Source organism: Klenkia brasiliensis (genome assembly GCF_900100695.1).
GTDB classification, from domain to species: Bacteria; Actinomycetota; Actinomycetes; order Mycobacteriales; family Geodermatophilaceae; genus Klenkia; species Klenkia brasiliensis.
In genome coordinates, this window is sequence record NZ_FNCF01000002.1 from 167,579 (window position 1) to 224,014 (window position 56,436).

The following is a 56,436-nucleotide window of genomic DNA, read 5'->3' on the forward strand; positions in this document are numbered from 1 at the left end:
GCGCAGCTGCTCGCTGACCGCCAGGAGGTAGGCCTCGATCCGCCCGCCGGCGTCGGCCGGGGCGGCGGCGCGCTCCTCGACCGCGACGGTGGCCCGGGCGAAGAACCGGCGGACGGCGGCCACGACCAGCTGCTCCTTGCTGCCGGCGACCGCGTACAGCGTGGACTTCGAGCAGTGCAGCCGGCGGGCCAGCTCGTCGAGGGTGAACGCGGCGAACCCCTCGGCGAGGACCACGTCGACCAGCTGGTCGAGCAGCTCGGCACGGCGCGCGGGACCCCGGGTGGCGGTCCTGGCGGCGGTCATGGCATCCAGGCTATCTTCGGTACTGCGAAGCGTCCTGCAGTACTGATGAGAGGTGCCCGCCATGCCGGTCCAGCGTCTGGTCCCCACCCAGGAGGCCGCCGACCTGCTCGAGCTCACCCGCGAGCTCGCCCGGGAGGAGCTGGCGCCCCGGGTGGCGCAGGCCGAGGCCGAGGAGCAGTTCCCCCGGGAGGTGTTCCGCACGCTGGGCAAGGCCGGGCTGCTGGGGCTGCCCTACGCCGAGGAGCTCGGCGGCGGCGGGCAGCCCTACGAGGTCTACCTGCAGGTCCTCGAGGAGATCGCCGCGGTGTGGGCCAGCGTCGGCGTCGGGGTGAGCGTGCACGGGCTGTCCTGCTTCGGGCTGGCCACGGCGGGCACCCGGGAGCAGCAGGAGCGCTGGCTGCCCGAGATGCTCGGCGGTGAGCTGCTGGGCGCGTACTGCCTGTCCGAGCCGCACGCCGGGTCCGACCCGGCCGCGATGCGCACGAAGGCCGTCCGGGACGGCGACGCGTACGTGATCACCGGCGAGAAGGCCTGGACCACGCACGGCGGGCAGGCCGACTTCTACAAGGTGATGGTCCGGACGTCGGAGCACCGCTCCCGCGGCATCTCCTGCTTCCTGGTGCCCGGTGACGCCGCGGGCCTGTCCGCCGACCCGGCCGAGCGGAAGATGGGGCTGACCGGCTCGACCACCGCGCTGATGCGGTTCGAGGGCGTCCGGGTCGACGCCGACCGCCGGCTGGGCGCGGAGGGCGAGGGTCTGCCGATCGCGCTGTCGGGTCTGGACGCCGGCCGGCTGGGCATCGCCGCGGTCGCGGTCGGCCTGGCGCAGGGCGCGCTGGACGACGCGCTGGCCTACGCCAAGGAGCGCGAGACCTTCGGCGTCCCGATCATCGACCACCAGGGCCTGGCGTTCCTGCTGGCCGACATGGCCGCCGGCACCGAGACCGCCCGGGCGATGACCCTGCACGCCGCCCGGCTCAAGGACGCCGGCCTGCCCTACTCGCGGCAGGCCTCCATCGCCAAGCTGGTCGCCACCGACAACGCGATGAAGGTGACCACCGACGCCGTCCAGGTGCTCGGCGGGTACGGCTACACCCGCGACTTCCCGGTCGAGCGCTACATGCGCGAGGCGAAGGTCATGCAGATCTTCGAGGGCACCAACCAGATCCAGCGGCTGGTCGTCAGCCGGGCGCTGGCGAAGGGTGTCCCGGCGCAGACCGCCGTCCTAGCCTGATCGGCATGTGCCGCAACATCCGCGTCCTGCACAACCTCGAGCCGGCCACCACGCCCGACGAGGTCGACGCCGCCGCGCTGCAGTTCGTCCGGAAGGTCAGCGGGTCGGTGAAGCCGTCCCAGGCCAACCAGGAGGCGTTCGACCGGGCGGTGGCCGAGATCGCGCACGCCACCCGGCACCTGCTCGAGGACCTGGTCACCAGCGCACCGCCGCGCGACCGCGAGGTGCTGGCCGCCCGGGCACGCGAGAAGGCCGCCGCCCGCTACGCGAGGTAGCGGACGGCGGCCAGGTGACTCGCTGGAACGGCGCCCTCGCAGGGACCCGCGGCGGGCGGAGCGCGTCGTGGGGGGCGAGGGGGTCCTTCTTCAGTCGAAGACGATGACGCCGCGGATGTTCGTGCCCTCGTGCATGTCCTGGTAGGCCTCGGTGACCTGGTCCAGGGTGTACTCCTTGGTGATCAGCTCGTCGAGCTTGAGGTGACCGGCCTGGTACATGCGCAGCAGCTTCGGGATGTCCGAGTGCGGCGACTGCGCGCCGATGATCGCGCCCTGCAGCCGCTTCTGCATGAGGGTGAGGTCGAAGGCCGAGATCGGCGTGGTCTCGGTCATGTTGCCCAGCCCGGTGACGACGACGGTGCCGCCCTTGCGGATCGAGGCCAGGCCCTGCGCCGGGTGCTCGGGCTTGAGCACGCCCACGGTGATGAGGGCGACGTCGGCGCCCTGCCCCTCGGTGATCGACTGGGCGAACTCGGTGGCCTTCTCCATGTCCTCGAACACGTCGGTGGCGCCGAACTCCTGCGCCATCTCGCGCTTGAACGGCACGGGGTCGACCGCGATGACCCGGGTGGCGCCGGCGTGGGCCGCGCCCTGGACGGCGTTGATGCCGATGCCGCCGATGCCCATGACGATGACGACGTCACCGGGCTTGACCCCGCCGGCCTTGACCGCGGTGCCGAAGCCGGTGGGCACGCCGCAGCCGACGAGGGCGGCGGACTTCAGCGGGATGTCCTTGTCGATCTTGATGACCGAGGCGACGTTCGCGGTGGTGTACTCCGAGAAGGTCGAGATGCCGCACATCTGGCCCACGTTCTGGCCGTCCAGGTGCATCCGGAAGTCCTCCGGGTCGTCCGGGCGGGAGCCGACCAGCAGCAGCGCACCGGTGTCGCAGAGGTTGAAGTCGCCGCGGCGACAGGCGGAGCACTGGCCGCAGGAGGGCACGAAGGAGAAGACGACGTGGTCGCCCTCCTCGAAGCCGGGGGTGTCGGGGCCGACCTTGGTGATGACGCCGGAGCCCTCGTGGCCGCCGCAGAACGGGTAGGTCATGACCTGGAGGTCGCCGGTCTGCAGGTGGTCGTCGGAGTGGCACAGCCCCGAAGCGGCCAGCTTGACCTGGACCTCGCCCTTCTTCGGGTCGTCGAGGTCGAGGGTGACGGTCTCGTACTCGCCGGGGGACTGGCGGATGATGGCGGCGCGGGTGGTGGTGGGCATCGTTGCTCCTGCTTCGCTCGGCCTGGCGGCACTTGGTGTCACGTGCCGGTGTGACCATAAACGCATTCGTCAGACGATGGTGACGGCGGTCACGGCCCACCTGCCGGGCTGCAACCCGTTGCAACCGGCCTACAGCCCGCCGGCCACCCGCAGCACCGTCCCGGTGACGTAACCGGCGTCCGGGCCCAGCAGCCAGACCACGGCGGGGGCGACCTCGTCGGGTTCGCCGGGACGGCCCATCGGGACCCGGGCGGTCACCCGGTCCAGCCGCCCGGGGTCGCCCGCGCCGGCGTGGATGCCGGTGCGCACCAGGCCCGGGGCGACGCCGTTGACCCGCACGCCGGACGTCGCGAGCTCCTTCGCCAGCCCCACGACGAGCGCGTCGACGCCGGCCTTGGCGGCGGCGTAGTGCACGTACTCGTGCGGCGAGCCGAGGGTGGCCGCCGACGAGGAGACGCACACGACGGCGCCGCCGGCCCCGCCGCGGTCGGTCGCCATCACCTGGGCGGCGCGGCGGCAGCACAGCACGGCGCCGAGCAGGTTCACGTCCAGCACGTGCCGGACGACGTCCACCGGGGTGTCGGCCAGGTCGCCGAGGTGGGCGGTGAGCCCCGCGTTGGCGACCAGCCCGGTCGGCGTCCCCAGCGGGGTGCCGAACAGCCGGTCGACGTCGTCGGGGTCGGTGACGTCGGCCCGCACCGCGACCGCCCGGACGCCGACGGACTCCGCGTCGGCCACGACCGCGGCCGCCTCGGTCTCCCCGGTGCGGTGGCCGACGACGACGTCGTGGCCGGCGCGGGCGAGCGCGGCGACGGTGGCCGCCCCGATGCCGCGGCTCCCCCCGGTGACGACGGTCAGGGGCCGGGTGTGCATGCGGGCATCCTGCCCCGGACGCACAGCGGCCCCGGTCCCACGAGGGGACCGGGGCCGCTGCGGTGACGCGTCAGGCGGGCTGCATGGCCCCCAGGACGGCGAGGACGTCGTCCTCGGTGCGGGCCTGCTCCAGGCGGGCGACCTGGGAGCTGTCGCTGAACACCTCGGCGATGCGGGCGAGCAGCGCGAGGTGGTCGTCGCCGGCGCCGGCGATGCCGATCACGAAGCGCACCTCCGAGCCGTTCCAGTCGACCCCGCCCGGGAAGCGGACGAAGGAGATCGCCGAGCGGTGGATCGCCGACTTCGCCTCGTTCGTGCCGTGCGGGATGGCAAGCAGGTTGCCCATGTAGGTCGACACCGAGGTCTCCCGCTCGTGCATGGCCCGCACGTAGGAGGAGTCCACGGCGCCGGCCGCGACGAGCAGCTCGCCGGCCTGCTGGATGGCGGCGGCACGGTCACCGCTGGCGTCCAGGACGATCGACTCGCGGGCCAGCAGCCCGCTCGCCCCGCCGACGGCCGGGGCCGCGGCGGCACCGGCACCCGCGCCGGAGCCGTTGCGCTCGCGGAGCAGCTCGACGATCTCGTCGTAGCGCGGGCTGCCCATGAAGTTGTCGACCGAGACGTGCGCGGCCGAGGGGGACTTCGAGCGGGCCCGGTCGGTGAGGTCGCGGTGGGTGACCACCAGGTCGACGTCGTCGCTCAGGTTGGAGATGGCCTTGTTGACCACGGTGACGTCGGAGAACCCGGCGCCCTGCACCTTCTTGCGCAGCACCGAGGCGCCCATGGCCGAGGAGCCCATGCCGGCGTCGCAGGCGAACACGATCGAGTGGATCGGGCCGGTCGAGGCCGCGGCCGAGCCGCCGAGCATGCCCGCGACCGAGGACTTCTTGCCCTTGTTGGCCTCCATCTGCGCGGTGGCGGCGGCCAGGTCGCCGTCGTCGGCGCTCTTGTCGATCTTCAGCAGGAAGGCCGCGACGACGAAGCAGACACCGGCCGCGACGACCACCGAGGCGGTGACGCCCAGCAGGCTGCTCGGCGGCGAGGACGCCCAGACGGCGATGATCGAGCCGGGCGAGGCCGGGGAGCGCAGGCCCGAGCCGAAGGCCACGTTGGTGGCCACGCCGGCCATGCCGCCGAGGATCACCGCGGCGATCAGCTTCGGCTTGGCGAGCACGTACGGGAAGTAGATCTCGTGGATGCCGCCGATGAACTGGATGAGGATCGCGCCGGGGGCCGAGGACTTCGCCGCGCCCTTGCCGAACAGCGCGAAGGCCAGCAGCAGGCCCAGGCCCGGGCCGGGGTTGGCCTCGAGCAGGAACAGGATCGACTGGCCGGCGCTGGCGGCCTGGTTGGTGCCCAGCGGGGTCAGGATGCCCTGGTTGATCGCGTTGTTGAGGAACAGGATCTTGGCCGGCTCGATGAAGATCGAGGTCAGCGGCAGCAGGTTGCGCTCGACCAGGAAGTCGACGACGTTCCCGGCGACGGTGCTGAAGGCCTGCACGAACGGGCCGGCGAGCACGAAGCCGATGACGGCGAGGAACCCGCCCCAGATGCCGGCGGAGAAGTTGTTGACCAGCATCTCGAAGCCGGGGCGGATCTTGTGCGCCCACAGCGCGTCGAGCTTCTTCATCGACCAGCCGCCGAGCGGGCCCATGATCATCGCGCCCAGGAACATCGGGACGCTGGCGCCGGCGATGGCGCCCATGGTGGCGATGGCGCCGACGACGCCGCCGCGGAGGTTGTCGTTGTAGGTCATCCGGCCGCCGGTGTAGCCGATGAGCAGCGGCAGGAGGTACGTGATCATCGGGCCGACGATCCCGGTGCCCTCGTGCATGGGCGTGCCGTCGGCGTTGGTCCAGGCGCCGAGCTGGGAGACGAAGCCGTAGCCGCCGTCGTAGCCGAAGGCGTCGCCGATCAGCTTGATCCAGCCGGTCTGGATGAACAGGGCCGTGATCAGGCCCCAGGCGATGAACGCGCCGATGTTGGGCAGGACCATGTTCGACAGGAACGTGCCGAACCGCTGCACGCGCAGCCGGGCCGATCCCCGCTGCGCGGTGTCGGTGCTTGTGGCCATCGATGACCTTCTTCTCGAGAGGGCGCAGCCGGGGCGAGAGCCCGCGGACGGCGGTGGATCGGATCGTAGGCACAGTCTGTGACAGCTGTCACGGATCTGCGTTTGAGTTTGTACAAGCCGTTTCGGGCCCGGTCAAGGGGTCCGGGCCGAACGAGTCGGGCCGACCCGGGGCCCGGATGCGTACGATCCGATGCGAGGAGCCCCGTCACTACAGTGATCGCGGGCACATCCGCGCGATCGCACCCCTGTGGAGGACACATGAAGGCCCTGCGTTTCTACGCCCCGGAGGACGTCCGCCTCGAGGACGTGCCGGAGCCGGAGTGCGGTCCGCGCGAGGTGAAGATCAAGGTGCGCAACTGCTCGACCTGCGGCACCGACGTCAAGATCTTCCACAACGGGCACCAGAACCTCAGCCCGCCGCGCACCATCGGGCACGAGATCGCCGGCGAGGTCGTCGAGGTCGGCGCCGAGGTGGAGAGCGCCTTCGGCGCCAGCTGGGCCCCGGGCGACCGGGTGCAGGTCATCGCCGCCGTGCCGTGCGGGGAGTGCCACGAGTGCCGCAAGGGCTGGATGGCCGTCTGCGAGAACCAGACCTCCGTCGGCTACCAGTACGACGGCGGCTTCGCCGAGTACATGGTCGTGCCCGAGCAGGTGCTCAAGGTCGACGGTCTCAACCGCATCCCCGAGGGCGTCGGCTTCGACGAGGCCTCGGCCGCGGAGCCCTTCGCCTGCGCCATCAACGCCCAGGAGCTGCTCGGCATCGAGGAGGGCGACACCCTCGTCGTCTTCGGCGCCGGCCCGATCGGCTGCATGCACATCCGCATCGCCCGCGGCGTGCACAAGGTGGGCAAGGTCTTCCTCGTGGACGTCAACGCCGAGCGGCTGCAGATGAGCGCCGACGCCGTGCAGCCCGACGAGGTCATCAACGGCGCCGAGGTCGACGTCGTCGAGCGGGTCATGGAGCTGACCGGCGGCCGCGGCGCCGACGTCGTCATCACCGCCACCGCCGCGAACGTCACCCAGGAGCAGGCCATCGCGATGGCCGCCCGCAACGGCCGGATCTCCTTCTTCGGCGGGCTGCCCAAGACCAACCCGACGATCACCTGCGACTCCAACGTGGTGCACTACCGGCAGCTGCACATCCACGGCGCCAACGGCTCGGCCCCCGAGCACAACAAGCGGGCGCTGGAGTACATCGCCTCCGGGCAGGTGCCGGTCAAGGACCTCATCACCGAGCGCATCCCGCTGGAGCGTGCGCTGGAGGCCTTCGACATCGTCAAGAGCGGCAAGGCCATCAAGGTCACCGTCGAACCCTGAGCCACCCGCGACGGGGCCCCGGGTGCGTGCACCCGGGGCCCCGTCGTCGTCTCAGTGCCGGATGCCGGCCTGCTGCATGAGCGGCAGGATGTCGCTCTCGAACACGTCGAGCTCCTGCACCGGGTCGATCAGGCCCATGATCATGCCGTCCATGCCGGCCTGGTTGAGCTTCACCAGCTCCTCGGTGACCTGCTCCGGGGTGCCGACGATCGGGTAGCCGCCCCACCCGGCGATGAAGCGCTCCTGGTACTCCTTGACCACGTGGTCGAAGGACTGCGACGCGCCCGAGCCGGCGATCTTGATGACGTTGCCGGCGGCGCCCCAGTCGCCCTCGTCGATCACGTTCTGGAAGGCGGCCTTGGCCTCGGCCTCGGTGTCGCGGCAGACGATGAGCCCGTAGGTCATGGTCTGGATGTCGCGCTGGTGCTCGGTGCGGGCCTTCTCCTTCAGCGTCGAGGTGTAGGTCTGCACGTTCTCCAGGGTGTCCAGCGAGGCGAAGTTGACGTCGACGTTGCGGGCGGAGAACTCGATGCCGGCCTTGGAGTTGCCCGCGTTGATCAGCGCCGGCCGGGGCCCCTGGACGGGCTTCGGGTAGGCCTCGACGTCCATGCCGTTGAAGTACTTCCCGTCGACGTCGAAGCTGCCCTCCTCGGTCCACAGCTTGACCGCGTAGTCGATCCACTCCTGGCCGAAGGCGTAGCGCTCGTCGTGCTCGCGCTGCTCCCGGCCGAACATCTCCATCTCCGGGGTCACCCAGCCCATGACCAGGTTGAGCACGAACCGCCCGCCCGAGATGTGGTCGATGGTCATGGCCTGCTTGGCCGAGACGATCGGGTGCATGGTCGGCAGGTGCGAGGTCGCGGCGATCGCGATGTTCTCGGTCGCCTCGGCCAGCCCCGCGGCCCAGGTGTAGGTCTCGAAGCAGTTGCCGTTGAAGTTGGTCGAGCCGCCGAAGCCCTTCCAGCGCGCGACCGGCACCATCGCCTCGAAGCCCAGCCGGTCGGCCTTCTGCGCGATCGCCTTGGTGTGCTCCCAGGTGATCTCGTAGCTGCTGGCCGCGTGGCTCATGATCAGCCCGTAGGAGCAGTTGGTGCCGAACAGGCCCAGCTTCATGCCCTGGTCGTTGAACAGCGGGTTGGTCGTGGTGCGGTCCGCGCGCGGCTGGGTCTCGGCCGGCGGACGCGGGTCGGTGGGGGCCAGGTCCAGACGCTCGTTGGCGCGCTGGGTGGGACGGTCGTCGGTGGTCGTCACGCGGGGCTCCTCGGCAGGTCGGCGGGCCGGGCGCGGTGTGCGCTGGGCCACGTTCAGCACCGACGCTAGGAGCCGTGGGCGGCGCCGGACAGCCGCCCAGCGCACCCGCCTGACCGTTCGCCGCAGACCTCGCGACGGTCCCCTGACCTGCGCGTCAGGTGCCGGCGACGGGCAGGTCGACGACGGCGGACAGCCCGGGCGCCGGCGCCCCCGCGTGGCCCATCCGCTCCCGCTTCGTGCGGAGGTAGCGGAGGTTGTGCGGGGTCTCCACGGTGGGCAGGTGGACCCGGCCGGTGATGGTGAGGCCGTAGCCCTCCAGGCCGCCGTACTTGGCCGGGTTGTTGGTGATCAACCGGATCCGGGTGGCGCCGAGGTCACCGAGGATCTGCGCGCCGACGCCGTAGGAGCGGGAGTCCACCGGCAGGCCCTGGGCGGTGTTGGCGTCCACGGTGTCCAGGCCCTGCTCCTGCAGGGCGTAGGCGCGGATCTTGTGGCCCAGGCCGATGCCGCGGCCCTCGTGGCCGCGCAGGTAGACCACCGCACCGGTGCCCTCGGCGGCGATGGTGGCCAGGGCGGTCTCCAGCTGGCTGCCGCAGTCGCAGCGCAGCGAGCCCAGGATGTCCCCGGTCAGGCACTCCGAGTGCACCCGCACCAGCGCGCCGGCACCGGTGCGCGAGGCCGCGGCCAGGTCGCCCATGACCAGCGCGAGGTGCTCGGTGCCGTCGAGGGTGCTGCGGTAGGCCAGGGCCCGGAACTCGCCGAACTCGGTGGGCATCTGCGCGGACCCGACCAGCTCGACGAGGGTCTCGGTGGCCCGGCGGTGCCGCACCAGGTCCGCGATCGCCAGCACCGGCAACCCGTGCTCGGTGGCGAACGCCGTCAGGGAGGCCCCGGCGCGCATGGACCCGTCCTCGTCGACGACCTCCCCGATCACCCCGACCCCGGACAGGCCCGCCATCCGGGTGAGGTCGACGGCGGCCTCGGTGTGCCCGGCGCGCACCAGCACCCCGCCCTCCCGGGCGATGAGCGGGAACACGTGCCCCGGACGCCGGAACTCCTCCGCCGGCGCGGAGGTCAGCGAGCGGACGGTGAGCGCCCGGTCGGCCGCCGACACCCCGGTGGAGGTGCCGAGGTGGTCCACGGTGACGGTGAACGCCGTCCCGTGGGCGTCGGTGTTGTCGGTGACCATCAGCGGCAGCTGCAGCTCGCGGGCCCGTGCGGCGGGCATGGGCGCGCAGACGATGCCGGTCGTGTGCCGGACGACGAAGGCCATCTGCTCAGGGGTGCACAGCTCGGCGGCGACGACGAGGTCGCCCTCGTTCTCCCGGTCCTCGTCGTCGACCACCACGACCATGCCGCCGGCGGCGAGCGCGGCGACGGCGGTCTGCACGGCCTCGGTGGGGGTCCTGCGGGTCATGCGGTCACCTCGAGGGCCGTGTGGGTGCCGAACACCCGGGAGTGGTAGGTCAGCGGCTGTCCGTCGACGGTGGCCGCGGCCCGGACGAGGCCGAGGGCGACGACGTGGTCACCGCCCTCGACCAGGGACTCCACGTCGCAGGCCAGCCACCCGGGTGCGCCGGGCAGGCGGGGCAGGCCGGAGTCGGGCACCCAGTCGACGGCGGCGAACTTGTCCGGGCCCTTGCGGGCGAAGGACAGCGCCAGCGCCGACTGGGTGGAGCCGAGGACGTTCACGCCGAACCGGCCGGTGTCCCGGACCAGGGCCAGCAGGTCCGAGCCGCGGTCCAGGGAGACCAGCACCATCGGCGGGTCCATCGACAGCGACGCGAACGCCGACACCGTCGTCCCGTGCGGGACGCCGTCGGCCGACACCGCGGTGATGACCGAGACCGGGGTGGCGACCCCGGCCATCACCTCGCGGAACGCCTCCGCCAGCACGGGTCAGCCCAGCTGGAACGGGTCGCGGGTCCCGCCGGTCAGCTCGATGAACACCGACTTGTTCTCGGTGTACTCGTTGACCGCGTCGACGCCGTTCTCCCGGCCGATGCCGGAGTTGCCGAAGCCGCCGAAGGGCATGTTCGGGGCGACCACCCGGTAGGCGTTCACCCAGACCGTGCCGGCCCGCAGCTTGGCCGCGACCCGGTGGGCGCGGTGCACGTCCTTGGTCCACACCGCCCCGGCCAGGCCGTAGGGGGTGTCGTTGGCCAGCTTGAGCGCCTCGTCCTCGTCGGTGAAGGTGTAGGCGGCCAGCACCGGGCCGAAGACCTCCTCGCGGACGATGGTGTTCTCCGGGGTCACGTTGGTGACCACGGTCGGCTTGACGAACAGCCCACCGAGCTCGGCGGCCGGCTCGCCGCCGCAGGCGAAGGTGGCGCCCTCGGCCGCGGCGCCCTCGAGGTAGCCGAGCACCTTCTCGTACTGCGGCCGGTTGGCCACCGGGCCCATCTCGGTGTCGGCGTCGTTGGGGTCGCCGAGCACGATCTCGTTGGCCCGGGCGGCGATCTTCTCGACCAGGGCGTCGTGCACGTCGGCGTGCACGATCAGCCGGGAGCCGGCCATGCAGGTCTGCCCGGTGGCCGCGAAGACACCGGCGACCAGGCCGTTGGCGGCGGCGTCGAGGTCGGCGTCGGGGAAGACGATCTGCGGGCTCTTGCCGCCCAGCTCGAGGGTGACCCGGTTGAGGTTGCTCACCGCGGCCCGGGCGACGGCGGCACCGGTGGCGGTGGAGCCGGTGAAGGCGACCTTGTCCACGCCCTGGTGCGACGCCAGCGCCTCACCGGTGGAGCGGTCCCAGCCGGTGACCACGTTGAGCACGCCCGCGGGCAGCCCGGCCTCGTGGAGCACCTGGGCGAAGGCGACGGTGGAGGCGGGGGAGTGCTCGGAGGGCTTGACCACGCAGGTGTTGCCGGCGGCCAGCAGCGGGGCGAGCTTGAAGGTCAGGAGCAGCAGCGGGGAGTTCCACGGCGTGATGGCGCCGACGACGCCGACCGGCTCGCGCACGGTGTAGCCGAAGTAGTTCGGGTTGACCGGCGGGACGGTGCGGCCCTCGATCTTGTCGGCCAGCCCGGCGAAGTAGTAGTACCAGTTCGGCAGCCCCTTGAGCTGGCCGAGCATCTCGCGCATCAGCTTGCCGGAGTCGTTGACCTCGAGCTGGGCCAGCCGCTCGGCGTTGGCGAGGATCGCGTCCCCGCACTTCCGCATGATCGCGCTGCGCTGGAACCCGGTCATCTGCCCCCACTCGCCCTCGAAGGCGGTGCGGGCCGAGGCCACGGCCTCGTCGACGTCCTCGGGGGCGCCGTCGGCGAGCACCGCCCAGGCCTGGCCGGTGTAGGGGTTCTGCGACTCGAAGGTCTTGCCCGAGCGGGCGTCGACGGTCTTGCCGCCGATGAACAGCCCGAAGGACTCGAGCTCGGTGGACGTCGCGGTCGTCATCGACTGCTCCTTCTCGGTGTGGTGCCGGTCACGGCAACGGTAGGGAGGCGTGCGGGTCGGCGACCATCCGTTGTCCGCCGACCTGTGTCCGCAGAGCGCTAGACCTGCGGGTGCAGTGCGCGGATGGCCGCCGACCCCTGGACGGCGCGGGTCAGGTCGACCAGCGCGCGGCCGTGGGCGGCGGCCAGCTCGGCGGCGTCGGCGGTCAGGCCGTCGCCGTCGAAGTGCGGGTGGGAGAGCACCAGGCCCGGGCTGAGCACCTGGCAGCCGTAGAACCCGGCGAGCAGGCTGCGCAGCGAGTCCTGCGCCAGGAAGTGCTCCGGGGCGTTGTTGGTCATCACGATCGCGGCCGTGGTGCCGGCCAGGTGCGCCGTCGTCTCGGTCGTGTACCGGCCGCGCTCGGCGTTCTCGAACAGGCTGCGCAGCAGGGCCGAGAACGACGCCCGGTAGGTGGGGCTGCCGAAGACGACGGCGTCGGCGGCCTCCACCGCGTCGAGCACGGTCGCCACGTCGGTGTCGGCCAGGCTCAGCTTGATCACCTCGGCGCCCGCGCAGCCGGCCAGGATGCCCGCCACCCCCGCGTCGGTGCGGCCGCCCACCGACGGGCTGCCGACGACCCCGACGACCTTCACGGGCGGAACTCCCCGCGCGGCCTGCTGGCCCCGCCGGCCCGGTACAGCGAGCTGGGCAGCGGGTGCTCCACCGCCCGCTCGGTGACGGCGGCCGCGGCGAGCACGAGGTCCAGGTCGATGCCGGTCTCCACCCCGGAGTCGTCGAGCCAGTAGACGAGCTCCTCGGTGGCGATGTTGCCGCTGGCGCCCGGGGCGAACGGGCAGCCGCCGAGGCCGCCGACCGACGCGTCGAGCTGGGTGACCCCGGCCAGGACGGCGGCCAGCGCGTTGGCCTGGCCGGTGCCGCGCGTGTCGTGGAAGTGCGCGCCCAGCGGCAGGCCGGGTGCCGCCGCGCGGACGGCTTCGAGCAGGTCGACGGTGCGCCGCGGGGTGACCGTGCCGATCGTGTCGCCCAGGCAGAGCTGGTCGGCGCCGGCGGCGACCGCGGTGGCGACGACGTCCAGGGTGCGGGACGGATCGGTCCGTCCGTCGAACGGGCAGTCCCAGGCGGTCGCGATGATCACCTCGAGCGAGCCGCCGGCGGCGTGCGAGACCTCGGCGATGGCGCCGATCGCCTCGGCGGCCTCGGACGTGGGCCGGCCGGCGTTGGCCCGGGAGTGCGAGTCGGCGGCGCTGACCACGTACTCCAGGTGCGGGATGCCGGCGTCCACCGCGCGCTGCGCCCCGCGCAGGTTGGCCACCAGCGCGGAGAAGTGCACGCCCTCGTACCGGCCCAGCGCCGCCGCGACCTGGTCGGCGTCGGCCAGCGCCGGGACCGCCTTCGGGGAGACGAAGGAGGTCACCTCGATGCGCTGCACGCCGGTGGCGACCAGTGCCTCGAGCATCTCCAGCTTGGCCTCCAGCGGGACCGGGTCCTCCAGCTGCAGGCCGTCGCGCATGCCGACCTCGCGGACGTCGACCCTGGGTGGCAGCTGCACTCAGATCACCCCTTCGGCGGCCAGTGCCGCCACGTCGGACTCGGTGAGGCCCAGCAGCTCGCCGTAGACCTCGGTGTTGTGCCACCCCGGCCTCGGCGGCCCGGCCCACTTCACCGCCCCGGGCGTGGCCGACAGCTGCGGCGTCACGCCCGGGCCGAGCACGTCGGCGTCCACCCCGAGGTCGTGGTGGTCCACCAGCATGCCCCGCGCCAGGAACTGCTCGTCGACCGCGACGTCGGCGACCGTCGCCACCGGGCCGACGACGACGCCGGCGCCGCTGCAGCGGGCCACCACCTCCTCGGGCGGGAGCTGCACCGCCCAGGCGCCGATGAGGTCGTCGAGCTCGTCCTGGTGCCGGGCGCGGGCGGTGTGCGTGGCGTAGCGCTCGTCGTCGGCGAGCTCGGGGCGCCCCATCGCGGCGCACAGCCGCCGGAACAGGGTGTCCTGGTTGGCCGCGATGATCACGAACGTGCCGTCGGCGGTCCGGTAGCTGTTGGACGGGGCGATCGCGTCCAGCCGGGTGCCGCTGGGCTGGCGCACCAGCCCGGCGCGGGAGTAGTCCGGGACCATCGACTCGGTCACCGCCAGGCAGGAGTCGGTGAGCGCGGCGTCGACCACCTGGCCCTGCCCGGTGCGGGCGCGGGCGACCAGCGCGGTGAGGATGCCCTGGCAGGCGAACATCCCGGCCAGCGAGTCGCCGATCGACAGCGCCATCCGCACCGGCGGCTGGCCGGGGAAGCCGGTGACGAACCGCAGCCCGGCTCGGGCCTCCGCGACGCTGGCGTAGCCGGGCTGGGCGGCCATCGGCCCGGTCTGGCCGTAGCCGGAGACCCGGGCCAGCACCAGGCCGGGGTTGGCCGCGGCCAGCCGGTCGTACCCCAGGCCCCAGCGCTCCATGGTGCCCGGGCGGAAGCTCTCCACCACGACGTCGGCGTCGGCGGCCAGGGCCAGGAACAGCTCCTGCCCCCGCTCGCCGCGCAGGTCCAGGGTGATGCAGCGCTTGTTGCGGGCGTGCACGGTCCAGAAGAAGCCGCGACCGTCCTCGTGGGCCTGGCCCCAGGTGCGCAGCGGGTCGGGCCGGTCGGGGGCCTCGACCTTGATGACGTCGGCGCCCTGGTCACCCAGCAGCCGCCCGGCGAACGGGCCGGCGATGAGGGTGCCGATCTCCAGCACGCGGATGCCCTCGAGCGCTCCGGCGGTCATGCGGCTCCTCCACGTCGTCGTGCGGGACGGCCCGACGCTAGGGGCGCGGCGGGACCCGGGACCATCCGCGCCCGGCGGACCTGCATCCGCAGAGCGCACGCATCGCCGGGCCCTCTGGACCCGACATGCGTTGCGCCCTACCTTTCCCCGTGACGCCGGGCACCGCAGCCCGGCCGGACGACGGGAGCACCATGTCCGACATCGTCGAGACGCAGACGCGGATCGCCGACCGCACCCTGACCGCCGTCGAGGAGCTGCTGCGCAGCATCGACGACGGCGACCTGCACGTGGCCGACCCCGGTGGCGGGTGGACCGGCGCCACGGTGGTCAGCCACATGACCCTGGCCGGGCTGCTGTGGGTGGCCGACATCGCCCGCCTGCAGGCCGACCCCGAGCTGGACTTCTTCTACCGGGAGGAGATCGGCCACGACACGATCGGGGCGATCCCGCCGACCGCGGCCGAGGCCGCGGACAAGATCGCCTCGCTGCGCCGGACGATGGTCACGACGCTGCCGATGCACACCCCGGAGATCCTCGAGCGGTCGGTGGAGATCACCACGCTGGGGCGGATGACCGTGGCCGAGTGGCTGCCCATCGTGGTCGGCCACGTGGTGCACCACCGCGACCAGCTGCACGCCGTCCTCGCCTCGCGCGGCAAGCTGCCCGAGCGGTTCGTCGTGCCCGAGGGCCACACCGGCGAGGACGCCGCGTGAAGGCGGTCGTCCTCGCCGGCGTCGGCCAGGTCGAGGTCCAGGAGCGCCCGGACCCCACCGCCGACCCGCTGCACGTGGTGGTGCACGTCGACGTCGCCTCGCTGTGCGGCACCGACGCGCACCAGTTCGAGGGCCGCATCGACTCACCGTTCCCGCGGGTGCCCGGCCACGACTTCGCCGGCACCGTCGTCTCGGTGGGCGAGGGCGTGGACGAGTCGCTGGTCGGCCAGCAGTTCGCGGTCAAGCCGTCCCTGCCGTGCGGGGTCTGCGCGGCCTGCGTCGACGGGCCCTCGCTGGACTGCCCGAACAAGAAGCTCATCGGGCTGTGGAGCGACGGCTGCTTCGCCGAGCTGGTCGCCGTCCCGCGGGTGAACCTGGTGCCCATCCCCGACGGTGTGCCGATCTGGGGCGCGGCCCTGCTGGAGCCCTTCGCCGTCGCGCTGAACTGCATCGACCGGCTGCAGATCAAGCTCGGCGACTCGGTGCTGGTGCTCGGCCAGGGCCCGATCGGGCTGGCCGTGGCGCGGTTCGCGGCGCTCTCGGGCGCCGGCCGGCTGACCGTCACCGACGTCCGCGAGGAGGTCTTCGAGGTCTCCCGGGCGTTCGGGGCCACCGACTGCCTGGACAGCCGCACCGACGGCCTGGTGGACCGGGTGCTGGAGATGCACGGCGGGCGCGGGGCGGACATCGTCGTGGAGACCTCGGGTGCGCCCGCGGCGTCGGCGTCGGTGATCGACCTGGTGCGCAAGGAGGGCAAGGCGAGCTTCATCGGCTACGCCAACGACCTCCCGGGCATCCCCGTCGTCCCGATGATGCTCAAGACCGCGACGGTGTTCGGGGTCGGCGGCAACGGCGGCCGCGGGCAGTACGAGCGGTCCCTGGAGCTCATCCGGGCCGGCCGGGTGGACCTGAGCCCGCTGGTCACGCACCGGTTCTCCCTGGACGACGCCCCGGAGGCCTTCGAGGTCGCCAGCACCAAGCGGGACGGCGCCATCAAGGTCCTCCTGGAGCCCTGACCCCCCGGCCCCCCTCGGGGTGCCGGAAGCTCCACCCCACCCGTCGAGCCGGAGGGGTGGGGTGGAGCTCCCGGTACCGGGGTGGGTCAGCCGCTGACGCGCTTGTACGGGTCCGACGGCGCCGCGCCGGCGGCGACGATGCGGTTGCTCCAGCCGTCCAGCTGCGCGGTCAGCGCCTCGATGTCGTCGCTGATCGGGGCCAGCACCCGGGTCATCGCCTCGTCGGTGACCTGCTCGATGCGGTCGCGCTCGGCCCGGCCGGTGCCGGTCAGCTCGCCGTCGGCCAGCCAGCCGCGCTCGCGCAGGTCGGCGTCGGCGGCGTCCATGACCTCCGGGGCCCAGGCGCGGGTGCCGGCGTAGGCGCGGGGCTCCCAGCCGATCCAGTACTCGGTCACCAGGTTCATCTGCACGCCCGAGAGCCCCGCGGCGACGTTGGCCGCCTGGTGGGTGTCGCCGCGGTACTCGCGCAGGATGTTCAGCGCGTGCCACAGCTGGCCCCACGGGTCGGTCGGCCACTCCAGCGACGCCAGGCCCGCCACCAGCGGCCGGCCGGTGACGTCGGCGACGGCCACGTCGGTGGCCCGGCGCAGCTGCGCGACGGCGGTCTCGACCTCACCGGTCGGGACGTCGCCGAGCACCTCGTGCAGCGAGTCCACCGCGCCCTTCTCCCGGGCGGCCAGCACGTCCTCCCGCGAGGCGATCCCGCGGGCCTGGTCGTACAGGGAGGCGATCAGCCCGGGCTCGAACACCCCGAAGGCGGCGACGACGACCGGTGGGGTGGGCTCGCCCATCGGCGCGGTGCGGCCCCACACGTAGCCGGTGAGGAACTCCAGGCCCAGGGCCTCCATCGCGGCGTAGGCGGGCTTGCCCCAGAAGCCGATGGTGGCCAGCGGCTCGGCGGCGTCGCGCAGCGACCGGGCGGCCCCGGTGGGGATGCGCGGGGCGGGCCGGCCGGCGGAGGGCTCGGCGAGGAAGGCGGCCGACAGTTCGTCGTAGTCCACGAGGGAGTCTCCCGGGTCAGTGGCGGAGGGTGGCGGACGGGAGCTCGCCGAAGCGGTCCCGGTACTGCTGGGCGAAGCGGCTCTGGTGGAAGAAGCCCCAGCGGACGGCGACGTCGGTGACCCGCACGGTCGTGGGGTCGGCGTGCACGAGCTCGCCCCGCACCCGGTCCAGCCGGACCCGGCGCAGGTAGCTCATGGGGGACTCGCCGTACTGCTGCTGGAAGGCCGCGTGCAGGGTGCGCACGCTCATGCAGCCCACCCGGGCCAGCTGCTGCGGGGTGAGCGCCTCGTCGGCGTGCTCCTCGAGGAAGGCGACCACCGGGGCGAGCCGGCCGTGCTCGAGGGCCCGGGCGGGGGCGGCGAGGGCGTCGGAGAACTGGTGCCGACCGGCGTGCAGCAGCTGGGTCATCACGAACGCCTCGAGCTGCTCGCGGGCCAGCGGCATCTCGGCCAGCCCGCCGGGCCGGTCCAGCTCACGGGCGAGGAACTCCACCGAGTTCAGCAGCGACTGCCCGGCCGGCGCCGTGAGGTCCAGGCCGAAGTCGAAGTCGACCACGTCGGCGACCGACCGGCCGATGAGGTCGCCCAGGTGCGACTCCAGGCTGGCCCGGGGGATCTTGAGGATCAGCTGCTCGGCGTCGGGCGTCCAGCGCACCGTGTTGCGCTGCTTGGGGTTGAGCACCGCCCCGGACACCCGCGCCACGGTGCGGGTACGTGCGCCGTCGGACCGGTCGGCATCGGTGCTGCCCGCGGTGGTGAGGTTGACGTGGTAGCAGTCCTCGGTGGGCGGCATGACCAGCTCGGTCTGCGCACCGTAGGTCAGGTAGCCGAGGGTGAAGTTCCGGTCGGTGACGGCGTTGAGCTGCATCGCCACCTGGTCTTCCCGCGCGGTGAGGTCGTGCTGCAGGTAGACCCGGGTGACGGCGTCCTGCGCCTCCTCGAGGCTGCGCGTGCCGACCACGGGGAACCTCGACAGGGGCTGGCCCACGGTCACCTCCGCGCGGACGACGTCGTCTCGGATGTGGCACGGGCCACAGCTGGCGACCGCAATCTAGGTCGTGCACGACACGAACGCCAGCCGATCAGTGCGCAGGGGCGTCCGCGCAGCGCACGGGGCGGCTGCCGGGCTGCACCACGCGGCTGGCCGGGGGCCCGGACGGTCGGTCAAGCTGGGTGCATGACCGCCACCCTCGGCAACGCTGCCGGCACCAGCACCGACGACGCCGCCCTCCGCGAGGTCGAGCAGCGGGTGCTCTGGCTGGCCAGCGCGATCGTCGACCACGCCAACCGGGTGCGGCCCAACCCGACCGGGCTCAAGGTGGGCGGCCACCAGGCGTCGTCGGCCTCGATCACCACGATCATGACCGCGCTGTGGCTGGAGACCCTGGGCCCGGAGGACCGGGTGTCGGTCAAGCCGCACGCCTCGCCGGTGCTGCACGCGCTGGAGTACCTGCTCGGCCAGCTGCCGGCGTCGGCGCTGACCACGCTGCGGGAGTTCGGCGGCCTGCAGTCCTACCCCTCGCGCCTGAAGGACCCGGTGCCGGCGGACTACTCCACCGGCTCGGTCGGCATCGGGGCCACCGCGCCGATCTGGGGCGCGATCGCCCGCCGCTACGTCAACACCCAGTTCGGCACCGGGGGTGCCGGCCGGCAGTGGTCGCTGGTGGGGGACGCCGAGCTCGACGAGGGCGCGGTGTGGGAGGCCGTGGTCGACCCGATGGTGGCCGAGCTGGGCGAGGTCTGCTGGGTCGTCGACCTCAACCGGCAGTCCCTGGACCGGGTGGTGCCGACCTTCGGGGCGACCCGGCTGCAGGGCATGTTCGCCGCGGCCGGCTGGCAGGTGCTCACCGTGAAGTACGGCGCGCTGCTGGAGGAGCTCTACACCCGCGAGGGCGGCCCCGAGCTGCGCGACCGGATCGACGAGATGACCAACCCCGAGTACCAGCGGATGCTGCGCCGCTCGGCCGCCGAGCTGCGCGAGCACCTGCCCGGGGACGGCGCCGGGGCGGCCGCGATCGCCGGCCTGATCGCCGGGGTGGGCGACGAGGACCTGGTCGCCGCGGTGCGCAACCTCGGCGGGCACGACCTGGCGGCGCTGCGGACGGCGTTCGCCCAGATCGACGACACCCGCCCCACCGTCGTGCTGGCGTACACGCTCAAGGGCTACCGCCTGGCCATCGAGGGCCACCCGCAGAACCACTCCGCGCTGCTGACCGAGGCCCAGCTGCACGAGCTGGCCGACCGCGTGGGCGTGGACCCGGCCGACCCCTGGACCCGCTTCGACCCCGCCTCCGGCCCCGGCCGGCTGCTCGCCGCGGCCGCCGACCGGCTGCGCCGCACCCCGCACCAGGGCGCGCCGGCTCCCTCGGTCCCGGGCGACCTGGGCCGGACGCCGAACGGCACCGGCACCACGCAGGCCGCGCTGGGCCGCACGCTGCTCGACCTCAACCGGGCCGCGCCCGAGGCCGGGGCGCGGGTCGTCACGGTCAGCCCCGACGTCTCCAGCTCCACCAACCTGGGCGGCTGGGTCAACAAGGTCGGCGTCTGGGCGGCCGAGGACCGGCGCGACTGGTTCTCCGACGACCCCGAGACGATCCTGCACTGGCGGGAGCGGCCCAGCGGCCAGCACGTGGAGCTCGGCATCGCCGAGGTCAACCTGGTCGGGCTGATGGGCGAGCTGGGCGCGACGTGGAGCCGCTGGGAGCAGCCGCTGCTGCCGATCGGCGTCATGTACGACCCGTTCGTCTCCCGGGCGCTGGAGCCGTGGAGCTTCGGGGTCTACGCCGGGGGCCAGTCGATCCTGGTCGGCACGCCGTCGGGGGTGACGCTGGCCGCCGAGGGCGGGGCGCACCAGTCGATCACCACGCCCTCCATCGGCCTGGAGCAGCCCGGCGTCGTCACCTACGAGCCGGCGTTCGCGCTGGACACCGAGTGGTGCCTGCTCGCCTCGCTGGGCCGGCTGGGCAAGCCCGGTGGCACCAGCGCCTACCTGCGGCTGTCGACCCGGCCGGTCGACCAGAGCCTGGCCGCGGTCCCCGAGGACCCGGCCGCCCGCGAGCGCCGCCGTCGTCAGGTGGTCGCCGGGGCCTACGCGCTGCGCCGGGTGCCGCAGCCCGCGGTCACCGTGGTCACGATGGGTGCGCTCGTCCCCGAGGGGATCCAGGCCGCCGACCGGCTCACCGGGCTGGGCTTCCCCGCCGACGTCGTGGTCGTCACCTCACCCGGGCTGCTCTTCCGCGCGCTGCAGGCCCGCCGCGGCCAGGACGACGCCCCCACCGCGGTGCTGGACCAGGCCTTCCCCGCCGACCGGGCCGCCCCGATGGTCACCGTGCTCGACGGCCACCCGCACACCCTGGCCTTCCTGGCCGGCATCCACCGGGTGCCCGCCGCGCACCTGGGCGTGACCCGGTTCGGCCAGTCCGGCGACCTGGCCAGCGTGTACCGCCACCACGGCATCGACACCGACTCGGTGGTCGCCGCCGCCCTCGACCTCCTCGACTGAGGCCCCGCGCGCCCAGCGTCGACCAGGGAGGTTGATCGGGGTCCGTCCTCCTGCGCGAGATCTGGTGCAGGAGGACGGACGTCGATCAGGGAGGTTGATCCACGCTGCGGCCGAGGGAGGTCAGTGGCGCAGGCCGTTCTTCTTCATGATCGGCATGACCTCGGCGCCGAACTCCTCGAGCTCCTTGGCGTAGTCGTGGAAGCCGAAGATGGCCCCGCCCATGCCCGCCTCGGACAGCTCGTGGAACTGCTCGGCGACCTGCTCCGGCGTGCCGACCAGGTTGGGTCCGCCCCAGCCGGCGATGAAGCGTTCCTGGAACTGCTTGATCTGGCTGCCGAAGCTCTGCGACTGGATGCCGAGGACGTCCATGATGATGTTGGCGCCCGGCCAGTCGCCGGCGTCGATGATCGCCTGCTGCGCAGCCTTGGCCTCCTTCTCGGTCTCCCGGCAGATGACCAGGCAGTAGGTCCAGACGTCGATGTCGCGCTCGTACTCGTCGTTGGCCATCTGCTTGATGCCCTTGATGTAGGCCGGGGCCTCCTCGGTGGGCAGCGCGATGAGGTTGATGTCGACGTTCTTGGCGGAGAAGCGCTGGCCGGCGGGTGAGGCGCCGGCGTTCAGCAGCGCCGGGCGGGGCGCCTGCACGGGCTTGGGGAAGGCCTTGGCGCCGTGGGAGGTGAAGTACGTCCCGTCGACGTCGAAGGTGCCCTCCTCGTTCCACAGCTTCATGGCGAAGTCCAGCCACTCCTGGCCGAACGCGTACCGCTCGTCGTGCTCGAGCTGCTTCTTGCCGAACAGCTCCATCTCGGGCGTGAACCAGCCCATCACCACGTTCATCCCGAACCGGCCGTCGGAGATGTGGTCGATGGTGGCGGCCATCTTGGCGCCGACGATCGGGTGGATGGTCGGCAGGTGGGTGGTGGTGAAGATGCCGATGTTCTCCGTCGCCTGCGCCAGGCCCGCGGCCCAGGTGTAGGTCTCGAAGCAGACGCCGTTGAAGTCGGTGTTGCCGCCGAAACCGGTCCAGCGGCCGACCGGGACCATCGCCTCCATGCCCAGCCGGTCCGCCGTCCGGGCGATCTGGAGCTGCTGGTCCCAGGTGACCCGGAAGTCGGTGGGCGCGTCGCTCATGATCACGCCACCGGAGCAGTTGGACGAGAAGACGCCCAGCTTCAGCTTCTGGTCGTTGAAGACCGGGTTGTCGGTGACCGGCTTGTACTGGCCGAGCAATCCGTCGGCCTGGTGCATGGGCAGCGTCATCGATGTCCTCCGCATCCGCGCGGCCGCTCCTCGGCCGCCGCGACCCGATGGTGTCGACGGTCACACCCGCTGCACCATCCGTTGCGCGCGACCCGGTGGCCGTCGCGCGCAGGGTTCAGACCAGGAAGCGGTAGGCGGTCGTGCCCGGGGCCAGGTGCTGGATGCGCAGCGGGCCGGCGGCGATGCGGGCCAGCAGCGGGGTCAGCCCGGCCGCGGCGCCCAGCTCGATGCCGACCAGCGCGGCGCCGGTCTCCCGGTTGTCCCGCTTCTGGTACTCGAACAGCACGATGTCGTCGTCCGGCCCGAGCACCTCGTCCAGGAACCGGCGCAGCGCGCCCGGCTCCTGCGGGAACTCGACCAGGAAGTAGTGCTTGAGCCCGCGGTGCACCAGCGAGCGCTCGACCACCTCGGCGTACCGGCTGACGTCGTTGTTCCCGCCGGACAGCAGCGCCAGCACCGTCTGCCCGGGCTCCACGACGACCGCGCCGGAGGCGAGCGCGGCGGTGGCCAGGGCGCCGGCGGGCTCGGCGATGACGCCGTCCACCTGGTAGAGCTCGAGCATCTCGGTGCAGACCGCGCCCTCGGGGACGGCGACCAGCTCGACCCCGGCGTCCCGGACCAACGGGAAGGTGACCTCGCCGGCCCGGCGCACGGCGGCACCGTCGACGAAGGTGTCGATCTCGGCCAGCGTCACCGGCTCCCCGGCGGTGAGCGCGGCGGCCATCCCGGCGGCGCCGGCGGGCTCCACGCCGACCACCCGGGTGGCGGGGGAGTGCTCCCGCAGCCAGGTCGCGCAGCCGGCCAGCAGGCCGCCGCCGCCGACCGGCAGGACGACGACGTCGGGCGCCACCGGCAGCTGGGCCAGGAGCTCGACGGCCACGGTGGCCTGCCCGGCGACCGTGGACAGGGCGTCGAACGCGGGGACGACGACGGCGCCCGACGCGGCGGCGAGCTCCGCGGCGACCCGGGCCGAGTCGTCGTAGGTGTCGCCCTCGACCCGCAGCGTGATCGCGTCCCCGCCGAGGGCGGCGATCCGCTGCCGCTTCTGCTTGGGCGTGGTCCCGGGGACGACGACGGTGCCGCGGACGCCGAGGGAGGCGCAGGCGTACGCGAAGCCCTGGGCGTGGTTGCCGGCGCTGGCGGTGACCACGGTGGTGCCCGGGTCGAGCTGGGCGATGGTGTTGTAGGCGCCGCGCACCTTGTACGAGCGGCCGACCTGCAGGTCCTCGCGCTTGGTCCAGACCTCCGCGCCGGTCAGCTGCGACAGGCGGGCCAGCCGCTGCACCGGGGTCGGCAGCGCGACGCCGTCGAGCCGGGTGACGGCGTCGGTGACCAGGTCGGTGAAGTCCACGGGGGGACATGCTCCCCCACGTGCCTCAAGCGGAGGCGGCCCAGGCGGGGGCGGGGCCGACCCCCAGGCGCCACCGTGCCGCCTCCTCGCTGGGGCTGTGCGACCCCAGGGCCAGGTTCAGCGCGCGCAGCTGGGCCTCCGTCACCAGCAGCTGGGCCCGGTCGCGCGGGCTGCGCGAGCCCCGGCCGGGCACCCGGGCCAGCGGGGCGATGGTCGGGCTGACCAGTCGCGCGGCGCCGGCGGAGAACCCGGCGTAGACGACCTTCTCCGGCGGCGACAGCCCGGGCGGGCCCTGCAGGAAGGCCAGCAGGTCGTCGGGCACCGGCTCCAGCACCGGCGCGTAGGCGCGGATCGCCTCGCCCAGCTCCGCGCGGGTGTGCGGCAGGTCGGTGGCGCCCAACCGCTCGGCCGAGCGCGCCCAGTCGTGCACGTAGTCGTCGTGCCAGCGGCGGCCGTAGCGGGCCATCGACCGGCCGACGGCGTCCTGCGCGGCGAGGAAGGCGTCGGTGAAGGCCAGGTGCACCCAGCGCAGCAGGTCCGGGTCGCCGGCGGAGTAGGCGCGGCCGTCGGGCAGCGTGCCCTTCACCCGGCGGTGCATGCCGCGCACCCGGGCGGACTCCCGCTCGGCGAGCTCGGCCGACCCGAAGGTGGTCACCACCAGCCAGCGGGCGGTGCCGGCCAGCCGCTTCCAGGGGTCCTCGCGGTAGGCCGAGTGCCGCTGCACCCCGGCCAGCGCGAGCGGGTGCGCGCCCTGGCCCAGCAGGGCCGCGACCCCGCCGACCAGCGTGGACAGGTCGCCGTGCACCCGCCAGACCACGCCGTCCGGGTCGTACCAGCCCGCGCCGGACCCCACGGTGGCGATCTCCCGCACCCAGTCCGGCGCACCGGTGGGGTCGCCGGACACCCGCCCGCGGAAGGCGGCCCGGGCCGCGTCGAAGGGGTTCACCACCGGACCATCGTGCGGGTTCAGCCGAGCAGCAGCAGGACGGCGGCGGCCGTCGCGGCGGCGGTGCGCAGCGTGTTCCACCGCGTCCACGCCCGCAGGTAGCGGGGCCAGGTGCCCGGGTCCCGCTCCAGGGCGTCGTTGAGCGGCACGTTCGCCGCGACGGTCACGCCGACGGTGCCCACCAGGTACAGCCCGGCCGCGACCCGGTCCAGCACGCCCGGGCCGGCCACGAGCACCGCGACGCAGGCGGCCGCGGTCCCGAACAGCAGCAGCATGAGCGGCGGGCGGACGGCGGCCACGTTCACCGCCCGCATCGCGCCGGCGCCCTCCGGTGCCCGGGCGAGGCCGGTCATGACGAACCCGCTGAAGGCGAAGAACACCCCGCCGACCAGCGCGCACCCGACCGCGGTCAGCGTGCCCAGCAGCTCCACGCCCGCACCGTAGCGGGGTCAGAGGTCGTGCCAGGGGCCCTTCTCGGCGTTCCGGTCGGGCACCGAGGCGAACACGTTGCCCTCGGTGGCGGGCACGGAGTCCCGGGCCATGCCGAACACCTTGAGCAGCGGGCCGACCAGCGCGTCGTACACCGGGGGAGCCAGCCGGAACCCGGCGATGACCAGCGGGTTGGCGAAGCCGGACTGCCGCAGCCGGCGGTGCGACCCGGCGACGTCGAGCACCGCGCGGGCCACCCGGCGCGGGGAGTAGACCGGCGGCGGCGGGTGGCCGGTGTTCCCGAGCACGGTCGCGGCCTGGTAGTAGATCGGGGTGTTGACCCCGCCGGGGGCGACTGCGCCGATGCGGATGCCGGGCACGTCCCGGGTCTCCTGCTGCAGGGTGCGGATCAGCCCCAGCTGGCCCCACTTGGCGGTGCAGTAGGCGCCCATCGTGGGGGCGGTGACCGACGCGAGCAGCGAGCTGACCACGACCAGGTCGCCCCGGCCGCGGCGGCGGAACGACGCCAGCACGGGCCGGGCCAGGTTCGCCGTCCCCTTGATCGCGGTGTCCACGACCTGGTCGAACACGTCGGCCGGCAGGTCCTCGATGTCCCCGTAGGCCATCACGGTGGCCGAGTGCACGACCAGGTCGAGCGGGCCGGCCCGGCGGACGGCGTCGGCGACGGCCTCCCGGTCGACGACGTCGCACGGCTCGACGACGACGTCGGCGGCGCCGGCGGACCGGCACTCCGCGGCGGTGGCCTCCAGGGCGGGGCGGCCGCGGGCCAGCAGCACCAGCGAGGCACCCTCGGCGGCCAGGAGCAGAGCGGTGGCCCGGCCGATGCCGCTGGAGGCGCCGGTGATCAGGGCCGTGCGGGGAGAGGTCACCCCTCGCCCCTGCCCGGCCGCTACCGTGCCCACACCCGAATCACCGGAGGCGCGCGTGTTCACCAAGGTCCTGGTCGCCAACCGCGGGGAGATCGCCGTCCGGGCGTTCCGCGCCGCGTACGAGCTGGGCGCGGGCACCGTCGCGGTGTTCCCGCACGAGGACCGGAACTCGGTGCACCGGCTCAAGGCCGACGAGTCCTACGAGATCGGCGAGCCCGGGCACCCGGTCCGGGCCTACCTCGACGTGCAGGCCGTGGTCTCCGCCGCCCGGCGGGCCGGCGCCGACGCCGTCTACCCCGGCTACGGGTTCCTGTCGGAGAACCCCGACCTGGCCGCGGCCTGCGCCGCGGCCGGCATCACCTTCGTCGGCCCCAGCGCCGAGGTGCTGGAGCTGACCGGGAACAAGGCCCGCGCGATCGCCGCCGCGCAGGACGCCGGCCTGCCGGTCCTGGGCTCCACCGACCCCAGCGACGACGTCGACACCCTGCTGGCCGCGGCCGAGGGCATGGACCTCCCGGTGTTCGTCAAGGCCGTCGCCGGTGGTGGCGGGCGCGGCATGCGCCGGGTGGCGGAGCGGTCCGCGCTGCAGGGCGCCATCGAGGCGGCCATGCGCGAGGCCGAGTCGGCCTTCGGTGACGCGACGGTGTTCATCGAGCAGGCGGTGGTGAACCCCCGGCACATCGAGGTGCAGATCCTCGCCGACACCACCGGCGAGGTCATCCACCTGTTCGAGCGCGACTGCTCGGTGCAGCGCCGGCACCAGAAGGTCATCGAGCTGGCGCCCGCGCCCAACCTGGACCCCGAGCTGCGGGAACGGATCTGCGCCGACGCGGTCGCCTTCGCCCGGGCCATCGGCTACTCCTGCGCCGGCACCGTCGAGTTCCTGCTCGACGAGTCCGGCCGGCACGTGTTCATCGAGATGAACCCGCGCATCCAGGTGGAGCACACGGTCACCGAGGAGGTCACCGACGTCGACCTGGTGCAGGCCCAGCTGCGCATCGCGTCGGGGGAGACCCTCGCCGACCTCGGTCTGTCGCAGGACACGGTGCAGCTGCGGGGCGCGGCGCTGCAGTGCCGGATCACCACCGAGGACCCCGCCAACGGCTTCCGCCCCGACACCGGCCGGATCACCGCCTACCGCTCCCCGGGCGGCGCCGGCGTCCGGCTGGACGGCGGCTCCTCGATGGGTGCCGAGGTGGGCGCGCACTTCGACTCCATGCTGGTCAAGCTGACCTGCCGGGGGCGGGACTTCGGCGTCGCGGTGGCCCGGGCCCGCCGGGCGGTGGCGGAGTTCCGGATCCGCGGCGTGGCCACCAACATCCCGTTCCTGCAGGCGGTGCTCGACGACCCCGACTTCCGCGCCGGCCGGGTGACGACGTCCTTCATCGAGGAGCGGCCCGAGCTGCTCACCGCCCGGCAGTCCGCCGACCGCGGCACCCGGCTGCTGGCCTACCTGGCCGACGTGACCGTCAACGCCCCGCACGGCGAGCGGCCGCACCTGGTCGACCCCACCGCCAAGCTGCCCGCCGTCGACCTCGCCGCGCAGCCCCCGGCCGGGTCGCGGCAGCGGCTGCGCGACCTGGGCCCGGTCGGGTTCGCCCGCGCCCTGCGGGAGCAGACCGCGCTGGCGGTCACCGACACCACCTTCCGCGACGCCCACCAGTCACTGCTGGCCACCCGGGTGCGCACCAAGGACCTGCTCGCCGTCGCCCCGCACGTCGCCCGCACCACCCCGCAGCTGCTCAGCCTGGAGTGCTGGGGCGGGGCCACCTACGACGTCGCGCTGCGCTTCCTGCACGAGGACCCGTGGGAGCGGCTGGCCGCGCTGCGCGAGGCGGTGCCCAACGTGGCGCTGCAGATGCTGCTGCGCGGCCGCAACACGGTGGGCTACACGCCCTACCCGACCAAGGTGACGACGGCGTTCGTGGACGAGGCCGCCCGCACCGGCATCGACGTGTTCCGGGTGTTCGACGCGCTCAACGACGTCGCCCAGATGCGCCCGGCGATCGAGGCGGTCCGGGAGACCGGGACGGCGCTGGCCGAGGTGGCGCTCTGCTACACCGGCGACCTGTCCGACCCCGCCGAGCCGCTCTACACGCTGGACTACTACCTGCGGCTGGCCGAGCAGATCGTCGAGGCCGGCGCGCACGTGCTGGCCATCAAGGACATGGCCGGGCTGCTGCGCCCGCCGGCCGCGGCCACCCTGGTCGGCGCGCTGCGGGAGCGGTTCGACCTGCCGGTGCACCTGCACACCCACGACACCGCCGGCGGCCAGCTGGCCACGCTGATGGCGGCCTGGCAGGCGGGGGTGGACGCCGTCGACGGCGCGGTCGCCTCGATGGCGGGGACGACGTCGCAGCCACCGCTCAGCGCGATCGTCGCGGCCACCGACCACACCGGGCGGGCCACCGGCCTGGACCTGGCGGCGGTCAACGACCTGGAGCCCTACTGGGAGGCCGTGCGGCGGGTGTACGCCCCGTTCGAGTCCGGGCTGCCCAGCCCGACCGGGCGGGTCTACACCCACGAGATCCCCGGCGGGCAGCTGTCCAACCTGCGCCAGCAGGCCATCGCGCTGGGCCTCGGGCAGCGGTTCGAGGAGGTCGAGGACGCCTACGCCGCCGCCGACCGGCTGCTCGGCCACCTGGTGAAGGTCACGCCGTCGTCCAAGGTGGTCGGCGACCTCGCGCTGCAGCTGGTCGGCGCCGGGGTCGACGTCGCGGCGTTCGCCGAGGACCCGGGGAAGTACGACCTGCCCGACTCCGTCGTCGGCTTCCTGCGCGGCGAGCTGGGCGACCCGCCGGGCGGCTGGCCCGAGCCGTTCCGCACCCGCGCGCTGGAGGGCCGCCGGGCCGCCGAGCCCGGCGCCGAGCTGTCCGACGCCGACCTGGCCGGGCTGCGCGACACCCCCCGGCCGACGCTGAACCGGCTGCTGTTCCCCGCGCCCACGCGGGAGTTCGAGGCGCACCGGGAGGCCTACGGCGACACCGCGGTGCTGCCCAGCAAGGAGTTCCTGTACGGCCTGCGGCGGGGCACCGAGCACGCCGTCGACCTGGAGCCCGGGGTGCGGCTGCTGATCGGGGTCGAGGCGGTCAGCGAGCCCGACGAACGCGGCATGCGCACCGTCATGTGCACCCTCAACGGCCAGCTGCGGCCGGTGAGCGTGCGCGACCGGTCGGTGGACTCGGCGGTGAAGGCCGCGGAGAAGGCCGACCGGGGCGACCCGGGCCAGGTGCCCGCCCCGTTCGCCGGCGTGGTGACGCTGCAGGTGGCCGAGGGCGACCGGGTCGCCGCGGGGGACGTTCTGGCCACGATCGAGGCGATGAAGATGGAGGCCGGCATCACCGCACCGCGGGCCGGCACCGTCTCCCGCGTCGCGATCGGGCAGGTGCAGCAGGTCGAGGGCGGTGACCTGCTGGTCGTGCTGGGCTGACCCGCCCGGTCGATACGGTCGCTTCTGTTCCGTTGGTGAGGCACACTCGATCGCGCACCACCGAGTGGCGTGGTGCGCGAGCTCGGGAGACGGTGCTGACGTGACGGCTGCTGCGGTGGACCCCCTGACCCATGTCCTGGCCCGGGTGCAGCACGTGCTGGGCGCCGGTCGCGCCGCCGAGGACGCAGCGGTCACCGCCGTCGGCCGGTTCCTGCGCGGTGACGAACCGGCCTGGTTGGGCGGTCGCACGGACGTCGTCCGGCTCGACGTGCTGACCGTCTGCGAGCTGCTCGCTCTCCGTCGCGGCTGACCTCCCCGGGTCGCCGTGTCGACCCGTCCGGGACGGTCACCGAGGAACTTGCAGCGACCTCCCAGGTTGCGCTCAACAGCGGAACCGGATCGTCCGTCAACGGGGACGCCCGGACGGACGGTCCGGGGATGCCGACGCCCCAGCCCCGGGCCGGCAGCGCGAGCTCCGAGGAGAACCCGTGACCACCACCGCCGGCCCCGCCCGCTTCTGGGCCGACCGCTCCATCCGCGTCAAGGTCCTGAGCGCCGTGGGTACGGCCTCCGTGGCCGCCGGGGCGATCGGCGTCCTGGGCCTGGTCTCGCTGAACTCCGCGGCCGACACCACCCAGGACCTCTACCGCAACAACCTGCTCAGCGTCGCGTCGCTGGGCGCCATGATGTCCGACGTCCAGGACATCCGGATCCAGAACCGGAACGCCATCCTGGCCGAGGACGACGCGGACACCCGGGCGGCGCTGCAGGCCGTCGACGAGGCCGCCGACCGGTTCCGCACCGGCCTCGAGGCCTACACGGCGTCCGGCGTGACCGACGAGAAGCAGGCCCTGGTCGACGACGCGGTGGCCGACCTGGACGCCTCGTCCGAGCTGATCGACCAGGTGCTGGCCCCGCTCGCCGAGGCCAGCGACTACACCGGCTGGATCCGGGCCAACACCGACCAGGTCAAGCCCCTGCTCGACACCGTCACCGACGACCTGCACCAGCTCAGCACCCTCGAGCAGCAGGACGCCTCGGACGCCGTGGAGTCGGCCGCGTCCGCGGCCTCGTCCTCCCGCTACCTCGTCCTGGCCGTGCTGGCCATCGGCATCGCCCTGGCGATGACGGTCGGCTGGCTGGTCGCGGCCGGGGTGTTCCGGGCGGTGCGCCGGGTGCAGGGCGTGACGGACGCGCTGGCCTCCGGCGACCTGACCGCGACCGCGGGCCTGACTGCGCGGGACGAGGTGGGCCGGATGGGCGAGTCGCTGGACAAGGCGCTGGCCCACCTGCGGGTCGTGATGGCCCAGGTGGCCGGGTCGGCCGACGCGGTGGCCGCCTCCAGCGAGGAGCTGTCGGCCTCGGCGGCGCAGATCGCGGCGTCGTCGGAGGAGACCTCGGTGCAGTCCACCGCGGTGACCGGTGCCGCGGAGGAGGTCTCGCGCAGCGTCGCCACGGTGGCGGCGGGCGCGGAGGAGATGAACGCGTCGATCCGGGAGATCGCGCAGAACGCCAACCAGGCGGCCCGGGTCGCCGCGGAGGCGGTGGCGGAGGCGGAGGCCACCAACGCGACGATCACCAAGCTGGGTGTGTCGTCGAAGGAGATCGGCGACGTGGTGAAGGTGATCACGTCGATCGCTGAGCAGACGAACCTGCTGGCGCTGAACGCCACCATCGAGGCGGCGCGGGCGGGTGAGGCGGGCAAGGGCTTCGCGGTGGTGGCGAACGAGGTCAAGGAGCTGGCGCAGGAGACGGCGCGGGCGACGGAGGACATCGCGCGGCGGGTGGAGGCGATCCAGGCCGACACCGGTGGTGCGGTGGCCGCGATCGGCCGGATCGGTGAGGTGATCGGGCAGATCAACGACTACCAGCTGACCATCGCCAGCGCCGTGGAGGAGCAGACCGCGACCACGAACGAGATGTCCCGCAGCGTGGCCGAGGCCGCCGGCGGCACGACGGAGATCGCCGCGAACGTCACCGGCATCTCCACGGCCGCCGACTCCACGACCCAGGCGCTCTCGCAGACCCGGCTGGCCGTCGACGAGCTGTCCCGGATGGCCGCCGACCTGCGCACCGGCGTCGGCGCCTTCACCTACTGAGGTCAGACCGCGAAGCGGGCCTCGTCCTCCCGGATCCCGGGCAGGCCGATGGTCTCCAGGAACCCGCCGAAGTCGCCCATCGGGGAGCCCTCGGTGGACGAGGTCCGCTTGAGCGTCGACAGCGCGGTCTGCATGGCCTGGGTGGCGGCCAGCAGCGTGCTGATCGGGAAGAGCACCAGCGAGAAACCGAGCTCGGCGACCGTGTCCATGGTCAGGCCCTCGGTCGCACCGCCCTCCACCCAGTTGAACAGCAGGTGGTGGCCCTTCAGCTGGGTGGCGACCAGCTCGACGTCCTCGGCGGTGCGGGGGGCCTCGACGAACAGGACGTCGGCGCCGGCGTCGGCGAACCGCAGCGCCCGGTCGATCGCCGCGCGGGTGCCCTCCACCTGCGCGACGTCGGTGCGGGCGATGACCACCAGGTCGGGGTCGGTGCGCGCGGCGACGGCGGCGCGGACCTTGGCCACCGCCTCCTCGACGTCCACCACGGCCTTGCCGGTCATGTGCCCGCAGCGCTTGGGCGAGATCTGGTCCTCCAGCTGCAGCCCGGCGACGCCGGCCTGCTCGTACTCCCGCACGGTGCGGACGACGTTGAGCGCGTTGCCGTAGCCGGTGTCGGCGTCGGCGATCAGCGGGACCTCGACCGCCTGCGCCATCCGCCGGGCGTTGTCGGTCATCTCGGCACCGCCCAGCAGCCCGATGTCGGGGCGGCCGAGCAGCGAGGCCGACGTCCCGAAGCCGGTCATGTAGACGACGTCGAAGCCGGCCTGCTGCACGAGCCGGGCGCCGAGCGCGTCGTAGGCGCCGGGGGCCACCAGCGGACGACGGGACTCCTGCGCGGCGGCCAGCAGCTCCCGGAGGCGGGCACGCGGGTTCGGGCGGGGGGCGACGAACGAGCTCACAGCTGTCCTCTCACGGGCGGACCGGCGGGGCCCGGGTGCGGGCCCCGCCGGCGATCAGCCGAGCAGCGGCTTGACCTTCTCGCCGAAGGTCTTCACGCCCTGCTCGAAGTCGTCGAAGGTGAACATCATCCCCTTCACCCCCGGCATCTTGGCCACCTCGTCGATCTGCCGGGCGACCGTCTCCGGGGAGCCGACGAGGGTGGCCATGTTGAAGTTGACCGCGCCCTCGGGGAGGTTGATCGTCCGCGCGGTGCCGCCGTCGTCGGCCGTGGTGTCGCGCGAGCCCTCGTCGCTCATGTAGCCCAGCGCCGCGAGGTCAGCGCCGTCGTGGTAGCTCTTCCACTTGGCCTGGGCCTCCTCGTCGGTGTCGGCGATGATCGCCATGAACAGCGGCAGCGAGCCGACGTCCCGGCCGGTCGTCGCCGCGGCGGCGGCCAGCTTCTCGGTGGGCTCCCGGTAGGTCTCGGGGGTGTTGATGCCCGGGGAGAGGATGAAGTTGTAGTCGCCGTGCTCGGCGCAGAAGCGCATGCCGCGCTCGCTCTGCCCGGCGCAGACGATGTCGATGTGCGCGCTGGGCTGCGGGGACAGCTTGCAGTCGGTCATCTGGAAGTACTGCCCGTCCAGGTCGCAGGTGCCCTTCTCCCAGAGGTCGCGCAGCACCTGCACGTACTCGGTGGAGTAGTCGTAGCGGTAGCCGAAGTAGTCGTCGCCGGGCCACAGGCCCATCTGCGAGTACTCGCCCGACGCCCAGCCGGACACGATGTTGACCCCGAACCGGCCCGGGGCGATCGAGTCGATGGTGGTGGCCATCCGGGCCACCAGGGCCGGGGGCAGGGTGAGGACGGCGGTCGACGCGTAGAGCTTGATCTTCTCGGTGACGGCGGCCAGGCCGGCCATCAGGGTGAACGACTCCAGGTTGTGGTCCCAGAACTCGGTCTTCCCGCCGAACCCGCGCAGCTTGATCATCGACAGCGCGAAGGCGAAGTCCTGCGCCTCGGCCTCCTGCACGATGCGCTTGTTGAGCTCGAAGCTCGGCATGTACTGGGGTGCGTTCTCGCTGATCAGCCAGCCGTTGTTCCCGATCGGGATGAAGACGCCGAAGTCCATGCCTGCTCCTCTGGTCTGCAAGGGGGTGTTCCGGCGTCGCTGCCGGGGTCTGGGGGTCAGCCGGCGGCGCAGGCCTCGGCGAAGTCGCGGGCGGAGCCGCCGTCCCCGAGGGACAGGACGGCGGCGAGCACCCGCTCGGTGGTGGCGTCGTCGGCGACCGGGGCCATCGACTCCCGGTACTTGGCGACGACGTCGGCGTCGGTGAGCGGCCGGTCGGCGTGGCCGCGGTTGACCTGCTCGCGGTGGGCGAGCACCCGGCCGTCGGTGGTGGTGACCTGCACCCAGCCGGAGTAGGCAGCCGGGAAGGCGCTCTCGTAGTCGGGGACGACCTCGACCTTCCGGGCCAGGGCGAGCACCTCCGGGTCGCGCAGGGCCTCCTCGGACAGCTCGGCCAGGGTGAACCGGTCCCGGGCCAGCGCGGTGGAGACGATGTAGGGCAGCGAGAACTTCGCGTCGTACTCGTCGCGCGGTGCCCACTTGGCCGCGGCGGGCTCGCAGACCACCTTGCCCGGCACCGGGTGGATGGCGCACCGGACCGAGGCCACGTCGGCGGCGGTGAGGCCGTGCTCGGCGCGCAGCAGCAGGACGGCGTCGGCGAAGGCGTGCGCGAAGTGGCAGACCGGGAAGGGCTTGACCGCCGTCTCCGGGGTCTCCCACCGCTGCCCGAGGCCGTCGGCGACCAGCTCGGGGTGGGTGTCGCGGCCGGACAGGTGGCTGGCGAACAGGCCGAACCGGCCCTCGTAGACCGCCTCCGGCCCGCTCCAGCCGGCCTTCGCGAAGGTGGCGGCGGTGATGCCGGACTGCGCGGCCCAGCCCGGGTGCAGCCGCTTGGTCCACGAGCCGTCCTCGAGGAACTCCAGCAGCCCGGCGGCCATCGACCCGACCACGCCCTGCGCGGCGACGAGCTGGTCGGCGTCCAGGCCGGCGATCTTGCCCGCGGCCACGGCGGACCCGAACGCCCCGGCCACCGCGGTGGGGTGGAAGCCCAGGTCGTGGAAGGCGCCGGCCCCGGCCAGGCCCACCCGGGCGGACACCTCGACGCCGAGCAGGTAGCCCAGCAGCAGGTCGCGGGTGGAGGCGTCGGCCGCGACCGCCGCGCTGATGGCGGCGGGCAGGGCCGCGGCGGAGACGTGGGTGACGGCGCCGATGTGGGTGTCGTCGAAGTCCAGCCCGTGCACGAGCACGCCGTTGAGCACGGCGGCGTCCCGCGCGGACAGCCGGGTCTTGGACCCCAGCACGGGGACGTCGCCGGTGCCGAAGGTGGCGAGCGCGTCGGCGGCGACGTCGGCGAACGGGTGCGCGGACGAGGCGAAGGCCAGCCCCACGGCGTCGAGCACGAGGTGGCGGGCGCGGTCCAGCACGGGTGGGGGGACGTCGTCCCAGGTGGTGCGGGCGACGACGTCGGCGACCTGTCGGGCGATGCTCATGGGGCTCCCTCCTGTGATCGCGACCATATGTCAGACGTTTAGGCGGGGGAAGACCCCAGCGCGCGGAACCAGGCCGCCCCGTCGGGCACGACGTCGGCGTACCGGGCGTCCAGATCGACCAGCGCGGCGTCGTGGATCGCCGTGGACCGGTCGGCCACCGCGTCGGCCAGGACGACGGGGGCGTAGTCCAGGGAGGCGGCGTCGACGACGGTGGCCCGCACGCAGCCGGCGGTGGTGAACCCGGCGACGGCGAGGGTGTGCACGTCCAGGTCGTGCAGCAGGTCGTCCAGGTCGGTGCGCACGAAGCCCGAGGCGCGCTTCTTGGTGACCACGGGCTCGCCCTCGACGTAGCCGACGCGGGGGTCGAGCTCCGCCAGGTCCGCGCCCGGGCGCAGCTGGGTGAGCGCAGGGGCCTTCGCCGTCCACACCGGGCCGAGGTCCTCGCCCTCGTCGAAGACCACCCGCAGCCAGACGACGGGGACGCCGGCCTCCCGGGCCGCCGCGGCCGCCCGACCGCAGGCCAGGGCCGCCTCGTCGACCGCGGGGTCGAGGGTGAACAGCTTCTGGCAGTCGACCAGGACCAGGCCGGGGCGCTCGGTGGTGTCCAGCCGGCCGACGCCGACCCGGACGGCCTCGGCGGTCATCCCTCGACCGCGGTGGCCACGGCGCCGGCGAACCGGGCGAGGCGGACGCCCTGCAGCCGGCAGGCCTCCAGGGACACGTCGTCGGGGACGGCGCCGGAGCGGGAGACGAACGAGCCGCCGTAGGGGTTGCCCGACTCCTTCATCAGGTGCCGCTCGCCGTAGCCGAGGGGCAGCACGAGCGAGCCCCAGTGGTAGAGCACGTTGTTCATCGCCAGGATCGTCGACTCCAGGCCGCCGTGGCCGGTGCTGGCGCTGGTGAAGGCGGTGCCGACCTTGTCCGCGAGCTTCCCCTGGAACCACAGGCCGCCGGTGGTGTCGAGGAACTCCTTGAGCTGGCCCGAGGGCAGGCCGAAGCGGGTGGGGCTGCCCAGCGCGATGCCGTTGGCCCACTCGAGGTCGTCGAGGGTGGCGGTCTGGTACCTCGCCTCGTCGACGAAGGCCTGCCATTTCGGGTTGGCCGCGATGGCCTCTGCGGGGGCGAGCTCGGGGACGATCCGCAGCCGGACCTCGGCACCGGCCTCCTCGGCGCCCCTCCCGATCGCGTCGGCCATCGCGGCCAGGTTGCCGGTGGCGGAGTAGAAGACGACGGCGATGCGGGGGGTGACGGGCACGGCCCCATCAAAGGGTCAGACGATTGGCGCCGTCAACGCCCCCGGTGTCAACACCGTGTGAACCGCTGCCGCTGGCAGACTGCGCAGCGTGACCGGCCCCGCGTACGCCGTGCTGGCGGGCAGCATCCGCGCCCGCATCCTGTCCGGCGAGCTCGTGCCGGGCGAGCGGCTTCCCAACGAGCAGGAGCTGTCGGCCGAGTTCGGGGTCGGCCGGTCCACGGTGCGCGAGGCGCTGCGGTCGCTGGCGTCGCAGGACCTGATCCAGACCACCCGCGGGGTGTCCGGCGGCAGCTTCGTCAGCGTGCCGACCGCGGCCCACCTGTCGGCGCACCTGGAGACCGGGGTGGCGCTGATGGCCGCCGCCGAGCGGGTGACGGTCGGTCAGCTGATGTCGCTGCGGCACCTGCTGGAGGTGCCCGCCGCCGGCGAGGCCGCCCGGAACCGCACCGACGAGCAGCTCGACGACCTGCGGCGGGCCGAGTTCGACCCCTCCGTGGAGTCCGGCGACGCGACCTACGCGGCGAACCAGGACTTCCACCTCGTGCTGCTGCGGGCCACGGGCAACCCGCTGCTGGAGGTCATCACCGCGCCGCTGTTCCGGGTGCTGGCCACCCGCTTCGGCCGCGACCACGCACCCGACGGGTTCTGGGCCTGCGTCGCCGACGACCACGCGGAGCTGCACGACCTGGTCGCCGCCCGCGACGCCGAGGGTGCCGTCGCCGCCATGCGCCGGCACCTGGACCACCTGACCGGCGCCTACCAGCAGATGGACCGCCTCAGCCGGAGTTAGCGTGCCTTTTCGGCTTCTCGATCACTTCGGCCACGGACGTATGCTCACCGGTAAGCAAATTTTCTTGGTGCTCCGATAGTGGAGGTCCAGGAGAAGGAAATAACAAGCGTACGGGGTTCGCTACTCATAGATTGAAGCGCCAGCCCGGCTGAACGAATTTCGCCAGCTTATCCAATTGTGAGTTGCTGCTCGTCGTCCACCCAGCCGTTGCGTCGAGCCGCTGGTGTCGCCGCACGAGATCCTGGCCAGTAAGAAGTCCACTCCGTCCTCAATCTCGTTCGAGAGTCCCTAGCTCTCTCGTCGCTGAATGCGTAAGGTCGCTCAGCAATGTCACGCAAAAGTTTATACCTCTCGGTGATCCACCCCCCCAGAGAAAATACAACAAGAGCAATCATCAATTGAATCGTTTTATCGTCGAAACCGTCACCGGGCCTACTTTGTCTGCTCGTCAAGTAACTGTTGAACCTTGCTCGAGAGCGTATTTAGCGCCGCTAACACTGGCTGCCGAGCTATGACAGCGAGAAAGAACGCCTCGGAGTTTTTGAAGTTGGACACGTTGCGGACGAAGTCGCTTGCTATCCACTTCCCTCTGACCATAGGCCAAAGCGAGGGGGATGATGCCAATTCTTGGCTCGCAGCCGAGAGCGCCTCCGAGATGTCGGCGGGGTCCAGCTGAGGAAGGGTCCCTGCCATGGCATCGAGGCGAGATCGAGCCTGATCCCCGCGGGGTGACGGCCACAACACACTGGTCTTTTCGCGCAACTGTCGAACGGCCACCTCGATTACGGATTCATCCGCGTGATCTTTAAGGAGACGATCGAGTTCGGCCTTAAGGGCAGGCACCGTGGCAAACGGTGGCTTAATCAAAGCACCATCAATTGCGGCCTGAAGGAATTCGTCGTCGGAGAGAAGGACTCCCTCGAGATCGGCGGCATCCCACGAGTGGACCATGCTGCTGATTGCTGTGGGAACTGGCGAAGCTCCAACATCAGCGTCTATAACACCCAGGATTGGCATTTCCAAATCCGCCAGTGCGCTGACCGTCTTGAGTACAGGATCTCTACCGCCGGAATTGCGGATAAATGCTGCGCCGAGGGCGGGAATGAGTTTGGGGAGGACTAGTGAATCGAAATCCCCCTCAACAACCAGGAGCATCGAACTCTGGGTGAGGGCGCTGGCTCGAAAACCGGCGGAACGATACAGTTCGAGCCGGTCCGATTCGGTGCTAATTGTGGACGCCGGGCCTGAGTGGGTAAGACGGATGATTGACTCCGGGGGGATACCGTCCAATATTGCGGGGCTGTGAGTGGCCATAATGAGTTGTCCGCCTTCTTGCATGCCGAGATCAAGCGCACTGACCAACCGGCTGCTTAGGGCCGGATGGAGGTGGACATCCGGCTCGTCAATGACCATCAAGGAGTATCCGCTTGAAGCGCGGAACACTCGGCTAATGATTATGAGTGCTTGCCGTTCGCCGCTTGAAAGATCGCCGACCCCGTGGCTAGACCCGCCGGGAATTTCGATGCGAAGGTCGGTTGGATTTTGTCGAGTAAGTGAGCCTAGGGCCTTCGGGTATATCAATTGATCGACCGCTGCACGAAAACGCGCCCATGCGTCAGCTTCGCCGCCATCTGGGCCACCGTCTTCGTCGTTCGGGAGGCTGGCAGCGACGCATAAGGCACGTGCGTAAGATTCGAACTCAGAGTCACTGAGTTGCCCCATCCCGACAGCTGACGAGCGTGCGTTCGCCAGGGCGCTCTGAGCTCGGTCGTCTGCGAGTTGGTTCAAGTCGATAGGCCCTGGACCGGTTGGGACCAGCGACCGCTCGGCTGGCAAATAGATGGCATTGAGCGACGGGAAGCGGCTAAGTATCTGCTGCTGTTGAAATGCGTAAAACGTTGCAAGGTGTTCCTGTGGGCCCAGGTTCAAGACACCCGATTCACCGTAGTAAGTCTTCACGATTTCGACTGTCGCGGGCGGGCGGCCCTGGTTCCAGCCGCTTTGTCTGTCGTACTGAACGATCGCATCTAACTCTTCTTCTGAGAACTGCACTTCTAGGGTGACAGTGGACGCATGTCGACGGTCGGCCGGGCTGGGGATGGATCCGGTCCACAACGACATGAGGCAAGCTAGAAGGCGGCTCTTGCCCGTGCCGTTCGCTCCGGCGACGGCGGTCAATCGGCCATTTGGGAACTCCAGTAGGGCGTCATGGAGTCCGCCGATGTTCTCTGTTTTTAACTTGGTGATACGCATAGCGCCCCTTGAACTGTGCTGGCCGGGTACCCATTCTGGCTTGCGACTCTGCGAGATGCCAGTGCGCCATGTGGGTCTGCGCGAGTAGCGGGGCGCCGGGTCGGGGCGACTTTCGCAAGTTGGCCATTAACAACCAGCCGGGGGAGGGGGCGCATCTGCGCTCCAGTTGGCGGTTCCTACTTTGAGACCTTCGGGCTCGGCCTGTGGAACAGTCGCCCGAGCGCTGTGCGGGCCAGCCCGCGCCGAGGCCCGTCGATATCGCCCAGGCTGTCCACGTCCACGCCGGAGATGATGGCGAGCGGCAGGCGCGCGTCAATCTCCGAGTCGGCTGACCCCGATGTGGTCATGACCTCGACCATCTGCGCTCGCAAGCTGCGCAGCCACCCCGCCGCCGACTCCTGCAGCGCCGGTCGCCATGCCGACTTGACCATCAGCTCTTAGTCGGTGATCAACTGCTTCCCGCACGCCGAGCATCCCTCGATCATGTAGTTGGCGACGGCGTCAGCCATCTCGACGAGCGTCCCCGAGGCTAGGCGGGCGATCACGCATGCAATCGTGCGCCCTCGATCTCCGAGTGGCGGGCGAACGCGGCCTTCACCAGCTTGTCCTTGCCGGTGACGTACCAGCTCACTACAGCAAGTTGCGCCCCGGCCTCGGCGGCCAGCCCGCGCATCGACAACCCGGCTAGGCCGTCGCGGGCGATGATCCGCAGCGTCGCGTCCGGCAGCTCGGCCTTGCGCGACGCCCCGTTGCGGCTCGGCGGCTCGGTCGCGGCACCCATCCTCCCCGGGCTTTGTGCCCCGCATCGCGATCGTGCTCAAGGTGAGTGGTCGTCCAATTCTGAGTGGAGCACCAGCTTGGGTTATGGGGCGCTGAGGGCGTTTCCGCGGAAAGGGGTAAGCCGCTTCACCAGGCCGGTTCCATGGGCGGTGAGGACGTCGATGACCTCAAAGGCGGCCGGCACGTCTGATTGAGCGCCGAGCAGTACCGGGAGCGGTTCGGGCGCGAACCCGAGCCTCCTGACGAGCCCACGGACCCGTGGCCCGACCCGGGCGCCTGGCTCGGCTGGACGCAGCCCTGGCCGCCGCCGTCCGTCGTGGTCGTCATGGCCGACCACGGGGACGTGTACCTGTGGAACCGGTCGCCCGGGCGAGACCCCTGGTGCAACAGCTACACCCTGGCCCCGAAGGTGCTCGGCATCAGCCCCGGCCTGACCGGCCGGCTGCGGGCTTGGAAGGGGCGGTACGGCCTGCACGAGATGCCGGCGGCTTGGATCGACGAGGGCTGGACGCCCGCGCACGACTTGCAGGAGCAGTTCGACGCCCGCGGTCTGGACGTCGCGGTGCGTCACCACGACGCGGACGCCTCCGAGCCCGCCGTGCGGGGTTACCGACGTCCCCGGTGAGTCCGGGGGACGGCGACGGGGAGGCGCGGCGGCAGCGTCAGTGGGTGCGGGTGACCTTGGCCAGGCCCTCCGGGGTGTCGGGGTCCAGGCCCCGGCCCAACGCGGCGGCGTGGGCCAGGAGCTGGAACGGCAGGATCTCCAGCAGCGGCAGCAGGGTCTCGTCGACGTGCGGGGGCAGGGGCACCTCGTGGGCGGGGGAGAGACCGGCGGGCGGTCCCACCGTCACCACGGTCGCCCCCAGGTCGGCGGCCCGCGTCCCGAAGTCGGTGACCGAGGCCCGGGCCGCGGAGCCGGCGGTCAGCAGGAGGACCAGCGTCCCCGGCCCGACCTGGCCCAGCGGGCCGTGGGTGGCGTCGGCCGCGCTCCACCCCGAGGCGGCCACCCGGTTGGTCTCCATGAGCTTGAGGGCGCCCTCGCGGGCGCTGGACATCGACAGGCCCCGCCCGACCACCAGCATCCGGTCGGTGGCCAGGGCGGCGTCGACCACCGGACCGCCCGGCAGGTCCGCCCGCAGCACCTCCTCGGCGGCCGTCACCGCGCCGCCGACCCGGGCCCGGACGGCGTCCCAGGGGTCGCCGGCGGCGAGGGAGACCACCGCGTGCAGGGCCAGCAGGCTCGCCGTGTAGGTCTTGGTCGCCGCCACCGACAGCTCCGGACCGCAGCCCAGGTCCAGGTGCAGGTCGCCGAGCCGGGCGACGGTGCTGCCCGGGGTGTTGGTGATCGACAGGACGGTGACGCCGGCCGCCTTCGCCGCCCGCACCGTCTCGATCAGGTCCGGGGACTCGCCGGACTGCGACACCGCGACCAGCACGGCGCGCGGGTAGCGCAGCTGCGCCCGGTAGGCGGTGAACGCACTCGGCGTCGCCAGCATCGCGGGGATGCCGAGCCGGGCGTGCACCAGGTACTGCGCGTAGGTGGCGGCGTGGTCGCTGGTGCCCCGCGCGGCCAGCACGACCAGCTCGGGGTCGACGTCCCGCAGCAGGTCGGCGGCGGCCTGCAGGTCGGCGGCGCCCTCGTCGACCAGTCGCGCCCAGACCGCGGGCTGCTCCTCGATCTCCCGGCGCAGCAGACCGCCGGGCAGCACGGCCGTCACGACGACAGCCCGGTGATCATGCCGATGACCTCGTTCTTGTCGGTCCCGGCGGTGGGCCGGGTGCCCACCTGGGTGCCGCGGCGCAGCACGGTCACCCGGTCGGCGATGCGGAAGACCTGGTCCAGGTTGTGCGACACGATGAGCACCGCCGCACCGCGGCTCTTGAGCTTGAGGATGACCTCCTCCACCTTGGCCGTCTCGGCGACGCCGAGGGCGGCGGTGGGCTCGTCCATGAGCACCAGGCCCGACGCCCAGTGGGTCGCCCGCGCGATGGCGATGCCCTGCCGCTGCCCGCCCGAGAGGTCACCGAGCAGGGCCCGGGCCGACGGGATGCGGACGTCGAGGTCCTCGACCAGCTGCTGGGTCTGCCGGGCCATCTCCTTGCGGTCGAGCACCCGCAGCGGTCCGCGGCGCAGTTCGCGGCCGAGGAAGAGGTTCATGTAGACCGGCTGCAGGTCCACCAGGGCGAGGTCCTGGTAGACCACCTCCACCCCCTTGGCGCGGGCGTCGGCGGCGTCGCGGAAGGTGACCTGCTCGCCGTTGATCTCGATGGTGCCCTCGCTGGGCTGGTACAGCCCCGAGATGATCTTGACCAGCGTGGACTTGCCGGCCCCGTTGTCGCCGACGAGGGCGACGATCTCGCCCGGGGCGACCTCCAGGTCGAAGCGCTGGATGGCGGTCACGCCGCCGAAGTGCTTGCTGACGCCCTCGAGGCGGAGAGGTGCTGCGGTCGTGGTGGTCATGACGGCCTTCCGGTTCCCAGGGCTGCGGTGACGGTGAGGGGGGCGGACCCGTCGGCCGCCCAGATGCCCGCCACCTCGGGCCGGCCGGTGGACAGGCCGCGGATGCCCGCGGTGAGCGCCCGGGTGACGAACACCTGCGGACGGAAGCCGAACAGCACGGTGTCGCCGGGGCGGGCCCGGTCGGCTGCACCGGGCACGATCGCGTAGTAGTCGATGGCGGAGGCGGCCGGCATGTCGACGTCCAGCTCGGCGGCGTCCTCGACGTCCACGTCGTCGCCGAGCACGAGGGCCCGGGTCGGCACGTCGCCGAGGACCGGGTCGACGTAGAGCCCGCCCCCGAAGACGTAGGCGTCGCCGCTCCAGGTGTGCGAGACCTCCGAGAGGTAGACGATCGCCGGGTCCTCGACCAGGTCCTGCACCGCGTGCAGCGGGGTGGTGCCGGTCAGCCCGTGGCCGGGCTCGACCTGCGTGGCGCCGGCCTCGGCCAGCGTCTGCAGCACCGACACCGACGTGGTCCCGGGGGCGTTGAGCTCGACGTCGGTGCGGCCGGCTGCCAGCAGTGCCTGCTTGACCCGGGTCAGGGTGCCGAGGTTCGGGGTCGAGCGCGCCGTGCCCGACGCCGCGTCGAACAGGGTGGCCGGGAAGCTGGTGACCCCGGCGAACCGGGCACCGGGCAGGTCGTCGACCAGGGCGGCCAGCGCCACGACGTCCTCGGGGGCGACGCCGCCCTCGTGACCCCGGTAGAAGCGGTCGCCGGGTGCGGCGACCCGGATGAGCAGGTCCTGCACCCGGCCGGCGCGCTCCGCCGCGGCGGCGGCCTCCCGGGCCTTGGCCTCGGAGAAGACCGTCCAGTACGAGGGCTGCAGGGCGGCGGCGTCGTCGGCCGAGTGCCGCGGGATCTGCACCAGGTGGCCCAGGTGGCCGATGCCCAGCCCGCCGGCCGCTGCGGCCACGGCGCACTCGAGGTCGACCCCGACGGCCTGGGCGATGCCGCCGGCGGCGATTGCCCGCGAGGCGTCGGGGTTCCGCCCGATCTGCTTGGTCATCGCGAACGGGGTCAGGCCCAGGCGCTGCGCCTCGGCGGTCACCGCCGCCGCGTTGCGCTCGACCGCGTCGAGGTCCAGCACGTAGGTGTTGGGCGGCAGCACGCCGGCCCGGTGGAAGGCGTGGGCGGCGCGCAGCAGCGGGACGGCACGCCGGCGGAGGAGGGGGAGGAACACGGGTCAGCCCTGCTTCTTGCCGCGGAGGGACAGGGAGACCGCCAGCAGGATGATGATCCCGCGGACGATCATCTGCTGGGACACGTTGAGCCCGGCCAGGATCAGGCCGTTGTTGATCATGCTGATGAGCAGCGAGCCGATCAGGGCGCCGACCATCGAGCCCTTGCCACCGGTCAGCGCGGTGCCCCCCACGATGACCGCGGCGAGCACCGAGAGCAGGTCGCTCTCGCCGAGGGTGTAGCGCGCGCCCTGCAGCCGGCCGGAGTACAGCAGCGCGGCCATCGCGGCCGTCATGCCGCTGACCACGAACACCCACATCCGCACCCGGTCCACCCGCACGCCGCTGACGCGGGCGGCCGAGGTGTTGTTGCCGACCGCGAGCACGTGCGCACCGAACCGGCGCTGCCGCAGCAGGTGCGCGCCGACGACCGTCACCACGACCGTCCACCAGATGATGGTGGGGATCCCGAGCAGGTCACCGCCGCCGAAGATCCACACGAACGCGTCGACGGTGACCGGCACCGACTGCAGGTCGGTGAGCTGCCGGGCGATGCCGGTGACCAGGCCCATCGAGGCGAGCGTGACCAGGAACGACGGCAGCCGGACGTAGGTCACGAAGACCCCGTTGACCGCGCCGACCGCCGCGCCCACCGCGAGACCGGCGGCAGCCCCCAGCAGCCAGTTGCCGGTGGACTCCAGCACCAGCGCGGCACCGAGGGAGGCCAGCGCGACGGTGGACCCGATGGAGAGGTCGATCTCCCCGGTGCTCAGCACGAACACGGCCCCGACGGCCATGATCGCGATCGGCGCGGCCTGGATGACCACGTTCGTCAGGTTGGTCGGCGTCAGGAAGTACTGCGCCTGGGTGACCGCGAAGAACAGGAAGGTCAGCAGGAAGCCGATGTAGACGACGCTCGCGCGCCAGTCGACCGCCGGTAGCCGCCGGCTCGTGCCCTCGCGGGTGTCGGTGTCGGTGGTGCTCATCGGGTTCCTTCCAGGGCGGGTCCGGGGGCGTGGGCGCGGGCGAGGTGGATGGCCCCGAGGACCGGGGCCTGTGGGCCGAGGGTGCTGGCCCGGACGGCGAGGTCGGCGGCGCCGAGCTCGTCGAGGGTGCGCCGCAGCGGGGGGAGCAGCTCGGCCCGGGACCCGATGCCGCCGGTCAGCACGACGACCTCCGGGTCCAGGACCGCGCGGACGGCGACCAGCGCGAGGGCCAGCCAGTGCGCGTGCTCGGCGACGGCGTGGGCGGCGGCCGGGTCGGTCGCCACGGCGTCGAAGATCTCCGTCGTCGTCCAGCTGCGGCCGTCGTGGGCCCGCGGGGGCACCCGGGCGGCCAGGACGTCGCCGGCCACGGCCTCCTCGAGCGGGCCCCGCCGGTGGTGGGCGGGGTCGAAGGGGTCGGTGCCCAGCGGCAGGAAGCCGATCTCACCGGCGGCGCCCCGCGCGCCGCGCACCAACCGGCGGTCGACCACGACGCCCATGCCGATGCCCGTGCCGGAGGCGACGACCACGAAGGAGTCGTGCCGGGTGCCCACCCCGTGGTGCAGCTCGCCGAGCGCGGCGACGTTGACGTCGTTCTCCAGCACGACGGGGTGGCCGAGGTGGCGCGCCAGGTCGGGGCCGAAGGACGCGCCCGTCGGGAGGTCGAGGTTCGGGTGGAGGTCGAACCCGTCGTCCTCGGCCGCGCCCGCCCCGCCGACGGCGGTCACCTCGACGGCGGACAGCGGTACGCCCACCTCGCGGACCAGGGCGTGCTCGACCTCGAGGATGCGGCCGGCGAGGTCGCCGTGGGTGGCCACCCGCGTCTCGGCGAGCAGGTCGCCGTCCGGGCCGGAGATGCCGGCGTGGATCTTCGTGCCCCCGAGGTCGACGCCGACCACGTAGCCGGCGCTCACGCGGCGGCCGCCAGCAGCCGCGCGGGGGTGTGCCGGAGCAGCTGCTCGACCTGCTCGTCGGTGACGCCGCGGTCGGTGAGCATGGGCACGAAGACGTCGGCGAGGTAGCGGTAGCCGGTGGTGCCGTGGGTGTCGGCGTTCATCCACGCCTCGGCGCCGGTGAGGTCCTGGGCGAGCACCACGCGGTCGCCGAACCCCTCGGCGACCAGCCCGGCGACGAGGTCGGCGCGGCCGGCGTCGGAGCGGTGGAAGCACCGCTTGGCGAACTCGCCGTCGGCGCGGCCGCGCTGCGGCGGGCCGAGGAAGAACTCCCACTCCTGCTTGCCGATGGTGTCCACGGCGACGCACGCGCCGGTGGCGAGGACCCGGCGGGGCAGGTCGGGGTCGAGCTGGGTGTCCAGGTGCCCGACGACGACGCGGGCGGGGTCCAGGCCCTCGGCCACGAGCAGCTCGACCTGGTCGATGGCCAGGGTGCCGTGCGTGGTGTGGGTCATCAGCGCGGTGCCGGTGCGCAGCGCGGCGCGGGCCGAGGCGCGGAGGGCGCGCTCCTCGAAGGCGGACATCTCACCGAGGCCGGTCGCCTGCTCGCCGAGGACGCCGGCGCGGATGCCGGAGCCGCCGATGCCGGTGGTGAGGTCGGTGACCAGCCGGTCGGTCAGCTGCTCGACGGAGGCCTCGCGGGCCCAGGCAGGGGCCCAGGACTCGAGGTAGAGCGCGGTGCCGCTGATGACGTGCAGGCCGCTGCGCCGGGAGACCTCGGCCAGGAGGGCCACGTTCTCGCCGTCGGCGTCGCGGCCGACCACGCCGTAGGGGGAGAGGTCGACGACGGTGCCGAAGCCGCGGTCGGGGAGGCCGCGCAGGGCGTGCACGGCGAGCTCGACGGGGTCGCCCAGCGGGGCGTCGGCGGCGGTCCAGGGACCGGGGGAGAGGGAGAGCAGGTGCTCGTGCGGCATGACGCGGCCGAGCTCGTCGGCCGGCACCGGGCCGAGGACGGTCTGTACGTGGGGCATGGGATCCCTGCCTGTGGGGGTGGGGGCGGCCCGGGGCCGCCCCCACCGGCGATCAGTTGACGCTGCTGGGCAGGTCGGTGCCGTAGTCCTCGCGCCAGGCGTCCTCGAGGTTGTCGGTGGTCACCTTGACCGGCGGCGAGGCCACCAGGGCCGGGGCCTGCTTGTCCAGCACGCCGTAGGCGGCGGCCAGGGCCAGCCCGCGACCGATGTCGATCGAGCCGTTGCCCACCAGCCCGACGACGTTGCCGCCGTCGACCATGTCCGCGGCGAGGGTGGCGTCCAGGTCGTTGGTGACGACCTTGACGTCGGAGCGGCCGGCGTTGCGCAGGGCGGAGACGACGCCCTGGGCGGCGGTGGCCCAGGAGACGTAGATGCCGGTGATGTCGGGGTTGCGGGCGATCATCGCGGCCGCGACCTCCTCGGTCCGCGCCTCGTCGGCGAAGCCCTCCTCGGCCACGATCTGCATGTCGGGGTACTCGTAGCCCAGCCAGTTGCGGAAGGCCTCGTCGCGCTGGTTGGTGAACCAGAAGTCCGCGTCGTGGTAGATGTAGCCGACCTGGCCGCTGCCGCCCAGGGCGTCGCCGAGGATCTCCGCGTTGGCCCGGCCCGCCTCGGTCAGCGACTCGGTGACGATCGAGACGAACTGGTCGCCGGCGGTGTAGCCGGCCGGCGGCGTCGTCATCACGACCAGGGTCTTGCCGGCGTCGACGGCGGGCTGGAAGGCCGCCGCGGCCGAGGTCGGGTCGACCGCGATGGTCACGATGATGTCGGGGTCCAGGGCCAGCACGCTCTGCACGTTGTTGGCCTGGGTCGCGGCGTCGAAGTCGGCCTGCGTGCTGGCCACCACGTCGATGCCCAGGTCCTCGAACTCCTGCCGGGCGCCGTCCTCGACGGCGGAGACGAACTCCGAGGAGGTGTGCCAGACGAAGGCGGCGGTGTAGGAGCCGTCGCGGACAGTGGCCTCCTCCTCGTCGGTCAGGGTCAGCTCGTCGAGGTCCCCGGGCTGCTCCCCGTTGGGGCCCTGGAACTCCAGGCTCGGCTCGCTGGCCGGCGCGGCGTCGCCCGACGAGGACGGGGTGTCGTCGCCGCTGGAGCAGGCGCTCAGGGCCAGGGTCGTGCCGACGAGCGCGGCGGCCAGGGGCCGCAGCCGCCGGGAACGGGTGAGCTGCATGGGTGACCTCTCGGGGGGGTGTGCTGGGTGGTGGTGCGGAGTTTGCTTTCCGCTCGCAATCAAAGTCAAGGACGGATGTTGTAACGATCACGTTGCGGGCGGGTGCAGCTAGGTGATGCGGTCCGGCCCGGTTACTTTTGCTCTCACAACGAGTGGAGGGGAGCCATGACCGACCTGCGTGAGGCCAACCGCGGGGCCGTGCTCTCGGACCTGCTCCTGCACCGGCCGACCACCCGCACGGCCATCGCGCAGCGCACCGGGCTGTCGGCCGCGACCATCTCCCGCGCCGTGGAGGTCCTGGTGGCCGACGGCGTCGTCCGCGAGGTGTCCGAGGTCGTGTCCGCCAACCGCGGCCGCCGCGCGGTCGCCCTGGACCTCGTCGGCGAGCGCAGCGTCGTGGCCGGCGTCGACCTCGGTGCCAGCGCCACCCGGGTCGTGCTGGTCGACTTCGCCGGTTCGGAGCTGCGGCGGTGGGAGCAGCCCACCCGCAGCGACCTGCCGGCGGCGGACCTGGCCGACTGGCTGGCCGGGATGCTCACCGACCGGTCGGCCGACCTCGGCGCCGGGCTGGCTGCGGTGTCGGTCGGCCTCCCCGGGGCCGTCGCCGAGTCCGGGGCGGTCTCGAACGCCCCCAACCTGCCCCAGGTGATGGACCCCGGCTTCGTCACCGGCCTGCGCCGGGCCGGCGGGGTCGGCGTCCGGGTCGACAACGATGTCAACTACGCCCTGCTCGGCGAGCAGCGTCGCGGCGCCGCCGCCCATGCCGGGGACGCCGCGATGGTCACCATCGGGGCCGGCCTCGGCGCCGCGCTGGCCATCGACGGCCGCATCCTGCACGGCCGGCACGGGCTGATCGGGGAGTTCGGCCAGCTCCCCGCGGGCCCCATGGGCACCCGGCTCGAGCACATGGTCACCGGCCCGGGGATCCTGCGGCGTGCGGAGGAGGCCGGGGTCCCGCTCGCCCGCCCGCAGGACCTCTTCGCCGAGGAGCACCGCCTCTCACCTCTGCGCACCCAGTTCGACCACGCGCTGCAGATCGTGCTGACCGCCGTCGCGGTGGCCAGCGAGCCGGAGGTCGTCGTCCTCGGTGGGGGCATCGCGGACTCCCTGGCGGGCGACCTGGACCGCTACCAGGCCACGCTCGGCGCGACGCTGCAGGTCGCGCCCCGGCTCGTGCCCGCGGAGCTCGGCGCGTTCTCCGGGGCGATCGGTGCTGCCATCGACGCGGTGCACTCCCTCTACGCCGACCTGGGTGCCGAGCCCGGGCTGGGCGGCGGTCACGGCCGCAGCGCCGCCTCCTGACCCCGGCCCGCAGGCGTTCCCGCGGGGACGCGTCAGGCGGACGGCGGGCGGCGGGTGTGCCAGTCCGTCTGCTGCTGGTACCAGAGGCCGGCGGCGAACAGGACGTCCTCGGCGTCCTCCGGGGCGGTGAGCTGGACGCCGACCGGCATCCCCGTCGCCGGGTGGAAGCCGACCGGCAGCGCCAGCGTCGGGCCGGCGTGCAGGGACCACGGGTAGGTCAGCGACCCCAGCCGCCGGGACACCCGCAGCACGTCGTCGGGGTCGGCGCGGGGGACGTCGACCGGCAGCGTCGGCGTGAGCAGCAGGTCCACGCCGTCCAGCGCTGCCGAGATGCGGGACTGCAGTGCGCGCCGCGCCTCCACGGCGGAGGCCCGCTGGGCGGCGGTGATGTCCCGGCCCAGGCCGATCCGCACCAGGCTGTCGGGGTGGAACCGCTCCGGTGCCGACGCGAGCCGGTCGGCGTGGATGCGGGCCAGGTCGGCGTAGACCAGCGTGTAGACGATGTCCTGCGCGTCGAGCAGGCCCTCGACCTCCACCGGCACGACCTCGGCGCCGAACACCGCCACCGCCGCGTCCACCACCGCCTGCACGCCCGGGTCGACGTCGGTCAGCAGCTGCACCGGGATGCCGATCCGCCGCGGGGCGGCCGGCTCCGGGAGGCCCGCCGAGGACCCGGTGAGCACCCGCTGCGCGCGGGCCACCAGGGAGACGGTGCGCGCGAGCGGTCCCACGGTGTCCACGTCGTCGCAGACCGGGAAGACGCCGTCCAGCGGGACCGAGCCGTGCGTGGGCCGCAGCCCGACCACCCCGCACGCCGACGCCGGCAGCCGGACCGAGCCGCCGGTGTCGGTGCCCAGCGCCAGGTCCACGGTGCCCGCCGCGACCGCGGCTCCCGACCCCCCGCTCGACCCGCCCGGGATGCGGGAGAGGTCCCACGGGTTGCGGCACGGCCCGGCCGCGGAGTTCTGGTTGGTCACCCCGACGGCGAACTCGCTCAGGTTCAGCGTCGCCACCACCTGCGCGCCGGCGTCCGACAACCGCCGCACGACCTCCGCGTCGTGGTCGGGCACCCGGTCGGCGAAGAACGCGGACGCGCACGTCGTGGGCCCGCCGGCGACGTCCACGTTGTCCTTGACGCCCACCCGCACCCCGGCGAGCGGGCCGGGGCCACCGGGCCGGTCCACCCACCGGATCACCGCGTTCACGTGGTCGTCCACCAGCACTCCAGACGGCTCGGGGGCTTGCGCAGCTAATCATCAGACAATTAGCGTGCGGCTGTCGAGGGAGGCACATCCATGGCCACGCACCCCGCCGTCCTGGGGCGGTTCTTCGAGGACTACGTCGTCGGCGACGTCTACCAGCACCCGCTCGGCCGCACGATCTCCGAGGCCGACAACACCTGGCTGACGATGCTGACGATGAACACCAACCAGCAGCACGTCAACGCGCACCTGGCCGCGCAGAACCCGATCACGGGGGGCCGGGTCATCGTCAACTCCGGGCTGACGATCGCGCTGGTGCTGGGGCTCTCCGTGCTGGACATGAGCCAGAACGCCGTCGCCAACCTCGAGATGACCGACGTCAAGCTGACCCACCCGGTCTACGTCGGCGACACCCTCTACGCCGAGAGCCTCTGCACCGCGCTGCGGGCCAGCAGGTCCCGGCCCTACGCCGGCATCGTCTCGATGGTCACCCGCGGGCTGAACGCCGAGGGCGACGAGTGCATCTCGTTCAAGCGCTCGGTCATGGTCGCGACGCGGGAGTCCGGCATCGGCCAGGGCCACTTCCCCGAGGCCAAGACGGGTCCGATGCAGTGAGGCCGCTGGAGGACGTCCGGATCATCGCGCTCGAGCAGTACGGCGCCGGCCCTTTCGGCAGCGTGCACCTCGCCGACCTGGGCGCCGAGGTCATCAAGATCGAGGACCCGCGCACCGGCGGCGACATCGGCCGCTACGTCCCGCCCTACGTGCACGGCGAGGACTCACTGTTCTACGAGACCTTCAACCGCAACAAGCAGAGCCTCTCGCTGGACATCTCCACCCCGGCCGGGCGCGCGGTGTTCGAGGACCTGGTGCGCACCAGCGACGCCGTCTGGTCCAACCTGCGCGGCGACGTCCCGGCCAAGATCGGCATCCGGTACGCCGACCTCGCCCACCTCAACCCGGCCATCGTCTGCTGCAGCCTCACCGGCTTCGGCATGACCGGACCCCGGCGGACCGAGCCCGGCTACGACTACGTGCTGCAGGGCATCGCCGGCTGGATGAGCCTCACCGGCGACCCCGGCGGGCCGCCGACCAAGACCGGGCTGTCGCTGGTGGACTTCTCCAGCGGCTTCGTCGCCGCGCTCAGCCTGCTCGCCGGCCTGCACGCCGCGCGGCGGGACGGCGTCGGCGGCGACTGCGACGTCTCCCTCTACGACACCGCGCTGTCGCTGCTGACCTACCCGGCGACCTGGGCGATGACGGCGGGCTACGAGCCCACCCGCACGGTCGACTCCGCGCACCCCTCGCTGGTGCCCTTCCAGGCCTTCGCCGCCTCCGACGGCTGGCTGGTCGTCGGCTGCGCCAAGGAGAAGTTCTGGCAGCGGCTGGTCGCCGTGCTCGGCCGGCCCGACCTGGGGGACGACGGGCGGTTCGCCACCTTCGCCCTGCGCGACCGCAACCGCGACGCCCTCCTGCCGCAGCTCAAGGAGGCGTTCCTCAGCGACACCGTGGAGCACTGGATGGTGCAGCTGCGCGCCGCCGGGGTGCCGTCGTCCCCGATCAACGACGTCGGCCAGGCCCTGGCCGACCCGCAGGCCGCCGCCCGGGGCCTGCTGCTGGAGACCGAGCACCCGCACTGGGGCACGGTGAAGCAGGTGGGCAGCCCGGTCCGCTTCGGCGAGCCGCGCACCGACCACCGCCGGGCCCCGCTGCGCAACGAGCACCAGGACCGCATCACCCGCGACCTGCTCGGCTACTCGGCCGAGCGCGTGGCCGAGCTCGAGGCCGCAGGCGCGTTCGGACAGCAGGGGAGCTGACCCGTGGACTTCACGCTCAACGAGGAGCAGCGCGACTTCCAGCGGACGCTGCGCCGCTTCGTCGACCGCGAGATCGTGCCGGTGGCCTCGGAGTGGGAGCGGACCGGCCGCTACCCGACCGAGATCGTCGACCACCTCAAGGCCCTCGGCCTGTTCGGGCTCACCACGCCCGAGGAGTACGGCGGCCTGGCCCTGGACATGGTCAGCTTCACGCTGGTCTACGAGGAGATCAGCCGCGGCTGGATGGGCATCGCCGGGATCCTCGGCAGCCACGGCCTCTCCGCCTGGATGATCGCCAAGCACGGCACCGAGGAGCAGAAGCAGCACTACCTGCCCAGGCTCGCGACCGGCGAGTGGCGCACCGGCGTCGGCCTCACCGAGCCCGGCGCCGGCACCGACCTGCAGGGCATCGCCACCCGGGCCGTGCGCGACGGCGACTCCTACGTCGTCAACGGCACCAAGACCTGGATCACCAACGCCCGGCACGCCGACGTCCTGCCCGTCCTGGTCAAGACCGACCCCGACGCGCAGCCCCGGCACCGGGGCATGTCCCTGCTGCTGGTCCCCACCGACACCCCCGGCTTCGAGGTCAGCCGAGACCTGGGCAAGCTCGGCTACAAGGGCACCGAGTCCTGCGAGATCACCCTGGTCGACGTCCGGGTGCCGGTGGACGCCGTGCTCGGCGGGGTCGAGGGCCGCGGCATGCAGCAGGCGCTGTCCGGCCTGGAGATCGGCCGGCTCAACATCGCCGGCCGGTCAGTCGGGGTCGCGCAGGCCGCCTACGACGCGGCGCTGAAGTACGCCGGCGAGCGCGAGGCGTTCGGCCACCCCATCGCAGAGTTCCAGGCCATCGCGCTCAAGCTCGCCGAGATGGCCACCCAGCTGCAGGCAGCGAGGCTGCTCACCTACTGGGCCGCCTCCCGGGCCGACGCCGGCCAGCGGGTGGACGCCGAGTCCGGCATGGCCAAGGTCTTCGCCTCGGAGACCGCGCTGGCGCTGTCGCTGGAGGCCATGCGCATCCACGGCGGCTACGGCTACTCCACCGAGTTCGTCGTCGAGCGGCTCTACCGCGACGCCCCGCTGATGGCCATCGGCGAGGGCACCAACGACGTGCTGCGCACCGTCATCGCCAAGTCCCTGGTCGCGGGGAAGACGGTCGTCGGGTGACGGTGCGGTCCTGGCTGTACGTGCCCGGCGACCGGCCCGGCCGGTTCGCCAAGGCCGCGGCCACCGGGGCCGGCGCCGTCGTCCTGGACCTGGAGGACGCCGTCCCCCCGGCCGGCAAGGACGACGCCCGCGCCGCCGTCGTGGACTGGCTGGCCGGCCCGCGCGCGGACGTGCAGGTCTGGGTGCGGGTGGGCACCGGGCAGCGGGGTGCCGACGACGTCGCCGCGGTCGCCCGCGGCGCCCGGCTCACCGGCGTCGTGCTGCCGAAGGCGTCGTCCCGGGCGCTGCTGGAGCGGGTGCACGACCAGCTGCTCGCCGCCGAGGACGCGACCGGCCGGGCGCCGTGCAGCATCGGGGTGAGCCCGCTGGTGGAGAGCGCCGCCGGGGTGCTGGCCGCACCGGCGCTGGCCGGCGGACCGCGGGTGCGCTGCCTGCAGCTCGGCGAGGTCGACCTGGCCGCCGACCTGGGCGTCACCCCCGGCCCGGACGGCGCCGAGCTGCTGCTGGCCCGGTCCTCGGTCGTGCTGGCCTCGGCCGCGGCCGGGATCACCCCGCCACCGGCCGCGGTGTCCACGGAGTTCCGCGACCTGGCCGCCTTCGAGGCGCAGACCCGCCGGATGGTCGCCCTCGGCTTCCGGGGCCGCGCCTGCATCCACCCCGCGCAGGTCGAGGTGGTCGAGCGGGTCTGCCGGCCCACCCCGGAGGAGGTCGCCGCCGCCCGCGACGTCCTGGCTCGGCTGGACGCGTCACCGGGGGTCGCGGTCGGCGCCGACGGGAGGCTGCTCGACGAGGCCGTCGCCCGCCAGGCCCGCGCCACCCTCGGCCTCGCCTGACCGGGACACCACCAGGTCTACGATTCCCGTCGTCGGGGGACCGGCGGACGACGGGATCCGTAGGGGGAGCAATGGTCGAGCGGCACGCGGTGGCCCTGGACGACACGTCGCGGGCGATCATCGAGCAGCTGCAGCAGGACGGCCGCCGCCCCTACGCCCGCATCGCCGAGGCCGTCGGGCTGAGCGAGGCCGCCGTCCGGCAGCGGGTGCAGCGGCTGCTGGACGCCGGGGTCATGCAGATCGTCGCGGTCACCGACCCCCGCCAGGTCGGGTTCCCGCGCCAGGCCATGGTCGGCGTCCGGGTGCGCGGCGACAGCCGGGTGGTCGCCGACGCGCTGGCCGCCTTCGACGAGGTCGACTACGTGGTCATCTCCGCGGGCTCGCTGGACCTGCTGGTCGAGGTGGTCTGCGTCGACGACACCCAGCTGCTGGACGTCGTCAGCCGGATCCGGGCGGTCGAGGGCGTGGAGTCCACCGAGACCTTCCTGTACCTGGGCCTGGCCAAGCAGACCTACGCCTGGGGCACCCGCCCCCCGGAGGCCTGAGACCGGAGGCCTGAGCACAGCCTTCCCTCGCTGGCAGGACGATCATGCGCGACCTACCGTCGCCGCCGTGACGACGCAGGACGCACCCACCCACGAGGGCGAGCCGCACGCCGGTGCCCTGAGCTCCCGGCTGAACTGGCTGCGCGCCGGGGTGCTCGGCGCCAACGACGGCATCGTCTCCACCGCCGGCCTGGTGGTCGGCGTCGCGGGGGCCACCACCGCCGACGGCCCGGTGCTCACTGCCGGGGTCGCCGGCCTGGTCGCCGGTGCGGTGTCGATGGCCCTGGGCGAGTACGTGTCGGTGAGCAGCCAGCGCGACAGCGAGCGGGCCCTGGTGCGCAAGGAGAAGCGCGAGCTCGCCGAGATGCCCGAGCAGGAGCTCGAGGAGCTCGCCGCGATCTACCAGACCAAGGGCCTGTCGCCGGCCACCGCCCGCCGGGTCGCCGAGGAGCTCACCGAGCACGACGCCCTCGCCGCCCACGTCGAGGCCGAGCTGGGCATCGACCCCGACGAGCTGACCAACCCCTGGCAGGCCGCGGGCGCCTCCGCGCTGTCGTTCACCCTCGGCTCGCTGCTGCCGCTGGCCGCGATCCTGCTCGCGCCCACCGGCGTCCGGGTGCCGGTCACCTTCGTGGTGGTGCTGCTCGCCCTGGCCCTCACCGGCGCGGTGAGCGCGACGCTGGGCGGGTCGCCGGTGCGCACCGCCGTCGTCCGGCTGGTCGTCGGCGGCGCGATCGCGATGGCCGTGACGTTCGGCATCGGCGCCCTGGTGGGCGGCGCGGTCGGGTAGGTCAGGCGCGGTTGAGCGCCAGCACGCTGAGCAGCTCGTAGGCCGTGTGCGAGGCCGCCACCGCGGTGAGCTCGGCGTGGTCGTAGGCGGGGGAGACCTCGACGACGTCCGCGCCGACCACGTCGAGCCCGACGAGGCCGCGCAGGGTGTGCAGCAGCTCCCTGCTGGTCAGCCCGCCGGCCTCGGGCGTCCCGGTGCCCGGCGCGTGGGCGGGGTCCAGCACGTCGATGTCCACCGACACGTAGACCGGGCCGTCGCCCAGCCGGCGGCGCATCCGCTCCACGACGCTGGCCACCCCGTCGACCTCGTAGTCGTCGCTGCGGACCACCTGGAAGCCGAGGACGGCGTCGTCCTCGAGGTCCTGCTTGGAGTACAGCGGGCCACGGATCCCGATGTGCATCGACCGCTCCAGGTCGACCAGGCCCTCCTCGCTGGCCCGCCGGAACGGGGTCCCGTGCGTGTAGGGCGCGCCGAAGTAGGTGTCCCAGGTGTCCAGGTGGGCGTCGAAGTGCAGGACGGCGACCGGGCCGTGGTCGCGGGCCACCGAGCGCAGGATCGGCAGCGCCACGGTGTGGTCGCCGCCCAGGGTGAGCACCTGGGCGCCGTCGGCCCGCAGCGCCGAGATGCCGTCGTCGATGGTTTGGATGGCCTCCTCGATGTCGAACGGGTTCACCCCGAGGTCGCCGGCGTCGGCCACCTGCTGGGTGCCGAACGGCATCGCGTCCAGCGCCGGGTTGTACGGGCGCAGCAGCTTCGACCCCGCCCGCACGTGGCCCGGGCCGAACCGGGCGCCGGGCCGGTAGCTGACCCCGGAGTCGAACGGGATCCCGACCACGGCGACGTCCGCGCGGGACACCTCGTCCAGCCGGGGCAGCCGGGCGAAGGTGGCCGGGCCGCCGTAGCGGGGGACCTTCGTCGCGTCGACCGGGCCGATGGGGGTGGTCACTGCGCTGCTCCAGACGGTGAGAGGTGTTCGTGGACGACCAGCCAGCGGTCGCCGTCGGGGACCAGGACGACGGTCTCCCGCTCGTGCGTCGTCGCCTCGCCCTCGTGGGTGGCGACCGTGGTGACGACGGAGTGGGTGGCCACCGCGGTCTCGCCGACCAGCTGCACGTGCTGGTCGGTGGAGGTGCAGGCCAGCACCCGGAAGCCGTCGTCGGCCACCCACGACCGCCACGCCGTCCGGTACTCCTC

54 protein-coding genes (2 of these 54 only partly in view) are annotated in these 56,436 nt (G+C 73.0%); 18 read left to right on the forward strand and 36 right to left on the reverse strand.

All coding sequences use genetic code 11. From position 1 onward, the window contains the following. On the reverse strand, positions 1-303 hold the 5' portion of the coding sequence (locus BLT39_RS05170; protein WP_091059976.1) for a TetR/AcrR family transcriptional regulator. Its footprint begins 285 nt before the window's first position; 303 of the gene's 588 nt are visible here — the first part of the coding sequence; its start codon is at positions 301-303; its stop codon lies beyond the left edge, outside the window. Between the two features lie 61 nt (positions 304-364). On the opposite strand from BLT39_RS05170, the gene BLT39_RS05175 reads away from it, so the two are divergent. Together BLT39_RS05175 and BLT39_RS05180 are read left to right on the forward strand one after the other, a co-directional pair. After that, the gene (locus BLT39_RS05175) at positions 365-1,537 is read left to right on the forward strand and encodes an acyl-CoA dehydrogenase family protein (protein WP_091059979.1); all 1,173 of its coding nucleotides are present in this window, start codon (positions 365-367) and stop codon (positions 1,535-1,537) included. A 5-nt stretch (positions 1,538-1,542) separates the two neighbouring features. Then, positions 1,543-1,812 carry a DUF2277 domain-containing protein gene (locus BLT39_RS05180; RefSeq protein ID WP_091059983.1) on the forward strand — a complete coding sequence of 90 codons (270 nt, stop codon included), beginning with the start codon at positions 1,543-1,545 and terminating at the stop codon, positions 1,810-1,812. Between the two features lie 90 nt (positions 1,813-1,902). On the opposite strand, the gene BLT39_RS05185 is transcribed toward BLT39_RS05180, so the two are convergent. The 3 genes from BLT39_RS05185 to BLT39_RS05195 form a co-directional block, all read right to left on the reverse strand. Continuing rightward, on the reverse strand, positions 1,903-3,024 hold the full coding sequence (locus BLT39_RS05185) for an NDMA-dependent alcohol dehydrogenase (RefSeq protein ID WP_091059987.1): 1,122 nt from the start codon (positions 3,022-3,024) through the stop codon (positions 1,903-1,905). A 129-nt stretch (positions 3,025-3,153) separates the two neighbouring features. Further along, positions 3,154-3,897, reverse strand: coding sequence for an SDR family oxidoreductase (locus BLT39_RS05190; protein WP_091059991.1), 744 nt, complete (start codon positions 3,895-3,897; stop codon positions 3,154-3,156). 70 nt (positions 3,898-3,967) lie between these two features. Next, complete coding sequence (locus BLT39_RS05195) at positions 3,968-5,971, reverse strand: PTS mannitol transporter subunit IICBA (protein WP_091059993.1); 2,004 nt, start codon at positions 5,969-5,971, stop codon at positions 3,968-3,970. Positions 5,972-6,229: 258 nt separating this feature from the next. Here BLT39_RS05195 and BLT39_RS05200 point away from each other — a divergent pair, with 258 nt between their 5' ends. Continuing rightward, complete coding sequence (locus tag BLT39_RS05200; RefSeq protein WP_091059996.1) at positions 6,230-7,288, forward strand: zinc-dependent dehydrogenase; 1,059 nt, start codon at positions 6,230-6,232, stop codon at positions 7,286-7,288. 51 nt (positions 7,289-7,339) lie between these two features. Here the strand turns inward: BLT39_RS05200 and BLT39_RS05205 are convergent, their stop codons facing one another. The 7 genes from BLT39_RS05205 to BLT39_RS05235 form a co-directional block, all read right to left on the reverse strand. Beyond that, a complete protein-coding gene (locus BLT39_RS05205) occupies positions 7,340-8,539 on the reverse strand; it encodes an LLM class flavin-dependent oxidoreductase (RefSeq protein ID WP_091059999.1) in 1,200 nt (399 codons plus the stop codon). Between the two features lie 154 nt (positions 8,540-8,693). Further along, positions 8,694-9,956, reverse strand: a complete 1,263-nt coding sequence (locus tag BLT39_RS05210) for a bifunctional 3,4-dihydroxy-2-butanone-4-phosphate synthase/GTP cyclohydrolase II (protein ID WP_091060003.1) — start codon at positions 9,954-9,956, stop codon at positions 8,694-8,696. Next, entirely contained in the window at positions 9,953-10,435 is a 483-nt protein-coding gene (locus BLT39_RS05215; protein WP_242658176.1) for a flavin reductase family protein, read from the reverse strand. The genes BLT39_RS05210 and BLT39_RS05215 overlap by 4 nt, the downstream gene beginning before the upstream one ends. Positions 10,436-10,438: 3 nt before the next feature. Then, positions 10,439-11,929: an aldehyde dehydrogenase gene (locus BLT39_RS05220; protein ID WP_091060006.1), complete on the reverse strand. Its 1,491-nt coding sequence runs from the start codon at positions 11,927-11,929 to the stop codon at positions 10,439-10,441. Between the two features lie 98 nt (positions 11,930-12,027). Then, on the reverse strand, positions 12,028-12,561 hold the full coding sequence (locus BLT39_RS05225) for an NADPH-dependent FMN reductase (RefSeq protein ID WP_091060008.1): 534 nt from the start codon (positions 12,559-12,561) through the stop codon (positions 12,028-12,030). Continuing rightward, positions 12,558-13,478: a hydroxymethylglutaryl-CoA lyase gene (locus BLT39_RS05230; RefSeq protein WP_242658177.1), complete on the reverse strand. Its 921-nt coding sequence runs from the start codon at positions 13,476-13,478 to the stop codon at positions 12,558-12,560. Before BLT39_RS05230 ends, BLT39_RS05225 begins: the two co-directional genes overlap by 4 nt. Continuing rightward, positions 13,479-14,681 (reverse strand): CaiB/BaiF CoA transferase family protein, encoded by a 1,203-nt coding sequence (locus tag BLT39_RS05235; protein WP_091060011.1) that lies wholly within the window; start codon positions 14,679-14,681, stop codon positions 13,479-13,481. A 191-nt stretch (positions 14,682-14,872) separates the two neighbouring features. On the opposite strand from BLT39_RS05235, the gene BLT39_RS05240 reads away from it, so the two are divergent. Beyond that, entirely contained in the window at positions 14,873-15,394 is a 522-nt protein-coding gene (locus tag BLT39_RS05240; protein ID WP_165640155.1) for a DinB family protein, read from the forward strand. Then, positions 15,391-16,410 (forward strand): zinc-dependent alcohol dehydrogenase, encoded by a 1,020-nt coding sequence (locus tag BLT39_RS05245; RefSeq protein WP_165640156.1) that lies wholly within the window; start codon positions 15,391-15,393, stop codon positions 16,408-16,410. The genes BLT39_RS05240 and BLT39_RS05245 overlap by 4 nt, the downstream gene beginning before the upstream one ends. A gap of 86 nt (positions 16,411-16,496) precedes the next feature. Here BLT39_RS05245 and BLT39_RS05250 read toward each other — a convergent pair whose 3' ends face one another. Together BLT39_RS05250 and BLT39_RS05255 are read right to left on the reverse strand one after the other, a co-directional pair. Next, entirely contained in the window at positions 16,497-17,411 is a 915-nt protein-coding gene (locus BLT39_RS05250; RefSeq protein ID WP_091060022.1) for an SCO6745 family protein, read from the reverse strand. Positions 17,412-17,427: 16 nt separating this feature from the next. Further along, a complete protein-coding gene (locus tag BLT39_RS05255; RefSeq protein ID WP_207507633.1) occupies positions 17,428-18,399 on the reverse strand; it encodes an AraC family transcriptional regulator in 972 nt (323 codons plus the stop codon). A gap of 189 nt (positions 18,400-18,588) precedes the next feature. Between BLT39_RS05255 and BLT39_RS05260 the strand changes: the two genes are divergently transcribed. Beyond that, positions 18,589-20,913: a transketolase-like TK C-terminal-containing protein gene (locus BLT39_RS05260; protein WP_091060029.1), complete on the forward strand. Its 2,325-nt coding sequence runs from the start codon at positions 18,589-18,591 to the stop codon at positions 20,911-20,913. 120 nt (positions 20,914-21,033) lie between these two features. Here BLT39_RS05260 and BLT39_RS05265 read toward each other — a convergent pair whose 3' ends face one another. The 5 genes from BLT39_RS05265 to BLT39_RS05285 form a co-directional block, all read right to left on the reverse strand. Then, positions 21,034-22,173 carry an LLM class flavin-dependent oxidoreductase gene (locus tag BLT39_RS05265; RefSeq protein ID WP_091060034.1) on the reverse strand — a complete coding sequence of 380 codons (1,140 nt, stop codon included), beginning with the start codon at positions 22,171-22,173 and terminating at the stop codon, positions 21,034-21,036. Between the two features lie 115 nt (positions 22,174-22,288). Further along, complete coding sequence (gene ilvA / locus BLT39_RS05270) at positions 22,289-23,524, reverse strand: threonine ammonia-lyase IlvA (RefSeq protein ID WP_091060038.1); 1,236 nt, start codon at positions 23,522-23,524, stop codon at positions 22,289-22,291. A gap of 25 nt (positions 23,525-23,549) precedes the next feature. Further along, positions 23,550-24,473 carry an oxygenase MpaB family protein gene (locus BLT39_RS05275; protein WP_091060041.1) on the reverse strand — a complete coding sequence of 308 codons (924 nt, stop codon included), beginning with the start codon at positions 24,471-24,473 and terminating at the stop codon, positions 23,550-23,552. A 17-nt stretch (positions 24,474-24,490) separates the two neighbouring features. Beyond that, positions 24,491-24,901, reverse strand: coding sequence for an anthrone oxygenase family protein (locus BLT39_RS05280; RefSeq protein ID WP_207507635.1), 411 nt, complete (start codon positions 24,899-24,901; stop codon positions 24,491-24,493). Between the two features lie 18 nt (positions 24,902-24,919). Next, positions 24,920-25,789 (reverse strand): SDR family NAD(P)-dependent oxidoreductase, encoded by an 870-nt coding sequence (locus BLT39_RS05285; RefSeq protein ID WP_091060044.1) that lies wholly within the window; start codon positions 25,787-25,789, stop codon positions 24,920-24,922. A gap of 55 nt (positions 25,790-25,844) precedes the next feature. On the opposite strand from BLT39_RS05285, the gene BLT39_RS05290 reads away from it, so the two are divergent. From BLT39_RS05290 to BLT39_RS05300, 3 genes are all read left to right on the forward strand, one after another. Continuing rightward, positions 25,845-29,219, forward strand: coding sequence for a pyruvate carboxylase (locus BLT39_RS05290; RefSeq protein ID WP_091060048.1), 3,375 nt, complete (start codon positions 25,845-25,847; stop codon positions 29,217-29,219). A 100-nt stretch (positions 29,220-29,319) separates the two neighbouring features. Beyond that, positions 29,320-29,529, forward strand: coding sequence for a hypothetical protein (locus BLT39_RS05295; RefSeq protein ID WP_131801413.1), 210 nt, complete (start codon positions 29,320-29,322; stop codon positions 29,527-29,529). Positions 29,530-29,707: 178 nt separating this feature from the next. Continuing rightward, positions 29,708-31,318 carry a methyl-accepting chemotaxis protein gene (locus tag BLT39_RS05300; RefSeq protein WP_091060056.1) on the forward strand — a complete coding sequence of 537 codons (1,611 nt, stop codon included), beginning with the start codon at positions 29,708-29,710 and terminating at the stop codon, positions 31,316-31,318. 2 nt (positions 31,319-31,320) lie between these two features. Here the strand turns inward: BLT39_RS05300 and BLT39_RS05305 are convergent, their stop codons facing one another. The 5 genes from BLT39_RS05305 to wrbA are packed head-to-tail and all read right to left on the reverse strand — an operon-like array spanning position 31,321 to position 36,006. Then, on the reverse strand, positions 31,321-32,217 hold the full coding sequence (locus tag BLT39_RS05305) for an isocitrate lyase/PEP mutase family protein (protein ID WP_091060059.1): 897 nt from the start codon (positions 32,215-32,217) through the stop codon (positions 31,321-31,323). Positions 32,218-32,271: 54 nt separating this feature from the next. Next, positions 32,272-33,324 carry a pyrimidine utilization protein A gene (gene rutA, locus BLT39_RS05310; RefSeq protein ID WP_091060063.1) on the reverse strand — a complete coding sequence of 351 codons (1,053 nt, stop codon included), beginning with the start codon at positions 33,322-33,324 and terminating at the stop codon, positions 32,272-32,274. 56 nt (positions 33,325-33,380) lie between these two features. Continuing rightward, entirely contained in the window at positions 33,381-34,751 is a 1,371-nt protein-coding gene (locus BLT39_RS05315; protein WP_091060066.1) for an MmgE/PrpD family protein, read from the reverse strand. A 38-nt stretch (positions 34,752-34,789) separates the two neighbouring features. Next, a complete protein-coding gene (locus BLT39_RS05320) occupies positions 34,790-35,395 on the reverse strand; it encodes an isochorismatase family protein (protein ID WP_091060068.1) in 606 nt (201 codons plus the stop codon). Beyond that, the gene (gene wrbA / locus BLT39_RS05325; protein WP_091060071.1) at positions 35,392-36,006 is read right to left on the reverse strand and encodes an NAD(P)H:quinone oxidoreductase; all 615 of its coding nucleotides are present in this window, start codon (positions 36,004-36,006) and stop codon (positions 35,392-35,394) included. Before wrbA ends, BLT39_RS05320 begins: the two co-directional genes overlap by 4 nt. A gap of 88 nt (positions 36,007-36,094) precedes the next feature. Here wrbA and BLT39_RS05330 point away from each other — a divergent pair, with 88 nt between their 5' ends. Beyond that, complete coding sequence (locus BLT39_RS05330) at positions 36,095-36,796, forward strand: FadR/GntR family transcriptional regulator (protein ID WP_091060074.1); 702 nt, start codon at positions 36,095-36,097, stop codon at positions 36,794-36,796. Between the two features lie 432 nt (positions 36,797-37,228). Here the strand turns inward: BLT39_RS05330 and BLT39_RS05335 are convergent, their stop codons facing one another. From BLT39_RS05335 to BLT39_RS05345, 3 genes are all read right to left on the reverse strand, one after another. After that, entirely contained in the window at positions 37,229-39,049 is a 1,821-nt protein-coding gene (locus BLT39_RS05335; protein ID WP_091060078.1) for an ATP-binding protein, read from the reverse strand. 176 nt (positions 39,050-39,225) lie between these two features. Beyond that, positions 39,226-39,480: an ABC-F family ATP-binding cassette domain-containing protein gene (locus tag BLT39_RS05340; protein WP_091060081.1), complete on the reverse strand. Its 255-nt coding sequence runs from the start codon at positions 39,478-39,480 to the stop codon at positions 39,226-39,228. A 110-nt stretch (positions 39,481-39,590) separates the two neighbouring features. After that, the gene (locus BLT39_RS05345; RefSeq protein ID WP_091060085.1) at positions 39,591-39,830 is read right to left on the reverse strand and encodes a TetR family transcriptional regulator; all 240 of its coding nucleotides are present in this window, start codon (positions 39,828-39,830) and stop codon (positions 39,591-39,593) included. A 189-nt stretch (positions 39,831-40,019) separates the two neighbouring features. On the opposite strand from BLT39_RS05345, the gene BLT39_RS05350 reads away from it, so the two are divergent. Further along, positions 40,020-40,454 (forward strand): hypothetical protein, encoded by a 435-nt coding sequence (locus BLT39_RS05350; protein ID WP_091060089.1) that lies wholly within the window; start codon positions 40,020-40,022, stop codon positions 40,452-40,454. A 37-nt stretch (positions 40,455-40,491) separates the two neighbouring features. Here BLT39_RS05350 and BLT39_RS05355 read toward each other — a convergent pair whose 3' ends face one another. Genes BLT39_RS05355 through BLT39_RS05385 form a run of 7 tightly spaced genes read right to left on the reverse strand, consistent with a single transcriptional unit; the run spans position 40,492 to position 47,586 of the window. Beyond that, positions 40,492-41,547 carry an SIS domain-containing protein gene (locus BLT39_RS05355; RefSeq protein ID WP_091060093.1) on the reverse strand — a complete coding sequence of 352 codons (1,056 nt, stop codon included), beginning with the start codon at positions 41,545-41,547 and terminating at the stop codon, positions 40,492-40,494. Further along, a complete protein-coding gene (locus BLT39_RS05360; RefSeq protein ID WP_091060096.1) occupies positions 41,544-42,290 on the reverse strand; it encodes an ATP-binding cassette domain-containing protein in 747 nt (248 codons plus the stop codon). Before BLT39_RS05360 ends, BLT39_RS05355 begins: the two co-directional genes overlap by 4 nt. Beyond that, positions 42,287-43,510 (reverse strand): alanine racemase, encoded by a 1,224-nt coding sequence (locus BLT39_RS05365; protein ID WP_091060099.1) that lies wholly within the window; start codon positions 43,508-43,510, stop codon positions 42,287-42,289. The genes BLT39_RS05360 and BLT39_RS05365 overlap by 4 nt, the downstream gene beginning before the upstream one ends. Before the next feature lie 3 nt (positions 43,511-43,513). Continuing rightward, positions 43,514-44,494, reverse strand: coding sequence for an ABC transporter permease (locus tag BLT39_RS05370; protein WP_091060102.1), 981 nt, complete (start codon positions 44,492-44,494; stop codon positions 43,514-43,516). Beyond that, positions 44,491-45,405, reverse strand: a complete 915-nt coding sequence (locus tag BLT39_RS05375) for an ROK family protein (protein ID WP_091060106.1) — start codon at positions 45,403-45,405, stop codon at positions 44,491-44,493. Before BLT39_RS05375 ends, BLT39_RS05370 begins: the two co-directional genes overlap by 4 nt. Further along, complete coding sequence (locus BLT39_RS05380; protein ID WP_091060109.1) at positions 45,402-46,415, reverse strand: phosphotriesterase family protein; 1,014 nt, start codon at positions 46,413-46,415, stop codon at positions 45,402-45,404. Before BLT39_RS05380 ends, BLT39_RS05375 begins: the two co-directional genes overlap by 4 nt. Positions 46,416-46,467: 52 nt before the next feature. Continuing rightward, positions 46,468-47,586: a substrate-binding domain-containing protein gene (locus BLT39_RS05385; RefSeq protein ID WP_091060114.1), complete on the reverse strand. Its 1,119-nt coding sequence runs from the start codon at positions 47,584-47,586 to the stop codon at positions 46,468-46,470. A 165-nt stretch (positions 47,587-47,751) separates the two neighbouring features. Here BLT39_RS05385 and BLT39_RS05390 point away from each other — a divergent pair, with 165 nt between their 5' ends. Next, positions 47,752-48,888, forward strand: coding sequence for an ROK family transcriptional regulator (locus BLT39_RS05390; protein WP_091060118.1), 1,137 nt, complete (start codon positions 47,752-47,754; stop codon positions 48,886-48,888). 32 nt (positions 48,889-48,920) lie between these two features. Here the strand turns inward: BLT39_RS05390 and BLT39_RS05395 are convergent, their stop codons facing one another. Further along, entirely contained in the window at positions 48,921-50,105 is a 1,185-nt protein-coding gene (locus tag BLT39_RS05395; RefSeq protein WP_242658178.1) for an amidase, read from the reverse strand. Between the two features lie 78 nt (positions 50,106-50,183). Here BLT39_RS05395 and BLT39_RS05400 point away from each other — a divergent pair, with 78 nt between their 5' ends. The 6 genes from BLT39_RS05400 (at position 50,184) to BLT39_RS05425 (ending at position 55,242) form a co-directional block, all read left to right on the forward strand. Beyond that, entirely contained in the window at positions 50,184-50,705 is a 522-nt protein-coding gene (locus BLT39_RS05400) for a MaoC family dehydratase (RefSeq protein ID WP_091060121.1), read from the forward strand. Beyond that, a complete protein-coding gene (locus tag BLT39_RS05405) occupies positions 50,702-51,907 on the forward strand; it encodes a CaiB/BaiF CoA transferase family protein (protein ID WP_091060125.1) in 1,206 nt (401 codons plus the stop codon). The genes BLT39_RS05400 and BLT39_RS05405 overlap by 4 nt, the downstream gene beginning before the upstream one ends. Before the next feature lie 3 nt (positions 51,908-51,910). Further along, entirely contained in the window at positions 51,911-53,074 is a 1,164-nt protein-coding gene (locus BLT39_RS05410; protein ID WP_091060128.1) for an acyl-CoA dehydrogenase family protein, read from the forward strand. Continuing rightward, entirely contained in the window at positions 53,071-53,907 is an 837-nt protein-coding gene (locus BLT39_RS05415) for an HpcH/HpaI aldolase/citrate lyase family protein (RefSeq protein ID WP_091060132.1), read from the forward strand. The genes BLT39_RS05410 and BLT39_RS05415 overlap by 4 nt, the downstream gene beginning before the upstream one ends. 71 nt (positions 53,908-53,978) lie before the next feature. Next, the gene (locus BLT39_RS05420; protein WP_091060135.1) at positions 53,979-54,452 is read left to right on the forward strand and encodes an Lrp/AsnC family transcriptional regulator; all 474 of its coding nucleotides are present in this window, start codon (positions 53,979-53,981) and stop codon (positions 54,450-54,452) included. A 67-nt stretch (positions 54,453-54,519) separates the two neighbouring features. After that, the gene (locus BLT39_RS05425; protein WP_091060138.1) at positions 54,520-55,242 is read left to right on the forward strand and encodes a VIT1/CCC1 transporter family protein; all 723 of its coding nucleotides are present in this window, start codon (positions 54,520-54,522) and stop codon (positions 55,240-55,242) included. Between the two features lies 1 nt (position 55,243). On the opposite strand, the gene speB is transcribed toward BLT39_RS05425, so the two are convergent. Further along, positions 55,244-56,188: an agmatinase gene (gene speB / locus BLT39_RS05430; RefSeq protein ID WP_091060141.1), complete on the reverse strand. Its 945-nt coding sequence runs from the start codon at positions 56,186-56,188 to the stop codon at positions 55,244-55,246. Then, positions 56,185-56,436 carry the 3' portion of a YybH family protein gene (locus tag BLT39_RS05435; protein ID WP_091060144.1) on the reverse strand. The gene runs 129 nt beyond the window's last position, so only the last 252 of its 381 coding nucleotides appear in the window; its start codon lies off the right edge, out of view — the gene reads right to left on this strand; its stop codon occupies positions 56,185-56,187. Before BLT39_RS05435 ends, speB begins: the two co-directional genes overlap by 4 nt.

Excerpts from the sequence above, each read along its gene's own strand:
- BLT39_RS05175 (WP_091059979.1), top strand. The coding sequence starts at position 365 with ATGCCGGTCCAGCGTCTGGTCCCCACCCAGGAGGCCGCCGACCTGCTC.
- BLT39_RS05180 (WP_091059983.1), top strand. The coding sequence starts at position 1,543 with ATGTGCCGCAACATCCGCGTCCTGCACAACCTCGAGCCGGCCACCACG.
- BLT39_RS05185 (WP_091059987.1), bottom strand. The coding sequence starts at position 3,024 with ATGCCCACCACCACCCGCGCCGCCATCATCCGCCAGTCCCCCGGCGAG.
- BLT39_RS05190 (WP_091059991.1), bottom strand. The coding sequence starts at position 3,897 with ATGCACACCCGGCCCCTGACCGTCGTCACCGGGGGGAGCCGCGGCATC.
- BLT39_RS05195 (WP_091059993.1), bottom strand. The coding sequence starts at position 5,971 with ATGGCCACAAGCACCGACACCGCGCAGCGGGGATCGGCCCGGCTGCGC.
- BLT39_RS05200 (WP_091059996.1), top strand. The coding sequence starts at position 6,230 with ATGAAGGCCCTGCGTTTCTACGCCCCGGAGGACGTCCGCCTCGAGGAC.
- BLT39_RS05210 (WP_091060003.1), bottom strand. The coding sequence starts at position 9,956 with ATGACCCGCAGGACCCCCACCGAGGCCGTGCAGACCGCCGTCGCCGCG.
- BLT39_RS05220 (WP_091060006.1), bottom strand. The coding sequence starts at position 11,929 with ATGACGACCGCGACGTCCACCGAGCTCGAGTCCTTCGGGCTGTTCATC.
- BLT39_RS05235 (WP_091060011.1), bottom strand. The coding sequence starts at position 14,681 with ATGACCGCCGGAGCGCTCGAGGGCATCCGCGTGCTGGAGATCGGCACC.
- BLT39_RS05240 (WP_165640155.1), top strand. The coding sequence starts at position 14,873 with ATGTCCGACATCGTCGAGACGCAGACGCGGATCGCCGACCGCACCCTG.
- BLT39_RS05260 (WP_091060029.1), top strand. The coding sequence starts at position 18,589 with ATGACCGCCACCCTCGGCAACGCTGCCGGCACCAGCACCGACGACGCC.
- BLT39_RS05265 (WP_091060034.1), bottom strand. The coding sequence starts at position 22,173 with ATGACGCTGCCCATGCACCAGGCCGACGGATTGCTCGGCCAGTACAAG.
- rutA (WP_091060063.1), bottom strand. The coding sequence starts at position 33,324 with ATGGACTTCGGCGTCTTCATCCCGATCGGGAACAACGGCTGGCTGATC.
- BLT39_RS05315 (WP_091060066.1), bottom strand. The coding sequence starts at position 34,751 with ATGAGCATCGCCCGACAGGTCGCCGACGTCGTCGCCCGCACCACCTGG.
- BLT39_RS05320 (WP_091060068.1), bottom strand. The coding sequence starts at position 35,395 with ATGACCGCCGAGGCCGTCCGGGTCGGCGTCGGCCGGCTGGACACCACC.
- BLT39_RS05335 (WP_091060078.1), bottom strand. The coding sequence starts at position 39,049 with ATGCGTATCACCAAGTTAAAAACAGAGAACATCGGCGGACTCCATGAC.
- BLT39_RS05340 (WP_091060081.1), bottom strand. The coding sequence starts at position 39,480 with ATGGTCAAGTCGGCATGGCGACCGGCGCTGCAGGAGTCGGCGGCGGGG.
- BLT39_RS05345 (WP_091060085.1), bottom strand. The coding sequence starts at position 39,830 with ATGGGTGCCGCGACCGAGCCGCCGAGCCGCAACGGGGCGTCGCGCAAG.
- BLT39_RS05360 (WP_091060096.1), bottom strand. The coding sequence starts at position 42,290 with ATGACCACCACGACCGCAGCACCTCTCCGCCTCGAGGGCGTCAGCAAG.
- BLT39_RS05370 (WP_091060102.1), bottom strand. The coding sequence starts at position 44,494 with ATGAGCACCACCGACACCGACACCCGCGAGGGCACGAGCCGGCGGCTA.
- BLT39_RS05380 (WP_091060109.1), bottom strand. The coding sequence starts at position 46,415 with ATGCCCCACGTACAGACCGTCCTCGGCCCGGTGCCGGCCGACGAGCTC.
- BLT39_RS05385 (WP_091060114.1), bottom strand. The coding sequence starts at position 47,586 with ATGCAGCTCACCCGTTCCCGGCGGCTGCGGCCCCTGGCCGCCGCGCTC.
- BLT39_RS05390 (WP_091060118.1), top strand. The coding sequence starts at position 47,752 with ATGACCGACCTGCGTGAGGCCAACCGCGGGGCCGTGCTCTCGGACCTG.
- BLT39_RS05400 (WP_091060121.1), top strand. The coding sequence starts at position 50,184 with ATGGCCACGCACCCCGCCGTCCTGGGGCGGTTCTTCGAGGACTACGTC.
- BLT39_RS05420 (WP_091060135.1), top strand. The coding sequence starts at position 53,979 with ATGGTCGAGCGGCACGCGGTGGCCCTGGACGACACGTCGCGGGCGATC.